The 55,718-nt window shown below is 63.3% G+C and carries 57 protein-coding genes, 1 tRNA gene and 3 pseudogenes (1 of these 61 only partly in view); 29 read left to right on the top strand and 32 right to left on the bottom strand.

The window, feature by feature from the left end; all coding sequences use genetic code 11:
- Positions 1-149: 149 nt before the first annotated feature.
- A complete protein-coding gene (gluQRS, locus tag P6U24_RS06695) occupies positions 150-1,046 on the bottom strand; it encodes a tRNA glutamyl-Q(34) synthetase GluQRS (protein ID WP_407158375.1) in 897 nt (298 codons plus the stop codon).
- Between the two features lie 94 nt (positions 1,047-1,140).
- Between gluQRS and P6U24_RS06690 the strand changes: the two genes are divergently transcribed.
- The 3 genes from P6U24_RS06690 to P6U24_RS06680 all read left to right on the top strand — a co-directional run bounded on the left by P6U24_RS06690 (position 1,141) and on the right by P6U24_RS06680 (position 3,998).
- Positions 1,141-1,896 carry a DNA-3-methyladenine glycosylase family protein gene (locus tag P6U24_RS06690; protein WP_407158374.1) on the top strand — a complete coding sequence of 252 codons (756 nt, stop codon included), beginning with the start codon at positions 1,141-1,143 and terminating at the stop codon, positions 1,894-1,896.
- Positions 1,893-2,984, top strand: coding sequence for a DUF2855 family protein (locus P6U24_RS06685; RefSeq protein ID WP_407158373.1), 1,092 nt, complete (start codon positions 1,893-1,895; stop codon positions 2,982-2,984). Before P6U24_RS06690 ends, P6U24_RS06685 begins: the two co-directional genes overlap by 4 nt.
- 456 nt (positions 2,985-3,440) lie before the next feature.
- The gene (locus P6U24_RS06680; RefSeq protein ID WP_407158372.1) at positions 3,441-3,998 is read left to right on the top strand and encodes an HNH endonuclease; all 558 of its coding nucleotides are present in this window, start codon (positions 3,441-3,443) and stop codon (positions 3,996-3,998) included.
- Positions 3,999-4,244: 246 nt separating this feature from the next.
- Here P6U24_RS06680 and P6U24_RS06675 read toward each other — a convergent pair whose 3' ends face one another.
- A complete protein-coding gene (locus P6U24_RS06675) occupies positions 4,245-4,544 on the bottom strand; it encodes a PadR family transcriptional regulator (protein ID WP_407158371.1) in 300 nt (99 codons plus the stop codon).
- Between the two features lie 121 nt (positions 4,545-4,665).
- On the opposite strand from P6U24_RS06675, the gene P6U24_RS06670 reads away from it, so the two are divergent.
- Positions 4,666-4,875 (top strand): hypothetical protein, encoded by a 210-nt coding sequence (locus P6U24_RS06670; RefSeq protein ID WP_407158370.1) that lies wholly within the window; start codon positions 4,666-4,668, stop codon positions 4,873-4,875.
- A gap of 134 nt (positions 4,876-5,009) precedes the next feature.
- On the opposite strand, the gene P6U24_RS06665 is transcribed toward P6U24_RS06670, so the two are convergent.
- The gene (locus P6U24_RS06665) at positions 5,010-5,606 is read right to left on the bottom strand and encodes a TetR/AcrR family transcriptional regulator (protein ID WP_407158369.1); all 597 of its coding nucleotides are present in this window, start codon (positions 5,604-5,606) and stop codon (positions 5,010-5,012) included.
- Positions 5,607-5,802: 196 nt separating this feature from the next.
- Between P6U24_RS06665 and P6U24_RS06660 the strand changes: the two genes are divergently transcribed.
- Together P6U24_RS06660 and P6U24_RS06655 are read left to right on the top strand one after the other, a co-directional pair.
- Entirely contained in the window at positions 5,803-7,350 is a 1,548-nt protein-coding gene (locus P6U24_RS06660; RefSeq protein ID WP_407158368.1) for an FAD-dependent monooxygenase, read from the top strand.
- A 188-nt stretch (positions 7,351-7,538) separates the two neighbouring features.
- On the top strand, positions 7,539-8,795 hold the full coding sequence (locus tag P6U24_RS06655; protein ID WP_407160801.1) for an Hsp70 family protein: 1,257 nt from the start codon (positions 7,539-7,541) through the stop codon (positions 8,793-8,795).
- An 84-nt stretch (positions 8,796-8,879) separates the two neighbouring features.
- On the opposite strand, the gene P6U24_RS06650 is transcribed toward P6U24_RS06655, so the two are convergent.
- The 3 genes from P6U24_RS06650 to P6U24_RS06640 all read right to left on the bottom strand — a co-directional run bounded on the left by P6U24_RS06650 (position 8,880) and on the right by P6U24_RS06640 (position 11,166).
- Positions 8,880-9,323, bottom strand: coding sequence for a hypothetical protein (locus tag P6U24_RS06650; protein ID WP_407158367.1), 444 nt, complete (start codon positions 9,321-9,323; stop codon positions 8,880-8,882).
- A 152-nt stretch (positions 9,324-9,475) separates the two neighbouring features.
- Positions 9,476-9,976, bottom strand: coding sequence for a cytochrome P460 family protein (locus P6U24_RS06645; RefSeq protein ID WP_407158366.1), 501 nt, complete (start codon positions 9,974-9,976; stop codon positions 9,476-9,478).
- 140 nt (positions 9,977-10,116) lie between these two features.
- Positions 10,117-11,166, bottom strand: a complete 1,050-nt coding sequence (locus P6U24_RS06640) for an alpha/beta fold hydrolase (protein ID WP_407158365.1) — start codon at positions 11,164-11,166, stop codon at positions 10,117-10,119.
- Positions 11,167-11,327: 161 nt separating this feature from the next.
- Here P6U24_RS06640 and P6U24_RS06635 point away from each other — a divergent pair, with 161 nt between their 5' ends.
- On the top strand, positions 11,328-12,878 hold the full coding sequence (locus P6U24_RS06635; RefSeq protein WP_407158364.1) for a winged helix-turn-helix domain-containing tetratricopeptide repeat protein: 1,551 nt from the start codon (positions 11,328-11,330) through the stop codon (positions 12,876-12,878).
- Positions 12,879-13,009: 131 nt separating this feature from the next.
- A complete protein-coding gene (locus P6U24_RS06630) occupies positions 13,010-13,180 on the top strand; it encodes a Flp family type IVb pilin (protein WP_407158363.1) in 171 nt (56 codons plus the stop codon).
- Positions 13,181-13,213: 33 nt separating this feature from the next.
- Here the strand turns inward: P6U24_RS06630 and P6U24_RS06625 are convergent, their stop codons facing one another.
- The 3 genes from P6U24_RS06625 to P6U24_RS06615 form a co-directional block, all read right to left on the bottom strand.
- The gene (locus P6U24_RS06625; RefSeq protein ID WP_407158362.1) at positions 13,214-14,977 is read right to left on the bottom strand and encodes an ABC transporter ATP-binding protein/permease; all 1,764 of its coding nucleotides are present in this window, start codon (positions 14,975-14,977) and stop codon (positions 13,214-13,216) included.
- Between the two features lie 96 nt (positions 14,978-15,073).
- Positions 15,074-16,933 carry an ABC transporter ATP-binding protein gene (locus P6U24_RS06620; RefSeq protein WP_407158361.1) on the bottom strand — a complete coding sequence of 620 codons (1,860 nt, stop codon included), beginning with the start codon at positions 16,931-16,933 and terminating at the stop codon, positions 15,074-15,076.
- 294 nt (positions 16,934-17,227) lie between these two features.
- Complete coding sequence (locus P6U24_RS06615; RefSeq protein ID WP_407158360.1) at positions 17,228-17,656, bottom strand: hypothetical protein; 429 nt, start codon at positions 17,654-17,656, stop codon at positions 17,228-17,230.
- A gap of 416 nt (positions 17,657-18,072) precedes the next feature.
- On the opposite strand from P6U24_RS06615, the gene P6U24_RS06610 reads away from it, so the two are divergent.
- From P6U24_RS06610 to P6U24_RS06570, 9 genes are all read left to right on the top strand, one after another.
- Positions 18,073-19,530 (top strand): FAD-dependent oxidoreductase, encoded by a 1,458-nt coding sequence (locus tag P6U24_RS06610; protein WP_407158359.1) that lies wholly within the window; start codon positions 18,073-18,075, stop codon positions 19,528-19,530.
- Positions 19,514-19,960 carry a DUF4383 domain-containing protein gene (locus tag P6U24_RS06605; RefSeq protein WP_407158358.1) on the top strand — a complete coding sequence of 149 codons (447 nt, stop codon included), beginning with the start codon at positions 19,514-19,516 and terminating at the stop codon, positions 19,958-19,960. Before P6U24_RS06610 ends, P6U24_RS06605 begins: the two co-directional genes overlap by 17 nt.
- Positions 19,957-21,060 (top strand): hypothetical protein, encoded by a 1,104-nt coding sequence (locus tag P6U24_RS06600; RefSeq protein WP_407158357.1) that lies wholly within the window; start codon positions 19,957-19,959, stop codon positions 21,058-21,060. The genes P6U24_RS06605 and P6U24_RS06600 overlap by 4 nt, the downstream gene beginning before the upstream one ends.
- A complete protein-coding gene (locus P6U24_RS06595) occupies positions 21,050-21,349 on the top strand; it encodes a hypothetical protein (protein ID WP_407158356.1) in 300 nt (99 codons plus the stop codon). The genes P6U24_RS06600 and P6U24_RS06595 overlap by 11 nt, the downstream gene beginning before the upstream one ends.
- Before the next feature lie 200 nt (positions 21,350-21,549).
- Positions 21,550-22,521, top strand: a complete 972-nt coding sequence (locus tag P6U24_RS06590) for a S1C family serine protease (protein WP_407158355.1) — start codon at positions 21,550-21,552, stop codon at positions 22,519-22,521.
- 45 nt (positions 22,522-22,566) lie between these two features.
- Positions 22,567-23,637, top strand: coding sequence for a phospholipase (locus tag P6U24_RS06585; protein WP_407158354.1), 1,071 nt, complete (start codon positions 22,567-22,569; stop codon positions 23,635-23,637).
- A gap of 206 nt (positions 23,638-23,843) precedes the next feature.
- Complete coding sequence (locus P6U24_RS06580) at positions 23,844-25,199, top strand: hypothetical protein (protein ID WP_407158353.1); 1,356 nt, start codon at positions 23,844-23,846, stop codon at positions 25,197-25,199.
- Positions 25,200-25,203: 4 nt separating this feature from the next.
- The gene (locus P6U24_RS06575) at positions 25,204-25,998 is read left to right on the top strand and encodes a hypothetical protein (protein WP_407158352.1); all 795 of its coding nucleotides are present in this window, start codon (positions 25,204-25,206) and stop codon (positions 25,996-25,998) included.
- Between the two features lie 87 nt (positions 25,999-26,085).
- Entirely contained in the window at positions 26,086-26,292 is a 207-nt protein-coding gene (locus P6U24_RS06570) for a hypothetical protein (RefSeq protein WP_407158351.1), read from the top strand.
- 102 nt (positions 26,293-26,394) lie between these two features.
- Here P6U24_RS06570 and P6U24_RS06565 read toward each other — a convergent pair whose 3' ends face one another.
- The 4 genes from P6U24_RS06565 to P6U24_RS06550 form a co-directional block, all read right to left on the bottom strand.
- Complete coding sequence (locus P6U24_RS06565; RefSeq protein ID WP_407158350.1) at positions 26,395-27,066, bottom strand: DsbA family protein; 672 nt, start codon at positions 27,064-27,066, stop codon at positions 26,395-26,397.
- 27 nt (positions 27,067-27,093) lie between these two features.
- Positions 27,094-27,879 carry a sulfite exporter TauE/SafE family protein gene (locus P6U24_RS06560; RefSeq protein ID WP_407158349.1) on the bottom strand — a complete coding sequence of 262 codons (786 nt, stop codon included), beginning with the start codon at positions 27,877-27,879 and terminating at the stop codon, positions 27,094-27,096.
- 119 nt (positions 27,880-27,998) lie between these two features.
- Positions 27,999-28,433: a PaaI family thioesterase gene (locus tag P6U24_RS06555; protein ID WP_407158348.1), complete on the bottom strand. Its 435-nt coding sequence runs from the start codon at positions 28,431-28,433 to the stop codon at positions 27,999-28,001.
- 7 nt (positions 28,434-28,440) lie between these two features.
- Entirely contained in the window at positions 28,441-28,872 is a 432-nt protein-coding gene (locus P6U24_RS06550; protein WP_407158347.1) for an acyl-CoA thioesterase, read from the bottom strand.
- Positions 28,873-29,001: 129 nt separating this feature from the next.
- Between P6U24_RS06550 and P6U24_RS06545 the strand changes: the two genes are divergently transcribed.
- Entirely contained in the window at positions 29,002-29,559 is a 558-nt protein-coding gene (locus P6U24_RS06545; protein ID WP_407158346.1) for a TetR/AcrR family transcriptional regulator, read from the top strand.
- A 114-nt stretch (positions 29,560-29,673) separates the two neighbouring features.
- Here P6U24_RS06545 and P6U24_RS06540 read toward each other — a convergent pair whose 3' ends face one another.
- Positions 29,674-30,150 (bottom strand): hypothetical protein, encoded by a 477-nt coding sequence (locus P6U24_RS06540; RefSeq protein ID WP_407158345.1) that lies wholly within the window; start codon positions 30,148-30,150, stop codon positions 29,674-29,676.
- 192 nt (positions 30,151-30,342) lie between these two features.
- Between P6U24_RS06540 and P6U24_RS06535 the strand changes: the two genes are divergently transcribed.
- Complete coding sequence (locus P6U24_RS06535; RefSeq protein WP_407158344.1) at positions 30,343-30,609, top strand: PsiF family protein; 267 nt, start codon at positions 30,343-30,345, stop codon at positions 30,607-30,609.
- A 229-nt stretch (positions 30,610-30,838) separates the two neighbouring features.
- Positions 30,839-31,924 carry an AbrB family transcriptional regulator gene (locus P6U24_RS06530; protein ID WP_407158343.1) on the top strand — a complete coding sequence of 362 codons (1,086 nt, stop codon included), beginning with the start codon at positions 30,839-30,841 and terminating at the stop codon, positions 31,922-31,924.
- A gap of 20 nt (positions 31,925-31,944) precedes the next feature.
- On the opposite strand, the gene P6U24_RS06525 is transcribed toward P6U24_RS06530, so the two are convergent.
- Positions 31,945-32,481 (bottom strand): disulfide bond formation protein B, encoded by a 537-nt coding sequence (locus P6U24_RS06525; protein ID WP_407158342.1) that lies wholly within the window; start codon positions 32,479-32,481, stop codon positions 31,945-31,947.
- Positions 32,482-32,671: 190 nt separating this feature from the next.
- Here P6U24_RS06525 and P6U24_RS06520 point away from each other — a divergent pair.
- Positions 32,672-32,756 (top strand) — tRNA-Leu (locus tag P6U24_RS06520).
- A 222-nt stretch (positions 32,757-32,978) separates the two neighbouring features.
- On the top strand, positions 32,979-34,349 hold the full coding sequence (locus tag P6U24_RS06515; RefSeq protein WP_407158341.1) for a tyrosine-type recombinase/integrase: 1,371 nt from the start codon (positions 32,979-32,981) through the stop codon (positions 34,347-34,349).
- Between the two features lie 311 nt (positions 34,350-34,660).
- On the opposite strand, the gene P6U24_RS06510 is transcribed toward P6U24_RS06515, so the two are convergent.
- From P6U24_RS06510 to P6U24_RS06470, 9 genes are all read right to left on the bottom strand, one after another.
- Positions 34,661-35,200: a DUF4863 family protein gene (locus P6U24_RS06510; RefSeq protein ID WP_407158340.1), complete on the bottom strand. Its 540-nt coding sequence runs from the start codon at positions 35,198-35,200 to the stop codon at positions 34,661-34,663.
- Positions 35,201-35,312: 112 nt separating this feature from the next.
- The gene (locus tag P6U24_RS06505) at positions 35,313-35,954 is read right to left on the bottom strand and encodes an HD domain-containing protein (RefSeq protein WP_407158339.1); all 642 of its coding nucleotides are present in this window, start codon (positions 35,952-35,954) and stop codon (positions 35,313-35,315) included.
- Positions 35,955-36,137: 183 nt separating this feature from the next.
- Positions 36,138-37,112 (bottom strand): GlxA family transcriptional regulator, encoded by a 975-nt coding sequence (locus tag P6U24_RS06500; RefSeq protein WP_407158338.1) that lies wholly within the window; start codon positions 37,110-37,112, stop codon positions 36,138-36,140.
- Positions 37,113-37,336: 224 nt separating this feature from the next.
- The gene (locus tag P6U24_RS06495; protein WP_407160800.1) at positions 37,337-37,759 is read right to left on the bottom strand and encodes a cupin domain-containing protein; all 423 of its coding nucleotides are present in this window, start codon (positions 37,757-37,759) and stop codon (positions 37,337-37,339) included.
- A 189-nt stretch (positions 37,760-37,948) separates the two neighbouring features.
- Entirely contained in the window at positions 37,949-39,178 is a 1,230-nt protein-coding gene (locus P6U24_RS06490) for an MFS transporter (RefSeq protein WP_407158337.1), read from the bottom strand.
- Positions 39,171-39,842: an HD domain-containing protein gene (locus P6U24_RS06485; RefSeq protein ID WP_407158336.1), complete on the bottom strand. Its 672-nt coding sequence runs from the start codon at positions 39,840-39,842 to the stop codon at positions 39,171-39,173. Before P6U24_RS06485 ends, P6U24_RS06490 begins: the two co-directional genes overlap by 8 nt.
- Positions 39,843-39,917: 75 nt before the next feature.
- Positions 39,918-40,907 carry an NADP-dependent oxidoreductase gene (locus P6U24_RS06480; RefSeq protein ID WP_407158335.1) on the bottom strand — a complete coding sequence of 330 codons (990 nt, stop codon included), beginning with the start codon at positions 40,905-40,907 and terminating at the stop codon, positions 39,918-39,920.
- Positions 40,908-42,027: 1,120 nt separating this feature from the next.
- Complete coding sequence (locus P6U24_RS06475; RefSeq protein WP_407158334.1) at positions 42,028-42,396, bottom strand: transposase; 369 nt, start codon at positions 42,394-42,396, stop codon at positions 42,028-42,030.
- Between the two features lie 302 nt (positions 42,397-42,698).
- Positions 42,699-45,077 (bottom strand): penicillin acylase family protein, encoded by a 2,379-nt coding sequence (locus P6U24_RS06470; protein ID WP_407158333.1) that lies wholly within the window; start codon positions 45,075-45,077, stop codon positions 42,699-42,701.
- A gap of 562 nt (positions 45,078-45,639) precedes the next feature.
- On the opposite strand from P6U24_RS06470, the gene P6U24_RS06465 reads away from it, so the two are divergent.
- The 3 genes from P6U24_RS06465 to P6U24_RS06455 are packed head-to-tail and all read left to right on the top strand — an operon-like array spanning position 45,640 to position 46,652.
- On the top strand, positions 45,640-46,155 hold the full coding sequence (locus tag P6U24_RS06465) for a hypothetical protein (RefSeq protein ID WP_407158332.1): 516 nt from the start codon (positions 45,640-45,642) through the stop codon (positions 46,153-46,155).
- A 52-nt stretch (positions 46,156-46,207) separates the two neighbouring features.
- Complete coding sequence (locus P6U24_RS06460) at positions 46,208-46,501, top strand: hypothetical protein (RefSeq protein WP_407160819.1); 294 nt, start codon at positions 46,208-46,210, stop codon at positions 46,499-46,501.
- On the top strand, positions 46,446-46,652 hold the full coding sequence (locus tag P6U24_RS06455; RefSeq protein WP_407158331.1) for an integrase core domain-containing protein: 207 nt from the start codon (positions 46,446-46,448) through the stop codon (positions 46,650-46,652). The genes P6U24_RS06460 and P6U24_RS06455 overlap by 56 nt, the downstream gene beginning before the upstream one ends.
- A gap of 226 nt (positions 46,653-46,878) precedes the next feature.
- Here P6U24_RS06455 and P6U24_RS06450 read toward each other — a convergent pair whose 3' ends face one another.
- Positions 46,879-47,988 (bottom strand): branched-chain amino acid ABC transporter substrate-binding protein, encoded by a 1,110-nt coding sequence (locus P6U24_RS06450; protein WP_407158330.1) that lies wholly within the window; start codon positions 47,986-47,988, stop codon positions 46,879-46,881.
- A gap of 353 nt (positions 47,989-48,341) precedes the next feature.
- Between P6U24_RS06450 and P6U24_RS06445 the strand changes: the two genes are divergently transcribed.
- Entirely contained in the window at positions 48,342-48,689 is a 348-nt protein-coding gene (locus P6U24_RS06445; protein WP_407158329.1) for a DUF488 domain-containing protein, read from the top strand.
- Here P6U24_RS06445 and P6U24_RS06440 read toward each other — a convergent pair.
- The 6 genes and pseudogenes from P6U24_RS06440 to P6U24_RS06415 all read right to left on the bottom strand — a co-directional run.
- Positions 48,686-48,952 (bottom strand): annotated as a pseudogene (locus P6U24_RS06440) (SURF1 family cytochrome oxidase biogenesis protein); the annotation flags it as partial. The gene P6U24_RS06445 and the pseudogene P6U24_RS06440 sit on opposite strands and share 4 nt — an antisense overlap.
- A 738-nt stretch (positions 48,953-49,690) precedes the next feature.
- Positions 49,691-49,849, bottom strand: a pseudogene (locus P6U24_RS06435) (IS3 family transposase); the annotation flags it as partial.
- A 94-nt stretch (positions 49,850-49,943) separates the two neighbouring features.
- Positions 49,944-50,258, bottom strand: a complete 315-nt coding sequence (locus P6U24_RS06430; protein ID WP_407158328.1) for a transposase — start codon at positions 50,256-50,258, stop codon at positions 49,944-49,946.
- Between the two features lie 181 nt (positions 50,259-50,439).
- The gene (locus tag P6U24_RS06425) at positions 50,440-50,844 is read right to left on the bottom strand and encodes a transposase (RefSeq protein ID WP_407158327.1); all 405 of its coding nucleotides are present in this window, start codon (positions 50,842-50,844) and stop codon (positions 50,440-50,442) included.
- 284 nt (positions 50,845-51,128) lie between these two features.
- Entirely contained in the window at positions 51,129-52,121 is a 993-nt protein-coding gene (locus tag P6U24_RS06420) for a hypothetical protein (RefSeq protein ID WP_407158326.1), read from the bottom strand.
- Between the two features lie 726 nt (positions 52,122-52,847).
- Positions 52,848-53,185, bottom strand: a pseudogene (locus P6U24_RS06415) (TraM recognition domain-containing protein); the annotation flags it as partial.
- Positions 53,186-53,400: 215 nt separating this feature from the next.
- On the opposite strand from P6U24_RS06415, the gene P6U24_RS06410 reads away from it, so the two are divergent.
- The 3 genes from P6U24_RS06410 to P6U24_RS06400 are packed head-to-tail and all read left to right on the top strand — an operon-like array spanning position 53,401 to position 54,664.
- Positions 53,401-54,153, top strand: coding sequence for a tyrosine-type recombinase/integrase (locus P6U24_RS06410; protein ID WP_407158325.1), 753 nt, complete (start codon positions 53,401-53,403; stop codon positions 54,151-54,153).
- The gene (locus P6U24_RS06405) at positions 54,150-54,431 is read left to right on the top strand and encodes a tyrosine-type recombinase/integrase (protein WP_407158324.1); all 282 of its coding nucleotides are present in this window, start codon (positions 54,150-54,152) and stop codon (positions 54,429-54,431) included. The genes P6U24_RS06410 and P6U24_RS06405 overlap by 4 nt, the downstream gene beginning before the upstream one ends.
- Positions 54,432-54,469: 38 nt before the next feature.
- The gene (locus P6U24_RS06400; protein WP_407158323.1) at positions 54,470-54,664 is read left to right on the top strand and encodes a hypothetical protein; all 195 of its coding nucleotides are present in this window, start codon (positions 54,470-54,472) and stop codon (positions 54,662-54,664) included.
- Positions 54,665-55,206: 542 nt separating this feature from the next.
- On the opposite strand, the gene P6U24_RS06395 is transcribed toward P6U24_RS06400, so the two are convergent.
- Positions 55,207-55,718, bottom strand: the 3' portion of a protein-coding gene (locus P6U24_RS06395; RefSeq protein WP_407158322.1) for a c-type cytochrome. The gene runs 439 nt beyond the window's last position; only the last 512 of its 951 coding nucleotides appear in the window; its start codon lies off the right edge, out of view; its stop codon occupies positions 55,207-55,209.

Genomic DNA, 55,718 nt, shown 5'->3' with positions numbered 1-55,718 from the left:
GAAGGGGCACTCGTATTGTCATATGTCGTCGTGCCGCTTTCGATTGAAGCTCCCGATTATCCCGCGCTGGGGAACAGCATGGCACGGTCGGCCCCCGGGTGTCACGATGGCGTTTGGGGTTGTCCCCCTTTGAAACCATGAAAGAAATGTCAGGGAAGACGTCCTGACGGCGACATGATGCCGATCCTGTGACAGATTTCCGCGGCCGCCACGCCTTGGGCGCGCAAAGCGCGCAATCCGGTCGCGTGATTGGACTTGGACAGCTTGTGGCCGCCTTCGTCGCGAATCAGTTGGTGATGGCGATAGGCGGGCTCGGGCAAGCCGAGCAGGGCCTGCAGCAGCCGGTGCACGCTGGTGGCGTGGAACAGGTCCTGGCCGCGGACCACCTCGGTGACACCCTGCAGGGCGTCATCAACTACGACCGAGAGGTGATAGCTGGTCGGCGTCTCCTTGCGGGCCAGGATGAGGTCGCCCCAGGCCTCGGGACGCGCCACAACCGCGCCGCTCTCCCCGTCCGGCCCCTGCCCCAATTCGGTCCAGCTGAGGTCCCCGACGCGCGCGACCGCCGCGGTCATATCGAGCCGCAGCGCATACGGCTTGCCGCTTGCCAGCAATCGCTCGCGCTCGGCCTGCGGGAGCGTCCTGGCGTGCCCGGGATAGAGCGGCGCGCCGTCGGGATCGCGCGGCCAGGGCCGGCTGGTGGCCGCCTCCTGCTGCATCACCAGGCGAGCGATCTCGGCCCGGCTCTCGAAGCTCGGATAGACCAGCCCCATCGCGGCGAGCCGCTCCAGCGCCGCGCTATACGCGCCGAGATGCTCCGACTGCCGCCGCACCGGCCACTCCCAGCTCATCCCAAGCCAGGCGAGATCCTCGTAGATCGCCTCTTCGAATTCCATCCGGCAGCGCGCCGCATCGATATCCTCGATCCGCAACAGGAAGCTGCCACCGCTCGCGCGCGCCAGCTCAAAGTTGAGCAACGCCGAATAGGCGTGGCCGAGATGCAGATAGCCGTTCGGGCTCGGCGCGAAGCGGAAAACGGGTGGCATTCGATCTCGTGATTGCCGGACTAGCGTTCGGCTGTTTCGATATGAGATGGATGCGCGGGTCAAGCCCGCGCATGACGATCAAGAAAGCCCTGCCATGACCCAGCACCTCGACAGCCAGGCCGATCTCGACGACGCCATTCGCGCGCTGGTGAAGCTGGACCTGCGGCTGAAGCCGGTGCTGGAGATCGCGGGGATGCCGAGCCTGCGCCGCCGCGAGCCCGGTTTCGTCGGTCTTGCGCACATCGTCACCGGCCAGCAATTGTCGACAGCGAGCGCCGGGGCGATCTGGAGCCGCCTTACGGCCGCGTTCGATCCGTTCGAGCCGGAGGCCATCCGCCGCGCCCGCGCCGATCGCCTCGGCCGACTCGGACTGTCGGCCGCCAAGATCAAGACGCTCAAGCACATCGCACGCGAGCTCGCCGCCGAGCGGTTGAATCTCGACGTGCTCGCCAACGAGGAGGCCGATGCCGCGCACAACACCCTGACCGCCTTGCCCGGCATCGGGCCGTGGACGGCCGATGTGTATCTCCTGTTCTGCCTCGGCCATGGCGACGCCTGGCCGGCCGGAGACCTCGCCGTGCAGGAAGCGGTCAAGATCGGGCTCGGCCTGCCGGCGCGCCCGACGGCGAAGCAGATGATGCCTCTTGCTGAGCCTTGGCGTCCTTTGCGGGGGGCGGCTGCGCATCTGTGGTGGAGCTACTACCGCGCGATCAAGAAGCGCGAGGGCGTGCTCGGCGCGGAGACGACGCCGGCAGAAGCGAACGACGTTTCAAACATTGTTGTCGTTGCAAAACGATCATCATCACGGGACAAGATAGCAGCGAAAAGCTCGCCGAGATCGAAACCATGAGATCCATCGACTTCGTCGTCGCACGCAACGATCTCCAACATTGCAAGACGATTGAGACCGCCTTTCCCGCCGCCGATGCATTGCCCACGGACGCGCTGCTCATCAAGGTCGACCGCTTCGCCTTCACTGCCAACAACATCACCTACGCCCTGATCGGCGATCAGCTCAAATACTGGCAGCTGTTTCCGGCAGCGGACGGCTTCGGCATCATCCCGGTCTGGGGCTTTGGCGATGTGATCGCGTCGCGACATCCGCTCGTGCGCGAAGGTGAGCGGCTGTTCGGCTATTTTCCGATGGCAACGCATCTTGTCATCGAGGCTTCCGATGTCTCCAAGCGCGGCTTGCGCGACGCGGCGCCGCACCGGCAAGGCGTCGCGCCGGTCTACAATGCCTATGCGCGCGTCGGCGACGAGCCGGCCTTTGCGGGCCGCCAAGGCGACCAGCAGGCTCTGTTGCGGCCGCTGTTCATGCTCTCGTTCCTGGTCGACGATTACCTTGCCGAGAACGACTTCTTTGGCGCCCGCACGATCATCCTTTCCTCTGCGTCCAGCAAGACCGCGTTCGGGCTGGCGCATCTCCTGCACACAAAGCGCGACGGCGTCCGCGTGGTCGGCCTCACCTCGCCTGCGAACGCGGCCTTCGTCTGCGCGCTCGGCTGCTATCAGGATGTCGTCGTCTATGATGATATCGAAACGCTCGACACGGCCTCGCCTTCCGTCTTTGTCGACATGGCGGGCAACGCAGACTTGCGCGCCAGGCTGCATCGCCATCTCGGCGATCGTCTGAAGCATTCCGCACGCATCGGCATGACGCACCAGGATAGCGAGAGCGATGCGCCCGACCTGCCCGGCGCCAAGCCGAGCTGGTTCTTTGCCCCGGACCGGATCCGCAAGCGCGCCAGAGAGTGGGGACCGGGCGGCATCGAGAGCCGGCTTGGTGCGGCCTGGCAGGGCTTCGCGCCGATGCTCGACCATTCGCTCACCATCGTCGAGGGACATGGGCCAGATGCCGTGCAGCGCGTCTATCTCGACACGCTGCGCGGACGCATTCCGCCCAATCAGGGGCACATGCTCGCGATGACGGACTGACGCGCGTTCCGGCGGCACGTCTGGAACGAGATACCGGTCAGATGGCCGTTGGCGCCGGTGATGCCGACGCCTAGCGTGCCCGACGCGCCGCCGGCTCGATCACGATAGGTTGTTTGAGCAGCATACTCACCGCGCGCCAAGGAACCGCGCCAGCGTGTCAGTCGTCCCGCCAGCAGGGAACGGCACGATCAGGGTGACGGGACGCGCAGGCTCATCGTCCGCTCGCGCCGAAGAGGCTCCGCAGAGGCGCGCCGGCGCGTGCGTCAGTGTTGCGAGCCACTTGCATATGGGTCCATTCCTCCCTCTCCTCCTGCCGCCTCGCCACGGTTCTGACGCGCTTTTTGCACAGCCTGCGAATGCGGGATAAGCCGTTCTCGGCTCTTCACAATCCCGTCACGCTGCATGTAGTATGTCAACATTGCTGCTTCGCAGCCGTATGGAGGCCAGGAGCGTTACTTGAACGCACATGTCTCGCAAGGCGGTTGGCCGGTGTTGGTGCTGAATGCGGACTTCCGGCCGCTGAGCTACTATCCGCTGTCCCTTTGGTCGTGGCAGGACGCGATCAAGGCGGTGTTTCTCGACCGCGTGAACATCGTCGAATATTATGACCGGGCGATCCGAAGTCCCTCCTTCGAGATCCAGCTGCCCAGCGTCGTGTCGCTGAAATCCTTCGTCAAGCCGAGCACGCATCCGGCCTTCACCCGCTTCAACGTTTTCCTGCGCGACCGCTTCGCCTGCCAATATTGCCACTCCGGCGACGACCTGACCTTCGATCACGTCATTCCGCGCAGCAAGGGCGGCCAGACTACCTGGGAGAACGTCGTCGCCGCCTGCTCGCCCTGCAATCTGAAGAAGGGCAACCTGACGCCGCAGCAGGCCAAGATGTTCCCGAAGCAGGCGCCATATGCGCCGACAGTGCATCAGCTGCACCGCAACGGCCGGCTGTTCCCGCCGAACTACCTGCATGAGAGCTGGCTCGACTATCTCTATTGGGACACTGAGCTGGACCCGTAGTGATCACTCGTTGTGATTTGCTTCGGCTGTCAAACAACCCACCCCTGTCATCGCCCGGCTTGATCGGGCGATCCAGTATGATCAGGTGCCCGTGACTAGACTAACCGGGAAACCGCGACAGCACCCATACGTTCGCATTCTCGCGACATGATCAGTCCGAGCGTTATACGAGACCCTCTTCAATCGAGAGGGCGTGGGAGATTGTCACTGATCACCTACGGCTGATCAGCTCCCAACGTGAGCTGGTCATTTCATGGCCTCGCCGGTGAATTCCTTGAGGCGCAGTTTTGCCAGAGCGAGCCCCTTTCGCCCGAGCGGCGTCGCTCGATAGAACTTGCGCGCCGTCCGCCCATCGTGCTGCTTGCGGGATTTCAGATAGCCGCGCTTTTCCATCGCGTTCAGCAACGGATAGAGCGTTCCGGGACTGAGCCGATAGCCATGCCGCCCGAGCTCGTCGATGATCCACTGGCCGTAGATCTCCTGTTCCGCCGCATGATGCAGAATATGCAGCCTGACGAAGCCGGTGAGCAGGTCCTTGAACTTCATGCCATTCTTGCCGGATTTCGCTTATCGGATTTCGTAATTGGAACGACGCCGGCCGCGGACCGTTGACAGAGGTCTCTCGACCCGCCCCAAGCGGGAGGTATTTGCAAGCAGGAGACCGGCCATGGCAAGTGCGGCAGATCGCGATCCACGGCATCATACGCAAAAGATGCAGAAAGCGCTGCAGGATATCCGAAACCATCTGCGCGAGGACATCAACAAGGTCGACGAGCCCCAGTTGAAGGCGATGTTCGAGACCTCTGCCGAAGTGCTGAGCGGCCTGGAGAAGGCGTTCAAGGATTACGAGCAGAAGAACGAGAGCGCCTGGCGCTGACGCTGCAGCGCGCCACTGCCGATCTTCTCTTGCGCGATCGCCGCCGCCGCACGGCCTGCCCTTTCGTGCTCGATCGAGGCGCTGTGCAATGAACGCTGCTCGCCGCCGGGTCCATCATCGCCGACGTGCCGCGATCAGAACTGTTTGGCCAGAAGAGCGAAACTCTGCCGGATGTAGTGGGCCAACGGCTGTGCCGCCTCGTTCTGCTTCCATTTGTCGAGCGCGAGGCGCAGCGTTCCCATCGCGACCATCGCGACCAGCCGCAGCCCGTCGCGTCGTCCCGGCGCCGGCCAGAGCTCGCACATCGCATCAAGCAGGATCTGCTCCGTCTCGATGAAGACGGCTTCTTTCCGCGCACGCAGCGCTGGGGTCGACTGCATCAGACGGTCGAAGACGATCGATTCCTTCGTCTCATGGCGCGACGCGAGCTTGATCAGGCAGTTCCTGGCGGCATCGACAGGCGCCTGATCCGCCGACTCCTCGAGCATCGCGGGCCTCAGCGCCTGGCGAAAGCCGCTGTCATGCGCGGCCAGCAGAATGTCCTCCTTGGACTTGAAATAATAGAAAAAGGTCCGGCGCGAGATGCCGGCAGCTTCCGCGATCGCCTCCAGCGTCGTCGCCTCGTAGCCGTGCTTCACGAACAGCCTCAAGCCCTTTTCGATGATCCGCTGCGAGGTCTCGCGCCGCTTGCGTTCGCGCAGGCCTTCCGGCCTTACCGAGCTCTTCTCCATCGCTGCTCCGCCGACTGCTTGCAAATCTACACTGAGTGTAATATTAACATGCACTGAGTGTAATTTTAAGTCCGACCGGCGGTGTGCTCAAGAGAAAACCGGACCGGTTGCACGCGCTTCGGGCAGGTGAACAGGCCTGGAGCCGGATGGCAGGCCCTGTTCGGAAGCGCGCAGCGGATGAAATGAGGATCGATCCTTGCTGTATGATGTCGTCATTGCGGGTGCCGGCCCCGTCGGCCTGTTCCTCGCGTGCGAGCTGCGCCTTGCAGACCTCTCGGTACTGGTGCTGGAGCAGGCCGAGAATCCGCACTCGCCCCTGAAGCGGCTGCCCTTCGGCTTGCGTGGCCTTTCGGTGCCCACGGTCGAGACCTTTGACCGCCGCGGACTGCTGAACGACATCGCGACGCCGCCACGTGCGAAACACGGTACGAGCAGCGGGGCTTCGCCTGTCCCTCACTGGATGCAACAACAGCGTCGCCCGGGCGGCCATTTCGCCGGCATCCAGTTTCACCTCGACAACATCGATCGCTCGAAATGGCCTTATCGCCTGCCGGGTCCGGCGGAAAGCAGCATCGCGGTCGAGATGGAGCATCTCGAATCGGTCCTGGCCGCGCGCGCCAGCGCGATGAAGGTCGAGATCAGGCGCGGGCTCGGCGTGGAGGACCTTGAGCAGTCGGACGCGGATGTGACCATTCGCGCCGGCGGTGCGACATTTCGCGGACGCTGGCTGGTCGGATGCGACGGGGGCCGCAGCACGGTTCGCAAGGCGGGCGGCTTCGAATTCGTCGGCACCGATCCCGAGTTCACCGGCTATTCCGTTGAAATCGAGATGGCCGATCCGGATCAACTCCGGCCAGGCCGCCACTACACGCCGACCGGTATGTATACTTACGCACGACCGGGGACGGTCGCGATGGTCGACTTCGACGGCGGCGCGTTCCATCGGACCGAGCCGATCACGCTTGCGCATGTGCAGGCGGTGCTGCGGCGGATTTCCGGCACCGACGTCACATTGACGGCTCTCAAGCTCGCCACCACCTGGACCGATCGCGCCTATCAGGCGACCACTTATCGCAATGGACAGGTGCTGCTCGCCGGCGATGCCGCGCACATCCATTCTCCACTGGGCGGCCAAGGGCTCAATCTCGGGCTTGGCGACGCGATGAACCTTGGATGGAAGCTTGCCGCGACCGTCCGGGGCGACGCGCCGGCCGGTCTGCTCGACAGCTATTCGCGCGAGCGGCATCCTGTCGGCGCGGAGGTGCTCGACTGGTCGCGCGCGCAGGTCGCCTTGATGCGGCCAAGCCGGAGCTCGCGCGCGTTAGAGTCCATCATCCGCGATCTCATCGAGACAAGCGACGGCGCGACCTATTTCGCCGAGCGCGTGTGGGCGGTCACTCTGCGTCATGATCTCGGCGACGGCCATCGGCTGGTCGGCCGCAGCGCGCCCGATTTCGCGCTCGCCAACGGAACGAGGCTCGGCGAGCTCCTCAGGACGGGAAAAGGGCTGCTGCTGGATTTTGGCGCGCGGTCGCAGCTTGAAGCGCTCGCAGGCCGCTGGCGCGGCCGCATCGCGTATGTCGCAAGCGATGTGAAAGATCGGCTGGGCCTCAGCGCCGTGCTCGTACGTCCCGATGGCGTCGTCGCCTGGGCTTCTGACGCCGCCGCTGATCCTGAACAAATGGCTCAAGCCGCGTCGCGCTGGTTCGGCGAGCCCGACGGGGTGAATGTGAAGCTATCGTGATTAACCAAGATGCTTCAGCGTCATTGCGAGCGGAGCGAAGCAATCCAGGACGCGCACACCGCTCTGGATTGCTTCGTCGCTAACGCTCCTCGCAATGACGCCGAGCGGCGATTTTCTCCAGTTCCCAGATGACACGGCGCTCCCGAACCGCTAAGCGAGCCGGCTCGAATTTGACTTGAGAGATGAGCATGGTTGCGGCCTTCTGCGGAATCGATTTCGGAACCTCGAACACCACCGTCGGCCTCAGCGATCATGTGAAAGCCCAGCTGCTGCCCCTGGAGCAGGATCATCTGACGCTGCCGAGCGCGATGTTCTTCGACTTCGAGGATCATGGCGTCCACTACGGCCGCAGCGCGATCGACCTCTACCTGAAGGGCCATGACGGCCGCTTCATGCGTGCGCTGAAGAGCATTCTCGGCACCGCGCTGATCCACGAGAAGACCTATATCCGCCAGAAGGCGGTGCCGTTCTCGACCATTCTCGGGTTCTACTTTGCCAATCTGAAGCGCCGGATCGAAGCGCATCTCGGCCGCGAGATCTCGGAGGTCGTGCTCGGCCGCCCGGTCCGCTTCGTCGACAAGGACGATGCCGCCGATGCCGAGGCGCAACGCTCATTGGAGGATATCGCGCGCGAGCAGGGTTTTGCGCGCATCGCCTTCCAATACGAGCCGATCGCGGCTGCGCTCGACTACGAGCAGCAGGTCAATCGCGAGGAGCTGGTGCTGATTGTCGATATCGGCGGCGGCACCTCGGACTTCTCCATCGTCCGCGTCTCGCCGGAGCGGCGGGCTAAGGCCGAGCGCGGCGACGACATCCTGGCCAATGGCGGCATCCACATCGGCGGCACCGATTTCGACCGGCTGCTCAGCCTCAAATGCGTGATGCCGCATCTCGGCTTCGGCAGCTACACGGCCGACCGCAAGCGCCATTTGCCGACGCTCTATTATCATGAGCTCGCGACCTGGCACCGCATCAACCAGCTCTACAAGAAGAACGTCCTGCCCGAGCTGCGCCAGATCCGCTATGAAGCCGAGCAGCGCCACCTGGTCGATCGCTTCATCAGGATCGTGGAGGACCGGCAGGGCCACGCCATCGCGATCGGCGTCGAGCAGGCCAAGATTGCGCTCACCGCCGCAACCAAAGCGAGCTCAGAGCTCGCCCATCAGGGCGATTGGGCCAAGTTCAGCTTCACGCGCAAGCAGCTCGACGCGGCGATAGCCGATTCCGTCGACCGCGTCGTCGCAACGGTGCGGCGGCTGCTCGACGATGCGCGCATCAAGGCCGGCGGTATCAACACCATCTTCCTGACCGGCGGCTCGAGCATGGTGCCGGCACTGCGCAGGGGGATCCTGTCGCTGTTTCCGGACGCGCGCACCGCCGAATCCGACCTGCTCGGCAGCGTGGGCATCGGGCTGGCGCTCGACGCGCGACGCAAGTTCGGATGAAAAGCGCCTCGGTCAGGCGCTCTAACGATCGCCGAGCTCGCGGTTTTGAGACGCCCAATCATCACGCACAGCACGCTGCCCGCCTCAGGCCCAAGCCATGCCGCTAATGGCGGGACATCCATCATCGTCCGTCTGGCCGTCCTTGACCTGACGGTGCCGGCTGCTGGCGCGGCGGTGCCGCGTGTCGAGACGGCGCAAACCGCCGCGAAAAGCAAGCATCAGCTGCATGGCTCGCGCCGCGATCTGCCTGGCGACGAACAGGATCGTGGAGACGCGGCTTAGGATGCTGAACAGCAGCAGGACCGAAACGATATCGAGATAGGCCAGGATATCGCCGACAAGCATCAATTCGGGCGGAAGCGGAATATTATGCTCATAGGCCAGGATGATGATGACCAGCGGAATGAGGGCGATCACGCGCCGCAAGGTCAGCCGGTCCAGAAAGGCCGCGAACTGCACGACGCAGATATCCCAAAGCCAATCGCCAAGCTTCGCCGGCTTGTCGATGGTCCAAGCCTGCCAAAGCATCCTCAGTCGCTGCCACATCGGATCCACCTCTGCTGCTCGTACCCGCAGCATATCGTCGATTTCAACGCATGTGCCACTCGCAACGAATAAAGTTGATTTGAACTTGTTGCGCTGAGGGCGTCGAAAGGAAGCGCACAGGCTCCGAGTGCCATTCAACGGCCATAGCGCGTGAAGACGAAGTCGTGAGCGCTGGCATGCGCCTCGTGACAGGCGAAGCACGTCTCGTGCTGCGCTTCGTCGGCCGGCTTGCCGTCGATGAAGCGGCCAAAACCCCAGCCGCCGGTCGAGGCGTATCGCTTCGCATCCTTGACCATGACTTGCACCGTGGTCGGCGTATCCGACGTGTAGGCGCCGTCGAGCCCGGCGATCGGGACATGCTTCCACGCCAGCTTCACGAGGATGGTGCCGTCGGGAAACGGCTCCGTGCCCGCCCGGTAGGCATCGATCGCAACCTGGTTGCCGACAATGCCGCGCAACTCCTTCAGTCCATCCTCGCGGCCGACACCGATCAGGGTCCAGTCGCGATAGCCTTGCGGGATCTTGACGCCGAAGATCGGCGAAGCGCCATCGTCCGCAAATCCCGCCAGCGGCAGCAACAGCAGGGCTCCTGCGGCCACCGCCGCAGCGATGGCCATCTTTGTAAGCTCGTTCATCTACTTTGACCTCATATCTCGATCTCTTGCCGTCTTTGCGAGGAGCGACAGCGACAAAGCAATCCAGGGCTGAGCCAAGAGTCTGGATTGCTTCGCTTCGCTCGCAATGGCAGCGGTGAGAGACGCGACAAGCATCACGCCTACGCTTCGCTGACGTCGATCACCGCCTGGGTGAAGGCCTGCGGCGCTTCCTGCGGCAGATTGTGGCCGATGCCGCCAGTGATGGTGCGGTGCTCGTACTTGCCGGAAAACTTCTTGGCGTAGGCCGAAGGCTCCGGATGCGGCGCGCCGTTGGCGTCGCCTTCCATGGTGATGGTCGGCACCGCGATGGCGGGAAAGGTCGCGAGCTTCTTTTCGTACGAGTCGTATTTCGCTTCACCTTCCGCGAGCGCCATGCGCCAGCGATAATTGTGGATCACGATGTCGACGTGGTCGGGATTGTCGAAGGCGCGTGCGCTACGATCGAAGGTCGCATCGTCGAACGCCCATTTCGGCGAGGCGAGCTGCCAGATCAGCTTCGAAAAATCGTGGCGATACTTCGCATAGCCTTCGCGGCCGCGCTCGGTGGCGAAATAGAACTGGTACCACCATTGCAGCTCGGCCTTCGGCGGCAGCGGCATCTTGCCCGCCTCCTGGCTGCCGATCAGATAGCCGGACACCGAGACCATCGCCTTGCAGCGCTCCGGCCACAGTGCCGCGATGATGTTGGCGGTGCGCGCACCCCAGTCGTAACCGGCGAGCGTGGCCTTCTCGATTTTCAGCGCGTCCATCAGCGCGACGATGTCGGCCGAGACCGCCACCGGCTGGCCGCTGCGCATGGTGTCCTGCGACAGGAAACGCGTGGTGCCGTAGCCGCGCAAATAAGGAACGATGACGCGATAGCCCACTGATGCCAGCGCCGGCGCGACATCGACATAGCTGTAGATGTCATAGGGCCAGCCGTGCAGCAGGATCACGACAGGGCCGTTGGCGGGTCCGGCTTCCACATAGCCGACATTGAGCACCCCGGCCTCGATCTGCTTGAGCGCGCCGAACGAGGTGTGCTCGCCCGGCTTGACGGCGGCCACGGTCGCTTTCGCCTTGAAGGCTTCCGCCTGGGCCCGGCCGGAGAGCCCCAGTTGCGCCAGGGCGATGCCGCCCGCGGCCGACCTAAGAAAGCGGCGGCGATCCTGGTTGATGGTGTTGGACATCTCGGTCTCCTGAAGTCGTGATAGCCATCTCTTGCCGCACCTCCGGCCGGACTGCTTGGAGATGGCGTTGAGGTTTGCTTCAGATGGATCTGATTTTGGCCTGTCCCAAGCCGTGATAAAGTTGGCCGCGCCTTCCAAAAAAAAAGCGGCAGCATCGGCTTTTGCTCTATCTTTTCAATGACTTCGTTCTCGATCCGAACCGTCGCGAGCTGCGCCGCGGCGATGCCGTCGTTGCGGTCGAGCCGCAGGTGTTCGATCTCCTGGAATTCCTGATCCGCAACCGCGACCACGTGGTCAGCCGCGATGACGTGCTGGAGGCGGTCTGGCGCGGGCGCATCGTCTCGGACGCGACACTGTCGAGCCGGATCAGTGCCGCGCGTAACGCCATCGGCGACACCGGCGAGGAGCAGCGGCTGATCCGCACCATCGCTCGCAAGGGCCTGCGCTTCGTCGGCGAGGTGCGGGAGGAAAGCGGCACGACCGGCGGTGCCGCGGCACGCCCGCTCGTCCCGCCCGTGACCGAGCCGGCGATCGCCGTGCTGCCCTTCACCAATATGAGCAGCGATCCCGAACAGGACTATTTCGCCGATGGCGTGGTCGAGGACATCATCACTGCGCTGTCGCGCTGCAGCGGCATCGTCGTGATCGCGCGCAACTCCTCCTTCACCTACAAGGGCCGCGCGGTCGACGTGCGCGAGGTCGGGCGCGAGCTCGGCGTCGCTTATGTGCTGGAAGGCAGCGTGCGCCGCGCCGGCTCGCGGCTGCGCATCACCGGCCAGCTGATCGATGCCGCCACGGGCGCGCATCTGTGGGCCGAGCGGTTCGATGGCGAGGCGAGCGAGGTGTTCGCCCTGCAGGACGACATCACCGCGCGCGTGGTGGCGGCAATCGAGCCGACATTGGAGCTTGCCGAGTCCGAGCGGCGGCGTCCGGTGCCCCAGAGCGAGCTCGACGCCTACGATCTCTTGCTGCGCGCCTCTAGTCTGCGCGACGCCTTCACCGCCGACAGCCTCCGGGGCGCGATCGGTTGCCTCGAACAGGCGCTCGCGATCGACCCAACCTATGCTCCGGCGATGGCCGCATTGGCCTATTGCCATGCGCTCCGGCATTTCCAGGGCTGGCTTGCAACTGACGAGGATTATCGCCGCAAAGCGGTCGCGCTCGCTTGGCGCGCGAGCGAGCTTGCGCCGAACGCCGCGCAGGTGTTGTGGATGGCGGCGTTTGCGATCTGGAACATGGCCGACGAGATTGCGCCGGCGCGCGAGCTGTTTCGCCGCTCGCTCGCGATCAATCCCAATTCGGCGATGGCGCTCGTGCTCGCCGGCTGGATCGAGGCGATGGCGGGCAACCAGGCCGCCGGCCGCGAGCTGATCCTGCGGGCGCAACGCTTGAATCCGCGCGATCCTCGCGGCTGGTTCGCCTCCGGTGCGATGGCGATCTGCGCGGTGGCCGACGAAGATTTCGAGGACGCCATCGTCTGGGCTGACAGAGCACTGGCACAGAACCGCCGCTTCGCGGTGGCGCTGCGCGTGCTGATCGTGGCGCTGGTCAAGACCGGCGCTCTGTCTCGCGCCGCTCGGGTTGCACAGGAGCTGCTCACGGTCGAGCCCGAGCTGACGGTGTCCAGCTTCCAATCACGGATTCCGTTCCCCGTCGCATCGATGGCGGCGACCTATGCCGAAGCCTTGCGCGCGGCAGGTGTGCCGGAATGAGCCACGCCGCACACGCGTGAAACCCGCTGCACTATGCAATCGGATTTATACTACCTTAGGTTTTTCCCGGTAGTTTCCCGGCTGTAAATAAAAGGGGAGCGCCTGCCGGTCCGGGACCGAGGCGAAACGTAATGAAGTCATTGCTTGTCCGGTTTCTGAAGGACGAGAGCGGCGCGACCGCGATCGAATATGGCCTAATCGCTTGCGGCATCGCGCTCGCGCTGATTGCAATCCTCAACAAGCTTGGCCTGACGCTGGAAGGCATCTTCACGAAGCTGACCAACGAGCTCGGACCGGGCTGAGCGCTCACCCGCACGATCGCGCCTGGCTGCTCTTCATCCTACGCGCCGGGCGTCAGATGCTGCGAATGACGGCACGATGGGTGCATCGGCCGCGATCACAGCGCCATCGACACGGCGCGCGATCGTCACCTTGCGGTCGTGAAACGCTTCGAGCTCCGGCCGGTGGCCGACGCTGATCAGCGTCGCTTCGGGCAGTTGCCGCGCAATCGTAGCCATCAGCTCCGCCTGGCCGTCGACATGCAGTGCCGAGGTTGCCTCGTCGAGGGCGATGACGTCGGGCCGGTGCAACAGCAGCCGGGCAATGCCGAGCCGCTGCTTCTCGCCTTCGGACAGAATGCGGTCCCATGCCGCGACGTCGTCGAGCCGCGGCAGGAATGGACCGAGCCCCGCTAGCGCGAGTGCTTGCGCGGCATCTTTGGAGCTGATCTCGCCGGGCGCGCGCGGGTAGCACACCGCCTCGTGCAAAGTGCCGGCCGGCACATAGGGACGCTGCGGGATCACCATGACGCGCTGCCCGGCCGCGATCACGACCTTGCCCTCCCCCCACGGCCAGCAGCCTGCGATGGCGCGCAGCAGCGAGCTCTTGCCGGTGCCGGAGTCGCCGGTGATCAATACCTTCTCGCCATGGCGGATCACGGTCGAGGCGCGGCGCAGGATCGGCCGGCCGTCGTCCAGCGCAACCCGCAGATCGCGGAGCTGCAGCGCAGCCTCGCCGTCCCGCGCATGCGCGATGCCGGCACGCGCCTCCTCCATCTCCGCAACATCGATCGCCAGCATCAACGCGCCGACGCGCCGCGCAGACGCTGTCCAATCCGCAAGGCGAGTGTAGTTCTCCATGAACCAGCTCAGCGCACCCTGCACGATGCCGAAGGCGGATGCGACCTGCATGATCGCGCCGAGACTCATGCTGCCATCGAAATAGCGCGGTGTGCAGAGCAGGATCGGCACCACGCCGCAAAGCTGCGCACTGCCCTGCGAGACGATCACCGCCCGCATGTTCTGCACCATCAGGTCACGCCAGCGCGCGACGACGCGGGCGAAGCTGCCGCCAAGCCGCGTTTCCTCCGCAGACGCGCCGCCGAGCAGCGCGATGCTCTCGGCGTTCTCGCGCACGCGCGTGAGCGCGTAGCGGTATTCGGCCTCGGCCTGGTTCTTCTGCTCGGTGAGCGGAATGAAGCGAAAGGCAATCGCGAGCATCGACCCGTTCGCGATCAGCGCATAGATCACCGCCGCGATGACGAGAAAGCCCGGAATGATGAGCGCATGGCCGCCGAGATCGAGCTTCAAGGTGCCGCCAACGCTCCACAGCACGACGATGAAGGTGCCGGCCGACAGCAGCGAGGTGACAAGGCCGGTCACGAAATCGACCGGCATGTCGGTCGCGATCCGCAGATCGTCATTGATGCGCTGCTCAGGATTGGCGTGATCGCCGCCGACCAGCTCGAGCCGGTAGAACCTGCTCCTGGCGAGCCAGCGACGAACGAGATCGTCATTGATGACCGCACGCCAGCTCCGCTGCATGGTCATGCGCGCCCACATCGCGAATACGCAGAGCAGAAGATGCAGGCCGACCAGTAACGGGAACAGCAGGGTTTGCCGCAGCGCGACAGGACCATTCCTGGCTTCCAGCGCGTCGAAGAAATGCCTGTTCCAGAGATTGAGGCTGTAGGTGATGCCGAGACTGACGAAGACCACGGCGATCAGGCTCACCGTAACGAGCCAAGCCTGCCCCGCCTTCGGTCCTGTCCAATACAGCCTTGCGCCACGCAGAAAACGATAAAGCCGCGAGGATGACACGCCCGCCGCCGCAGGCTGCGCGGCAGACACTCTTCGCCGGATCAAGCTCATCGCCCCGCCCCCCTTAAACACGCAACCAGAGAGAACGCGCTAGTCTCAACCGGGTTCCATTATAGGCGGTTCTGGCTCGGGTGGAATAGCGGAGGGGTCGACGTCGTTGTCGATCAGTCCGCGGTGCTGTCGCCTGACCAGCGAGGCATAATAGCCGTTCTGGCGCATCAGCTCCGCGTGGCGGCCGCTTTCGATAATGCGGCCCTCCTTCAGCACGATGATACGGTCGGCATTCACCACCGTGGATAGCCGGTGCGCGATCACGAAGGTGGTGCGCGCGGTGATCAGCTGCTCGATCGCAATCTGCACCGCTTCCTCCGATTCCGCGTCCAGCGCCGAGGTCGCCTCGTCCAGAACCAGGATCGGCGGATTTCTTAGCAGCGCCCGCGCGATGGTGATGCGCTGCCGCTCGCCGACCGAGAGCAGCGCGCCGCGCTCGCCGGCCAGCGCCTGGTATCCGTCCGGCATCCGCATGATGAAATCATGAGCGTGGGCGGCCTTGGCGGCGGCCTCGATCTCTTCGTCCGTCGCCTCGGGGCGGCCATAGGCAATATTCGCCTTGATGCTGTCGTTGAACAGCAGCGGATCCTGCAGCACGACGCCGATATGCCGCCGCAGTGAGCTCTGCTTGATGCCGCGCAGATCGTGCCCATCGATCGTGATGCGTCCCTCGACGGGATCGTAGAAGCGCATCAACAGTGCCATCATCGTGGTCTTGCCGGAGCCGCTGGGACCGACGATTGCGATCGTCTCGCCCGGCGCGACCTGCAAGGTGATGCCATCCAGCAGCGGGCGTTGCGGCTGCTCGTAGCGGAAATGCACGTTCTCGAAACTGACCGCGCCATTCACCTCCGCAAGCTCGACCGCGTCGGGGGAATCGCCGAGATGCTCCTGCACATTGAGAATGCCGAAGATCTCGTCCAGCGACACCGAGGCCTTGCGCAGGCTGGAATAGACGCCGCTCAGTCCCTGCACAGGTCCGAACAGGCCGCCGATGTAGCCCAGGAACGCCACCACGGTGCCCACGGTGATCTCGTCCTGAATGACGAAATAGGCGCCGAGGCCGAGCCCCGCGAGGCGCGCGAGGCCCACCACCAGATTGCTGGCGGAGGCGTAGCCGGCATCGACCGCCACGCCCTGGATGACGACTTTATTGGCGGCCGCGACATCGCGCAGGAAGCGCGCCTTCTCGGCGTCCTCCATCGCGAAGCTGCGCACGATGAGGATGCCGGACAACACTTCATTGAAGCGGGAATAGATCCGCGCCCAGCGGTCGAGCAGCGTCCGCTCGCGCTGCATCTGCTCGGGGCCCGCGCGCGCAGCAATCAGCGCCGGCAGCGGCGCGAAGGCGAGCACGAGTAGCGCCAGGCGCCATTCCAGCCGCAGCATGATCGCGATCGCGATGATCAGGAAGATCACCGCGGGCATGATGCTGAACAGGATCGCGGTAACCGCGCTGGTGAAGCCCTGGATGCTGCGGTCGAGCCGCGTCATGATGGCGCCGATGCCTTCGCTGCGCTGCATGCGCAGCGGCATCCGGTGCAGCTTGCCGATGGTCGCCTCCAGCAGCGCATATTGCAACCCGATCCGGGTGCGCCAGGTCAGCCAGTTGGCAAAACCATCCATGATCTCGCGCGCCACCGCAAAACCGAGCAGCAGCAGGATGCCCAGGAGGATCGCGGTGGCATGCTCGGGGCCGGTCAGCTGGTCGAAGACACTCTTGAGCACCAGGGGCTCGAACGCGTTGAGGCCGGCCACCGCCAGCACCAGCACCACGATCAGCAGGATCGCATGCCGCTGGGGCAGCGCGAATCGCACCGCTGCATGCAGCCGCTGCAGCCGCGCGATGGTCCGCGATGCCGGCGCCGAGTTGGAATTGGAGCCATAGGCGTCCGCATTCGCCATCGTCACCACTTTCTCGATAGCCGGATGGACTTGATGCAACTCCTTTCGGCGCTGCTGGTTGCGTCGAAATCTCGATACCACGCGCGGGGACGACGTCCCTGCGCCTGAATTGCGCCGGCATGCATTTTCGTCATTGCGAGCGAAGCGAAGCAATCCAGGGCTGCGGTCAAGATTCTGGATTGCTTCGTCGCTGGCGCTCCTCACAGTGACGGCACTCACGCCGCGCTACCGTCCAGACCTTGCAAGATGTGCTTCTGCAGTACGTCCGATGCGCTTGACGCACTGGCGCCCGCTTTATCCCCGATACTGCGCCGGCGGCTGCGGGTTGTTCGCAGGATTGCTGTCGTATTTGGCCAGCCGCTTGATCAGCCCACGTTCGACAAGCGGCTGCAGGTCCGCCTCGAGCGCGTCGGCCAGATGTCTGGCATAGACCTCTTCACCCTCGACATAGAGCGTGAAGGATTTGAGATATTTCGCGCGCTTGTCGGGATTTTCGATAGTCGCTTTGGTCCACGCATAGAGCGGATAGTTCGCAACGCCCTGCGCCTCGGCCTCAGCGACATAGTCGGCGAAAGCATGGAACTGACATTTCAGGACGGCATGATGCCTGGCGAGCGTGTCTTCGAGCGGCTTGATCGACGCATGATCGCCCTCGCCGCGCGCCGCCTCCGCTGCCGCGTCGTCCAGGTCGATCCGGATCTGGTACTTCCATGGCTCATCCATGTCTGATCTCCTATGGTCGCGGGCTGCCGCTATATGATCAACCGGAGGCATTCTATGTGTTCGATGCCGAAGTAGACTACCATCAACGACGGTCACGCACGATAGCGCTGAAGCGCCCAGACGCCGTGGACTGGCGGTGCGTTCCCTCTCGCACCATCACGCGACCGCATGTGCCTCAGGGCGTTTGACCTCACGGTTCGAGACGCGCCTTTGGCAATCTTCACCATGAGGGGTCAATAGTAGCGGAGAAGGTCCTCGGGGACTCTGAAACCGGTTGTCTCCAAGAATGGCCGCGAAAGGAATATCTGCCACGTCTTTCCTCGTGTACGACACGCCCGCCACAAGTGGGGCCAGGTTGGCAGCGGGAACGCTGCAAGATATGAATATATCTCGGCACACTGGGGGGTGATCACGGCATGCCGTCGAGACGAACATTTCTGCGCAGCGTCGCGGCGACTGCCATGCTGCCCTTCATGCCTTCCTTCATGCTCTGGCCGCGCGCGCAGGCGGCGCCGCGCACCATCCTGAACGATGCCAGCCGGCTGAGCCCGACGCCGGTGATGAGCCACGTGACCATCACCAAGCCCACCACCGACGATCTGATCGCGCGGATCAGGGCTGAGCTGAAGGAGGCCACGGCTGAAAAGCGTCCGGTCGCGGCCTCGGTGGCGCGACACTCGATGGGCGGCCAGAGCCTGCCGCGCGACGGCACCGCGATCACGCTGGATGGCGGCGAGATCGAGCTCGATACCGCGGGGAAGACCTATCGAACCGCGGCCGGCAACCGCTGGTCGACTATCATCGCCACGCTCGACCCCAAAGGCTTCTCGCCGGCCGTGATGCAGTCCAATGCCGATTTCGGCGTCGGCAGCACCTTCTGCGTCAATGCCCATGGCTGGCCGGTGCCTTATGGTCCGTTCGGCTCGACGGTGAAGGCGATCCGCATGGTGCTCGCCGACGGCACGCTGCTGCGCTGCTCGCGCGAGGAGAATGCGGAGCTGTTTCGGCTGGCGATGGGCGGCTACGGCCTGTTCGGCATCATCGTCGATCTCGAAGTCGAGATGGTGCCGAACCTGCTGCTGACCCCGACCTTCGAGCGCGTGGCACCGGAGCGCTTCGCCGAGCGCTTCACCCGGGCCATCGATGGCGATGCCAAGGTCAAGATGGCCTATGGCCGGATGTCGGTCTCGCGGAAGAATTTCCTCGACGACGCGCTGCTGGTCACGTTCCGCCCAGCTATCGAGCAGCCCGCACCGCTGCCGGTGGTGACGACGTCGACCAAGCTCAGCGGCGTCGCCAACACGATCTATCGGGCGCAGACCGGATGGGAAATCGCCAAGGGGCTGCGCTGGTTCATGGAGTCGCGTCTCGGACCAGCCATCGCGGAGGGGCCCTACACCCGCAACTCGCTGATGGCCGAGCCGGTTGCGAACCTCGCGCAGAAGGATCTGCGTCGCACCGACATCCTGCACGAATATTTCGTCAGCCCCGACCGGTTCGGCGACTTCCTGACCGCCTGCCGCGACATCATTCCGAAGGCGCGGGCCGAATTCCTCAACGTCACGCTGCGCAATGTGGCGGAGGACAGAACGCCGGCGCTCACGATCGCGGCCGAGAGGCGCATCGCCGCGGTGATGTCGTTCTCGCAGGAGACCTCGCCGGAGGGCGAGATCGACATGATGCGGATGACCGAGGCCCTGATCGACCGCGTGATCGCGATCGGCGGCACCTTCTATCTGCCCTATCGCCTCCATGCGCGCCGCGACCAGGTCGAGAAGGCCTATCCGGCCACTGCCGATTTCGTCGCAGCCAAGCGTCGCTACGATCCCGGCCTTCTGTTTCGCAATGTGATGTGGGATGCTTACTTCGCCTAAAACGAATGGAGCGTCCGTGGACCGCTATCGTATCGCAGCACTGGTGCTGGCCGCCGCCCTTCTGTTTGCGGCGGCGACCGACTACATCCCCGCTTTCATCGATTCGGAAGGCCGGGTGTTCGGCCTGTTTCATCTCGACATCTACAAGGACGCGCTGCATATCGCCTCGGGCCTGTGGGCGCTGGCCTCGGCCACATCGCGCCGCAGCGCGGTGTTCTTCCTGCGCGTGTTCGGCACGCTGTATTTTCTCGACGGCGTCATGGGCGTGTTCACCGGATCGGGCTATCTCGATCTCTCGATCTTGATCGATGGCATCCGCGACACCTCCGCGATGGTCAACGTCCTCTCCAGCCTGCCGCATCTCGGCCTCGGCGCACTCGGCATTGCCGTCGGTTGGTCCCCCTGGCGCACAAGCCCCGTAACCGCATGACACGGCTGCGCAAGTTCACCTATGCCGTGGGCATTCTCGTCGCGGTGGCCGCCGCCAGCGTCGCGCTGACGGTCGGCAGGGTCGAGAATTCCTGCGTGGCCGATCTGCCGGCGGCGGCGGTGCATTCGGATTTCGCGATTCGCGACGACGGCTATGCGCGCGCGCAGGGCGACAGCTTCCTGACCTTTCCCGAATGGTACATCGTCCACGCCTATAACGATCTCGCCGGCGTTACTCAGCAGAGCTCGGAATCCGACTTTCACTACCTGTCGAGCATCCGCGGCTTCTGGAGCAGCCTCTGCCGCGCCACGCGGCAGGCGTCGGCCGCAGGCCCCGCGTCGCCGGACCAGAAGCTGACCAACTACATCATCGGCTTCAGCTTCACCGCCGAGATGGCGCTGCAGGGCGCGTACGAGGGCAGCATCGGGGCGCTTTCGGAGCAGACGACCGGCGGCGTGAAGACCGCGGAGGACGAGTTCAACCTCGCTCTGCTCAACGAGTACGGCGCCTTCCTGTACCAGACGCCGTGGTATCGGTTTCCGTTCGGCGCCAGGCTGAAGCAGTTCTGGCAGGACACGCCGTTCGTGCCGTCGATCCGCGCGGTCGAGCGACGCGTCGGACTGAGCCTGCAATATGGCGCACGCGCGGCCTACGCGGCACTGATCGGCTATGCCGCCGGATACGATCCGGCCGTGCTGACGATCAAGAGCGTCGTCACCGGCCTGCCGGCCAGCCAGCTTGCGGCGATCCCCGGCGTCAAGGTGATCCGCGAGGTCACGGATGCGCATGGCATCCAAGGCGTGCTGGTAGAGACGGAACGTTACGCCAAGTTCGATGCTTTTGTGAAGGAGCTCGGCCGGCATCCCGGCGCTTCCTTGCGCGAGATCGCCGGCAACCACCGCATTCTGGTCACGATCGTGGTGCCCCACACCGATGCAAAGCTGGCAGCTTTCGACGGCATCCCTATATTCAGCTTGCCGGTGCAGTCCCAGCCCGGTTCGCGGCGCATCGGCGTCGATGTTCCGGTCCCGGCGCTGGTCGAGGATCGCAACCTTTTCGAGGCTGCCGGATATACGTTCGAACATGCCTATGACTACTGAACGACATGCAGCTCGGCGAACGATCCCGCTGGCGGGGTTGCTTGCGGTCGCAGCAGCGTGGTTCGCCGGCATGGCCGGCGCGGCGCTGATCGTGCGGCCCGACAGCGTCGTGGTGTTCGGCCTGCCCGAACAAATGATCCCGGCGATCGTTACCTCGGACGGCAACCTCCTCGATGCCGGCCGTTTTCATGTCGCAGCAAGAACGGGACCCTCGACGGTCCGCAGCCTCTATGCCGCGGGCGCGTGGTTGGTCTGGCCGATGATCGGACGCGGCTGCGGACGCGGATGAGGCTCGTGTCCTCGTCATGGTTGATGCGGGGTGCGAGTTCGCGCGAACGGCAGAACTGGCGTGGCGGCGCGCGAGGATGTTAATCTGGCCCGGTCCGGGTCGCTCGCAAGGCGGCTTCGGGTTCGGATACCAGCGGCGGCCGCCGAACGGATTGTTGAGCGAGGCGCAAGAACTGCGCCGAGAAAAGCGGGAGAGCTACGATGCCCTCTTTGACCGAGTGGAAAGTGCCGTTCGCGTTCCAGCCACGTCCCAATGATTACAGTTTCGATCTCGATCGCGCGCTGTCCGCCGTCGTCGGCTTGCATGCGATCATTCCGCCCGATGCATTCAGCGCCGAGACGCTGGGCACCGAGCGCGCCGGCAATGGCGTGGTGATCGATGATGGGCTGGTTCTGACCATCGGATATCTGATCACCGAGGCCGAGAGCGTCTGGCTGCATCTCAATGACGGCCGGGTCGTCGAAGGCCATGTGCTCGGGTTCGATTTCGCCTCCGGCTTCGGCCTCGTGCAGGCGCTCGGCGCGCTCGACATCGAGCCGCTGCCGCTCGGCTCGTCGGCGGCGACCAAGGTCGGCGATCACGTCGTGGTCGGCGGCGCCGGCGGACGCTCGCGCTCCGTCGCCAGCGAGATCATCGCCAAGCAGGAATTCGCCGGCTACTGGGAGTATCTGCTGGATGAGGCCATCTTCACCCACCCGGCGCATCCGAACTGGGGCGGCACGGCGATGATCTCGTCCAAGGGCGAGCTGATCGGCATCGGATCGTTGCAGCTCGAACGCGAACGCGAGAGCAAGAGCGAGCACGTCAACATGATCGTGCCGATCGATCTGTTGAAGCCCGTCCTCGACGATCTGCGTAAATTCGGCCGTGTCAACAAGCCGGCGCGCCCCTGGCTCGGCATGTATTCGACCGAGATCGACGACCGCGTCGTCGTGATCGGCGTCTCAAACAATGGCCCGGCGGCGCGCGCCGAACTGAAGGCAGGCGACGTGATCCTGGGTGTGAACGGCGACAAGGTCACCGGGCAGACCGATTTCTATCGCAAGCTCTGGGCGCTCGGCGCGGCGGGCGTGGATGTGCCGCTCACCGTCCACCATGAAGGCGTCACTTTCGATGTGACGCTGGCCTCCACCGACCGCGCCAAGCTCCTGAAGAGCCCAAGACTGCATTAGAGACTCCTTAGCGACACACCATCCATACGAACGAGGTTCGCGGGCATGAGCGAGGCCGTGGTGGACGACATCGTGGCCGTGCTGCCGCCGCTGTTGCAGGCGCTCCAGGCGCTGTCCTACATCGCCCGCCGTCTCGATCCGCCGCAATTCGCGAAGGTGGTGGATGAAGTCGGCGCGCCTGACAAGACGTTGCAGGCCGCGCGCACCCATCTCACCGAATGGCCCGAGAGCTTCGCCGAGATCCGTGCCGCGCTGGACACAGCCAGCGAAGCCGCTCTCGCTGGCTTCGCAGGCCTGCGCGCCGTTCGGAGCGGCGAGGGCGATCTCATCAGCGCCTTCCGCGCGCTGCGCTACCTGCCGCGCGCGATGGAGGCGCTCTATCCGCTCGCCGCGACGCTACCGCCGGTGAGCGACTACTTTCTCGATCCATCGCTGCAGGATGACGCATCGCTGAAGGCGCGTCTCGCGGCACCTGCCGGCGGCCATACCGGTGTGTTCCACGATCACAACGAGCTCGGCAACCGCGGCGGCTTCTCGCTCTACGTGCCCGAATACTACACGTCCGAGCGCGCCTGGCCGCTGGTCGTGGCGTTGCACGGCGGCAGCAGCAATGGCCGCAGCTTCCTGTGGAGATGGCTGCGCGACGCCAGGAGCTTCGGCGCCATCCTGGTGACGCCGACCGCGACGGGATCGACCTGGGCACTGATGGGCGAGGATAGCGATACGCCAAACATCATGCGCATCCTCGATCTCGTCCGCGCCCGCTACAACATCGATGCGAAGCGCATGCTGCTGACCGGGCTCAGCGATGGCGGCACCTTCTGCTATGTGAGCGGGCTCGAGCGCAGCTCGCCCTTCACGCATCTGGCGCCGATCGCCGCCACCTTCCATCCGCTGATGGCCGAGCTCGCCGACGCCGACCGGCTGCGCGACCTGCCGATCCAGATCACTCATGGCGCCCGCGACTGGATGTTTCCGGTCGAGGTGGCGCGGCACACCAGAGTCCTGCTCGGCAAGGCCGGCGCTAGCATCACCTATCGCGAAATCGGCGATCTCAGCCACACCTATCCGCGCGAGATCAATCCGGAGCTCCTGCGCTGGCTGAACGGTGCGTAGTTACGACGGCCCCGAAGCGTGAGGCGTGGCGAGATGTGAACCTTGCGCGGCCGTCCGTCACGGCAGGCCGAGCGCGATTTGAATACGGCGGAAACAGGCAGCAATGCGGGCCCGACATAATGTCGTCGGATTTTCTCCGCATTGCAGGTGATGTCGACAACAGCGGGGGCGCTGCTCGAGGCGGTGATGCCGCCAAAGGATCGCTCATGTCCCCCTCTTCCCCGCCTGTCTCCCAGCTTTCCCTGGCCCGATCTCCGACATCCGTCCTGCTCGCCAGCGGCGTCAATCGGCTCGAGGTCACGCTCAAGCTCACCACCGCGATCCTCGCGCTGGCCGCCGGCGTCTACACCTATCTCGGTGTTCGCGAGCTGCTGAACGGCAGCCCGACTACGGTGCTGTTCGCCGCCGTGATCTATTCGGTGGCGGTCTCGGTCGGTATCTACTCGTTCTGGGTGTTCATGATGCAGTTCATGCCGCATGTCACGCAGGCGACCGGCCGCGGCCTGATGGCGGGCTGCATGCTGCTGGGCTCGCTGATGATCGTGGCGATGTCGTCCTGGCTCAATGCCTCGGCACTCGCCGGTGCGGCCGCGATCCAGCAGCATCTTGCGATCACCGTGCAGAACTACACGCGCGATCTCGACGCCGCCAACACCAACGCCATCGCGGCGCAGGGGCTGCTGCCCGACATCCAGCTCGCCTCCTCCCGCTTCGCCAAGCTGGCCGAGGCCGAGCGCGCCGGCTCGCTGACCGGCACCTCCGGCTCCGGCACCGTGGTGCAGCTCCTGACCCAGATGTCCAGCCAGCTCGATAGCCTCGGACAGCAGGTGCAGGATTCGGCCAAGCGCGTCTCGAGCCTCTACGACCAGGGGACCAAGAGCCTCGCCCGTATGCGCGAGCTGATCTCCGACCGCGGACCCATCGCCGCGCGCAGCGATGCCTTCGCCACGGAATCGCTGACCCTGATGGGGGTGATCGCCAACCTGCAGCAGACCTCGGTCGCACCGGCAGTGAAGCGCGCGGCTACCTCGCTCGCCTCGGGCTTCATCGCCCCGGCCGCCGGCGGCCGCACCGGTGATCTCGCCGAGCGGCAGACGGCCGTGGTCGGCAAGGTCGAAAGCTCGATCGGGACACAGGCCGCTTCGCTCGCCGACGCCGCCGACAAGATCCTGGCGATGCCGAAAGTCGAGCCAGCACGCTACCAGACGCTGTCGCCGGCAGAGGCCGTGCTGCGTTACGCCGGCGATTTCATCCCGAGCTGGGCTGGCGCCATTTCGATCGATTTGATGCCGGCAGTGCTGGTGCTGATCCTCTGCGTGGTGCATGCCGCGATCCGCCGCGAGGGATTGCCGGCCGTCACGGCGTCCAATCTCACGGCCGGCGACCTCGTCGCCGCCATGCGGGTCGCCCGCGAGGTCGAGGAAGCGCGCCGCGCGGCGGATGCAGCGCCAGCTCCGGTCCGTGGCGTGGCGCCGCCGCCGGATGTCGCCGAGGAGACGCCGCCTCCGACCGCGGCAGAGGAGAACGTGAAGTCGCTGTCCTCGGCGCGCCTGGGCAAGTAGCGCCATGTCCACGGCCGAACGATTCCATGCCTGGCTCGCTGATCGCGCCGACGAGGCGGTGCTGCGCTGGACGTTCCGCGGCATCCTCATAGCCGCGGTCGTCGTGCTGGCGCTCGACCTTGCACGGCTCAACGGCTGGCTCGATCACGCGAGCGCATCTCCACAGATGTCAGAGTCCCAGCTCGACGCGCCCGCATCCGAAGCGCCGCCGCTCCCCGAGCGCCTGGTGACATTGCCGCAGCCCGACGGCGTGCTCGCGAACCCGATCAGCTTCGAGCTGCGCGGTGGCGGCCGCCTGATGGCGACCGGCACCATCACCGCCGGCAGCGCGCAGGCTTTCGCAGCGGAGATCGAGAAGCATGGCGAGTACATCAAGACGGTGGTGCTGAACTCGCCCGGCGGCTCGGTTGGCGATGCGCTCGCGATCGGCCGCCTGATCCGCGCAAGGAAATTCGCTACCGAGGTCGAGGCCGGGAAGTATTGCGCCTCATCCTGTCCGCTGGTGTTTGCCGGCGGCGCGGAGCGGCGTGCGGGCGCGCGCGCGATCATCGGCGTGCATCAGGTCGCGGCGCTGAAATCGGCGAGCGCGGCCCCGCCGCGGGACGAGATGAGTCTGGGGCAGAACATCTCGGCGCGGTGCCAGCGCTATCTGCTCGAGATGGGCGTGAACCTGCAGGTCTGGGTGCATGCGATGGAAACACCGCATGACCGGCTGTTCATCTTCAAGCCGGACGAACTGAAGTCTCTCAATCTTGTCACGGTGCCGCCGGATTCATCGCCCGAAAAACCGCGCACTTAGTTGATGGTCTCACGGGGCGAGGCCAGCGCCGACCGCGGAACCATTGTTCCGCGCTGGCGTTGATGGCCGTCACTGGAGGATTTCGTCATGCAGACATTCGTGGGAATGATCCTGGGCGCTCTGCTGCTTGGTTTTGGCGTCTACATCTATGACTCCATGCAGACGTCCGAGGTCGCCAACGGGCAGACCGCAGCAAGCCATCGCACGATCGTGAACTGGGACGTTGCCGATGCGAAATGGCAGCTGCTGAAGGAGCGCGCCCATGACGATTGGGTGCGGATCTCGGCGAAGTAATCGCACAGACCACGAACGCGTTAAGCAAAGGACAGGAAGGGCGGGCGCCATCGCAGCAGCGATGGCGCCTTTCTCTTTGCGACGTCTATGCGCCGGCTGAGTTCACTGCGCGGCTTTCGCCTTGCGCGCATCCGCGATCACCTGCTCGAACTGCGCCATGGTCAGCACGCCCGGCACGCGGAACTTGCCGACGATGAAGGATGGCGTGCCGCGAAAGCCGAGGCCCCGCGCCTGCGCATCGTTACGCGCCAGCAGGCGGTCGATCGCCGCCGTGTTGGCGTCGCGATCGCGCCGGACGCGATCGACGTCGATTCCCGCAGCGGCCAGCAGCTCGTCAATGCGCGACTCCGTCAGCTTCGAATTTGTGCCGATCAGCGCATCATGCGCCTGGACGTACTTGTCCTGATATTTGCAGGCCAGCGCCGTGCGCGATGCGACGACAGAGACCGGTCCGAGGATGGGCCATTCCTTCAACACCCAGCGCACCTTGCCATCGTCATAGACGACCTGCTGCAGCTCCGGCTGCAGGCGGCGGCAATACGGGCAATTGTAGTCGAACCATTCGACGATCGCGATATCGCCTTGCGGGTTGCCGGTCACCCCGGCATCGGGATCGCGCAGCACGGAGGCCTCGTCGGGCTCGTCGGGCGGCGTCCCGCCTGCGCTTGCCCGGCGCGGCATCAACCAGCTCGCCCCCGCCACGGCCACTCCGAGCCCGGCCAGCAGCTCGCGCCGGCTTGGCGATGAAACGATCCGATCAGAAAACGTCTGCATGTGCCTCATCCCGGCCCGCAAGGCCACTCATGTCCAGATATGCAATAGGCTGCGCACCAGCATATAGAGCGCGACCACGATGATGACGCTCGCGAACACGACGTTCAGCGCGCCGCGTCTTGCCGATAGCCGGCGCGCCAAGCCGGTGCCGACAAGCCCGCCGGCGATGCCGCCCGCAATGAACAAGCCGGCGAGATCCCAGGCGATGAGCCCGGACCAGGCGTAGCTCGCCGCCGTTGTCAGGCCGAACGCCGTCACCGCGACCAGCGACGAGCTCACCGCGTTCATGATCGGCATACCAGTCGCCAGCATCAAAGCGGGGACGATCAGGAAGCCGCCGCCGATGCCGAAGAAGCCCGACAGCGTCCCGGCAGCCAGGCCCAGCCCGACGATGGCCGGCAGGTTGGCCATGCTCATCTTGACGTCGGGAACGCCGACCCGCGCCCGCGTCTTCATCATCAGCATCGCGATCACCAGCATCACCAGCGCAAACAGCGCCAGCAGCTTCTGGCCGTCGAGCATCTTGCCGAGCAACGAGCCGCAGAAGGCGCCGACGATGCCGGCCGCTGCGAAGACGGCCGCGACCGGCCAGATCACGGTGCGACCGCGAGCGTGGTTGAACAGGTTGAGCGCCGCATTGGTTGCCACCGCAATCGCGCTCGAGCCGATCGCGATATGCGGCTCCGGCACGCCGACCACATAGACCATCAGCGGAACGGCGAGCACCGACCCGCCGCCGCCGACAAGGCCGAGCGAGAAGCCGACGCTCGCGCCCGATGCGAGACCCAAGATGCCCTGTACCGCGGAGATCATCAGCTGCCGTCGCTCTGAAGGCCGAATCCTGTGCGGCTCAAGTGGCTTTTTGCAGCGGCCCTTGTCAATCGGCGACGGCGCGGGGCGGCAATGCGCATCTCACGCGTAACAATCGGACTTCAACGGATCAGCGCCATCAACGTCCCGGTCATGCTGGCGACCAGGGCGTCCTGGCCGTCCTGCACCGCGAAGGCGCGCGCCTCGCACACCGTCAGCGTGCGGCCCGATTTCAGGACCTGTGCTCGAAACAGGAACCGCTCGCCTTTCGCAGGCGCAAGCAGATTGGTCTTGAATTCGACGGTCAGAATCGCGGCGTCGGCCGGCATCAGCGTGAATGCGGCCATGCCGCAGGCATTGTCCAGACCTGCCGTGATGATGCCGGCATGGATGAAGCCGTTCTGTTGCGTCAGCGCCGGCGCATGCGCCATGGCAAGCTCGACCGTGCCAGGCTCGATGGTCACGATCGAGAGACCGAGCGTGGACATCGCGGGCTGCGCCGCGAACAGTGCGGCTGCGGCGGCACGAAAATCAGGATTTTTCGGCGTAAGCTCCACCGCGCTTTCAGGCCATCGCAGGTTCAATGGCGAGGTGAGGCATCATCAGCTCGCGCACAGCCTTTTCGAACGCGACGGCCTTGCGCACCCGCCGGTCGATGTGGACCGCCGTGATCTCGCAAGTTGCGCCGAGCCCGCCGGTTTCGCCATGGCGCATATCATGCCGGAGCCGGAGCGCCTTGTCGCGGACTTCCAGCAGCAAGCTCTCGACCACGACGATATCGCCGGCCAGAAACTCGCTCTTATAGGTGATGTTCTGCTGAACGGCGGCCATGCCGCGTTCGGAGCGCCGCAGATAGCCCGGCGTCAGCCCGACCCTGCTCAATAGATTCCAGGTGGCTTCGTCGAACTTGCCGACATACCACATGACGTTCATGTGGCCGACGTGATCGCAGTGCCACGGATATACCGTGCCGCGATAGGTCGCTTCCGCGATCATCACCACTCCTCCCGTCTGCTCATTGTCCCGGCAATTCGGGGTCCCGGCAATTCGGGGCTTGATACGGTAGCGTATCAGCCCGGGCGCGGGTTAGCAATACGGCACCGTATCAAGACCTGGTGAGGCGCAATGGTCGAGGAGAAAGGCGAGATATGGATCGAGGCCGGGTTCGCCGAACTCGCGCGGAGCGGGGTGGCGGGGGTGCGGGTCGAGGTGCTGGCCAAGAATCTCGGCGTCACCAAGGGCGGCTTCTATCGCCGCTTCAGGGACCGCGCGGCGCTGCTTCAGGCCATGCTCGGGCGCTGGAGCGCGGGCCGCATCGCCGCAATCGTGCAGCAGGCGGACTTGGCCGGGGCAAGCCCACGGCAGCGGCTGGCGGCGCTGATCAAGCTCTATTCGGAGCGCATGAACACCGAGGGCATGGCGATCGAGCTTGCGATCCGGCAGTGGGCGCGGATCGACGAGGTCGCCGCAGAGGCGGTGGCGAGCGTCGATGCGGAGCGGCTGAAGACGGTGGGCCAGCTCTATCGCGCAACCGGGCTCGCGCCCGACCAAGCCGACGCGCAGGCGTTTCTGTTCTACAGCTTCATCTTTGGCCAGAGCCTGCTGATCCTCGAGCGGGGTCAGCGCAAACGGGCGCAATTGATCGCGAAGTCCGCCGAACAACTGATCGGCGGTCCGGACTGAGGTCGTCACCGCGATCGGCATCGGAAACGCGGTGACCGGCGCGTTCGGCCCATGGCGACGCAGTCCTGCAGCCAGACCGCGAAATCCGGCTGCAGGCAACCAGGCGGCAGCTCCTTAAGCGGCGCCCTTCAGCTTCTTGCTGCATTCGCTGTAATAGCCGCCGCCTTTCTGGATCCACTTCATGCCGCCATTGGCGTTGGTCGCCTTGTTGGCATTGTACTGATCGACGCAGGTGTGCATCCGCGCCTTGCCCGCGGTCTCCTTGGAGTATTTCGGGTCGACGGCGCTCGGGAAGACGGCGTTGCCGACCGGAGCGGCCGGCGCGGCTTCCTTTGTTTCCTTGGCCGCGGGCTTGGCTTCCGCAGCGGGGGCAGCCGGCGTCGCGGCAGGCGCGGCAGCGGTCGCGTCGGCGCCGCACTGGGCCTTGCGGAAATCATTCCACTTCTGACCGTTGAGGGTGCCGGCGTCCTTGGCCTGCTTGTACTTCGCGCTACACTCCTGCATCGTCAGCGCCTGCGCCGGCGCCATTGCGGCGAAGGCGGCACAACCAGAGATAACAGCAAGGCACAACAACTTCGTCCGAAAGATCATCATTGGTCTCCCCTAAACATGCAAAAGAGGCTCTTAGTCTAGCTCCGCCGCTCGCGCGTGACAAAGGCGCCTCGCGCTCAGACGTTGAAAATATAGTCGGTCGGGCATCTCCTCGATTCCGACTTCATTCATGTATGGTTCAGCATCGAAGGTCGAATTTTTCTACTTTCTCCACCCATGAGGGGTTTTGACATGTCTCTCTCCGCCCGCCTCGCCGCGACCGCCCTCGCATCGTTGCTGCTCGCCGGCTCGGCGTACGCACAAGCCGCGGCAACTCCGCCCGCCGCCGACAAGGCCGCTCCTGCCGCGACCGAGAAGAAGGCTCGCAGCGCGGCCTCGCTCGAATGCTCGAAGGAAGCCGACGAGAAGGGATTGAAGGGCAAGGAGCGCAAGAAATTCCGCTCGGCCTGCAAGAGGGAGAAGGCCGCCGCTGGCGCCACCGATACCAAGGCGAAGTGACACCAAGGCGACGTGATGGGGGAGGTCCGCACCTTGCGGCGGACCGCCCAATCCCGCTGCTTAGGCCGGGAAGTCGATAAGTCCTTCACGTGCGCGCGCGATTGACCCGCTTCCCCCTGGCCCTCCCCTCGCACCGCATTCCGGTCCGGGGGGAGGGTTGTTTTGACTCTGCATTGCTGCACCGCATTGGTGCATTTGTTTACCCCGGCGTGATTTGTCATAACGCGCCGTGCGCCAGATCATCTCGTCCCTCCCGTTCGACCTGCCCAGCCGCGCCAAGGCCCTCGGCACGCTGGAGACGCTTGCCATCGGCGCTGCCGGCGGCCTGCTCTTCCTGTTCGCCAACCTCCCCGGTGGCCTGATCTCGGGCGCCATGATCGCGGTCGGCATCGCGGCAATCGCCGGACGGCCGCTGGCGGTGCCGCCGATCATCACCCAGACCCTGCTTCTGCTCCTCGGCATTTCAATCGGCTCGGTCGTCTCGCGCGAATTGCTCACCCATGTCAGCGCCTATCCCCTGACCATCGGCCTGCTCGCGCTCGCGACCTTCTGCTCGACCTTCGGCTCCAGCTACTACTTGCAGCGCGTCCATGGCTGGGACCGCACCTCGGCCTTCCTGGCCGGCAGCCCCGGCGCCCTGTCGCAGATCACCATCCTTGCGGTCGAACGCGGTGCCGACCTGCCGGCGATCGCGGTGGTGCAGACCCTCCGGGTCATCATCCTGACCGCGGCGCTGCCGATGATCCTGGCGATTGCCGGCGTCGCGTCCGCAAGCTCACCGGCGATGATCCAGGCGCCCGCCTCCGCGCTCGGCCTCGCCGCGATGCTGGTCTGCTCGCTGCTCGCCGCCATGCTGCTGCAGGTGATCAAGTTTCCGGCCAGCTGGATGTTCGGCGCCATGCTCGCCGCCGGCCTGCTGCACGGCGTGGGCCTCGTCGACGGCGGCCTGCCGTCCTGGATGCGCGGCGTGGCGCTGATCGGCATCGGCGCCCTGATCGGCAGCCGCTTCGCGCGGATGCGGATCAAGACCCTGCTCGGCCATCTGCACGCGGCGCTGGGCTCATTCGTGATCGCGGTGGTGATCTCGGCGGCCTTCGTGCTGGTGATCGTGTTGACCACCCATGTGCGCTTTTCCGACACCATCGTCGCCTTCGCGCCGGGCGCGATGGACGCCATGATGGCACTGGCGCTGACCCTGCACATCGACCCGATCTTCGTCGGCGCGCATCATCTGTCGCGTTTCGTGTTCGTCACCATCGCGACCCCTGGCATCGTCCATCTGTTCGGACGGCCACAGGACGATGTCGACGATTAGCCGAAGCCGACCTTGCGCGATCAGGCCTTCGCGCGGCCGATGCCGAGTGCGGCAACTGCCGCCATCATGAGCGAGATCAGTACGTTGTAACCGGCGAGCGACAGCCCGAGAAAGCGGAATTGCACCTCGTCGCAGCGCACGACCTTGACCTTGTCCAGCTGCTCCAAAAGGCTTCCGGCGCTGCCGAAATTGCCAACGGGGCCGGTGCATTCGGTCGGTCCCTGCCAGAAGCCCCATTCGACGCCGGAATGGTAGACACCGAGCCCGGCATTGCCGAGCGCCGCCAGCGCGATCAGCAAAAGGCCCGCGACGAGCAGCGGCCGCGAAGCGCCGCGGCTCGCGAGCAACGCGACCAGCAGCCCAAGCGGCACGATCGCGTAATAGGCGTAACGCTGTTTCAGGCAGAGCTCGCAGGGCGCAAGGCCCCAGACCAGTTGCATGTACCAGGCGCCGGCGAGGGTTGCGGCCGCAATCACGGCCGTCAGCAGCGCCGCCGTCAGCACCGGGTTTGATGCGCCGCGCGCGGCTTGCGCCATCGCAGAGCTATCGGTGGTCACATTCGCCTCCTGGGCAAGGACAAGCGTCCAATTCGGTCTTTGGCAGCCAGCTTCCGCCGCTGCCTGCCTCTACCGCCGCCGCTCGAACCTGTCGAGACGAGGAACAATCACATCGGCGCGGGTTGACCCTGCCCCGCCGCCCGCTATAGTCCGCTCGCTTCGCCATGCCCGGCCACGGGACGACGCGAATGCCCCTGTGGCGGAACTGGTAGACGCGCTCGACTCAAAATCGAGTTCCGCAAGGAGTGCTGGTTCGATTCCGGCCAGGGGCACCAACTAGTCTGTTCAAGCCCGTTCGAAAGCGTCTGTAACAGTCCGCGCAGTGCTCGGAAACCCTTGAATAATAGGCACTTCCGCGTACATTTTCGCCCGTCACCGTTTGTTCTCTTCCGATCCCAGCCGGCCGATTTGCTGGTATTTTTGCTGGTATCGTGCTGGTATCCGGAGAACAAACGTTCACGGCGACTTTCGCTATTCCGAATGAAGGAATTGAGCAGATGGCCGGCAAGAACGATGGCGCGTGCGCCAATCCCAAGCAGATCAGGACCGACGTCGACTGCCGCGCCGCCCGACCGAAATTCCACAAGGGCGCGTGGAGTCCCGCCAAGATTTCCGACGTGACCGGCGGCTGGCTCTATCTCCTCGTAACGCCGGACGTGAGCAGGCCCGGTAACGTTGCCTCCAAGCTTTGGCGGATGGACTACCGTTTCCAGGGCCGCCAAAAAACCTACTCCATCGGCCCCTACGGCAACGGCAGGGATGGCACGTTCTCGCTCGCAGACGCGCGGCGCGAGCGCGACAAGGCCAAAGACCTGCTCAAGGAAGGCAAAGACCCGAGCATCGAGAAGCAGCTCGACAAGCACAGGCAGGCCGCCGCCCGGCCTTTCGCGCAATGGGCCGATGAGTGGCTCGCCAAGAAGAAGGTGGAGAAAGTCAAGCGCGGCAGGATCGTCGCAGTGCGCGACCCCAAGACCGTCGAGGTGCTCGAGCTGCGCGTCGGCTACGTCAAGGCTCGCTTCGGCAAGCTATGCAGGCAGGATATCAAGCGTCCGAACGTGCTCGCTTTCCTGCGTTCATACGAAGCCGAGGGAAAGCTGGAAACCCGGGACCGCGTGCGCAGCATCGGTGAGCAAGTCTGCGACTACGCCGATGTCGAAGGCGACGGCTACAATCCATTCCGCAACCTGAATGGGCAGATGATTGCCAACATTTCGACGCCGCGTCCCGGCGTGACTGAACCACGCGATGTGGTCCGCGTCTTCAAGCTCATCAGCGCACCATGGACGAGAGCAAGGTTTAATGACGTTGTTGGACTTGCCTTGCGCTTCGATGCCCTGACCATTCCCCGCCCCGGGATGGTCAATGAGATGGAGTGGAGCGAGGTCGATTGGGATACAGAACGCTGGACTGTTCCAGCCGCCAAGATGAAGACCGGTTGGGACCATGTCGTGCCTTTGTCGCGGCAGGCACTTGCAATCCTGCGCAGCGTTCAGAAGCTGACCGGCCATCGCCGGTTCGTGTTTTCCTGCTCGAAGGACGCCCCGCTATCGAACAACACGCTTAACAAGCGCTTACGGCTGCTTGGCATTGACACCAAGACTGATCATTGTGCGCACGGATTCCGGACCACCTTCTCGACCCTGTCTCATCACGAAGAGATCAAGGACGCCAAGGCATGGGATGGCGATGTCGTCGAGCTGCAGCTGGCGCATCTCGATAATTCGACTGTCGAAGGACTCTACAAAAAGCACGGACCACTCGCGCTGATCGGCTCGCGCACGAAGCTGATGCAGCATTGGGCTGACCGGATCGACCACTGGCTCGATCCCAAGAAGGTGTTGCCGATCAAGCACGGCACGCGGGCCTGAGTCCTCGCCGTAGCTCGAGGCCGAAATGGATCGGCAAAAGGTGCCGATAAGAGCATCGTTCGGTGGGAGCGTTGGTGCCCAGGGAGGGAGTCATACGCAACCACCGACAGGAGGAACCGCTGTTTGTGCTCAGCATGGTGGCCTGATGCGTGGGACCGTGGGGCCGGGTTGGCTCCATCCCGACCCGCATGGGGTCGCAGCGTGCCCGCCTGCCTGACGGCCTAAAGCGTGATCCGGAAAAGCGTGGAGCGATAGCCGGACACACACGGGGCACGCCGCGTAGCGCCGCCTCGAAATGTGTTGTTGGATGATCAGGCGGGAGCCTTGAAATCGTATGAGATGCGTCCAGCCGGCAGGTAGAACAGCGCGATAACCGCGCCGCCCGTCACCTCGGGATAGTGCCTGCTGCCCGGATCGGGTGCCGTCCAGCCCGGTCCCTGCCGGCCCTGCAATCCCTTCAACTCCGCGCCCTTGTCCAGGGGCACGACGAGGTTGAGCTCGCCATGGGGATGGCCATGGTACTGTCCACGCAGCACGTCGTGATCGTCCTCGTCCTTGAAGCGGCGCGGATCGGCGCTGTTCATGTACACGGCGGTGATGCTGAACTGGAACGTTTCGGGAGTCGGCTCCAGGATGCGGCTGCGCCGGTAGTTCGGACCGTCCACCTCCTGGTTTACCGCCCATCCCTCCTCGACCCCGATCTTGATCAGGCGAGCCAGATCCTGGTAGAGCGCGCTGTTTTCGCCATAGGTCTCGTTAAGCCAACGCTCCATCTCAGCTCCGGCGGTCATGTCCTTGACTTCCCGTAGAAACGAAATGCTACGCTGGATCAGTTCTTCCCGGCTTCCCATGGTGATCTCTCCTCTTCGATTGCTTCTCACACCTGCCGATCACGGCTCTTCGGGGCCGAATATCGTCGCATGGTCGATGCCCATCTCGGCCTCTTTCTATGGCAACGAGGGTTCAGTTCGGCCAGGCCGAGCCAAGGATGATCGAGCAGAAGTTCTGACGGACATAGTTCCTGTCCTTCAACGCCAAGACATCGGCCTTCACATTTCCGAACGTCGTCAGCGGCTTCTTGATAATGCCGTTGGCGAAGTGATCGATGATATTCTCCTTGAAGTTTGTCTCGCGCGGATGATGGACGCAGACATGATCGCGCTGTTCATGCGTGAAGTCGTGATAGGCGATGCCGAGCACGTCCATTTCCACGCCGGCGGTCACTAGCGCAATGGTCGGGCGCATATGCTCGGGGATTCCGGGCGTGGTATGGAGCGCGATCGCAGTCCAGACGTCCTCGATGTCACGCTCGGGCACACCGTAGCTTTTCATGAAGTCGCGTGCGGCGTTGGCCCCGTCCACCTCGAAGCGCAGGTTGGGGCTCGCGTATTTCTCGGTCAGGCCCATGTCGTGGAACATCGCGCCAAGGTAAAGCAGCTCAGGATCGAACTTCAGCCCGCGACGCTCGCCAGTCAGCGCGCCCCACAAGAAGACGCGGCGGCTGTGGTTGTAGAGCAGGTCGTCTTCGGTATCGCGCACGAGCTGCGTGGCGGCGCGCGCGATAGCACTGTCGGGAACGCGGATGCCGGCGATGATCTCGGACATGGAGCAATCTCCTCGGTTGAGTAATGGGCTGCTTGCATGTCGGTATTAGGCAACAGAGCCCGGCGCCGGACAACGAGCGGGATGCTATGGATCAGGACAGCGGTACGTCGTTTCCTGACAGCAGGCCTGTCGGAGCCTTCCTGGCAGCAGGAGACGACTGCTCTATCGTCGATAGCTCGCGAACTATTCCGGTTCTGCTCGCCGGAAGCTGGCGCGGTACTGGACAGGGGTCACACCGAGACGGGTGCTGAAGACAATCCTCATCCGGTCCGCCGATCCGAAGCCGCAATCGAAGGCAATAGCCTTCAGCGGTCGGTCGCTTGCTTCCAGCATCATGCGCGCGGTATCAACGCGGGCGCGCTCGATGAATTCGTGTGGTGTGGTGCCGGTCACCTGCCCGAAATGCCGGGCCAGATTCCGGGGGCTCATGCCGGCCACAGCGGCAAGCGACTCCAGCGTGTGGCGATCCCCAATGTTCGCCATGACGTGGTTTTGGATGCGTGCGATGGGCGATTCCGGATCGGCAGGTGCTGTGAGATACGGACTGAACTGCGATTGTCCGCCCTGGCGCTGGGCAACCACGACCAGCCGCTTGGCAACTTTGAGCGCCGTTTCGGCACCGTGCCGCTGCCCGACGAGTGCCAAGCCGAGATCTATCCCCGCAGTCACACCGGCGGCGGTGATCAGCCGTCCATCGCGCACATAGATCAAATCAGGTTCAACTTTTGCCTTCGGAAACCTGGCCGCCAGCGCCTGTGCATCCTGCCAATGGGTTGTGACACGCCGATCGTCCAGGAGGCCGGCATAGCCAAGGACAAATGCCCCTGTGCAGATCGATCCATAAAGGCTCGAGCGCCACGGCAGCTCCTTGACCCACTGAAGCAGGCACGGCTCAGGCTCCGCTTCCGGTGGCGTCGGAGTGCCGGCCACCAGAGCGATGTCGAAGCCGCCCGGCGCCTCATCGAAGGTCAGGTCGGCGACCATGCGTATGCCGTTCGACGCGCGCAGCGGATTGCGGTGAGCAGCAACCAATACGGTTTCGTAGCGATCCGCGCTGCCGAGAAACGTGTTCGCCTCGCTGAACACATCCATCGGCCCCGCCACGTCCAGGGCCTGGACCCCCTCACAGACGACGATCGCGACAGCTTGTACCGGCACCTGCTACTGCCTCTCCACCCTGGAGCCTTAATTATGCAGGTAGTCCGGACCCTGTAAAAGGCCTGGCGCGATCCGGGAGGCAACAGAACGAACATCTGCGCATCCGGGATCAACCAGGGGCCATGGACTTCTATTGGTCCATTTTGCTCTCCCAGCGGCCAACCAAGCGGCCCACGCAGGTCCAAAAAAAGATCGTTACGGCAACAGGCGAATTTGTCGCGCCATTATTGTGATCCCGGCGCCTTCTCTGGCGTGGTCAAGGGGTCGTCCTTGGAATCCACAACGAAGACCGCCAGCAAGCTGGCGGGCTCGTTGTCACTCGCGTTCTCACTGACCCTGTGATGTGAACCGGGCATTTCGTAAAAACTTTCGCCTGCGTGATAGATCTTCGCGGGTTCGTCGCCGACTTGGCTACGGATGGCCCCAGACAGCACATAGGCGTAGATAAAAGCTGACGCTGCGTGGTGGTGAGCGAGCGATTTGGCTCCGGGAGGATAAGTCACCGTCACAGCAACCAGCCTCTTTCCTTCGACATTCGGCAATGCGTGCGCGAAGGCGACTTTCACCTGCTCCCGGTCCTGCGCGATCGCTGGCGAAGCTCCCAGGGCGATCGCTGCTGCTATCAGCGGGACGGCGGCCGTTCGCATTGCTCTTCTCGCTGCTTTTGCCGACATACCTCGAGGGTTTGATACAACACCAATCCGATAGGCAAATCCACTGATCGACATCATCGCACCTCCTCTTCTAACGAGTTCTCGCAACTGCTTGAAACCGGGACGCAGAGCCGAGCTAATGGTCATGGTGAAGCTTCCGATGTGAAACCCTCGCCCCCGCCATCAACTTCGGCCTGACGTGCTGCTGCCGCTGAGCAGCACAGAGAGCAGCGCGGCCAGAGCGAATCCTGCAGCCACCCACCCCAGCCGCTCCATCGCGCCATTGGAAATGACCACAGCGCCCGCTGCGGCACCTATCGCGCTGCCGAGGTAGATCGCCGAGGAATTCATCGAAAGACTGATCGGCGCCAGTGCCGGAGCCAACGCCACCAGCCGCGCCTGCTGCGCCGTTATCAGCCCCCAACTGGCGAACCCCCAAATCAGGATGGCCGGCAACACGACGAGCATTGCCCGCGCCGGCTCGAGGGCCGCGCTGAGCGAGAAGGCAAGATAGGCCAGCAAGGCAAGCCCCCCATCAGCGATCACGACACTGCGCGCGCCCCAACGGTCCGCCGCGCTGCCGCTGAGCTGGGTGCCGACCGCACTGGCCAAGCCAAAGCCCAGCAGCACTGGCGCCAGCGCTTGCGGGCCAAGGCCGCCGACCCCGGCTATGAATACACTGAGATAAGTGTAGACCGTAAAAGTGCCGGCCACGGTCAGCACGCTGGTCACCAGCACCCCGACGATATCGCGGCGCTTGGCCAGCGCCAGACGCTCACTCAGGCCGGCCGTGATGCCAGGCCGTTGGCGCGGCAGCCGGAGGAGAATCCCTAACAGCGAGAACACCGCCAGCCCCGCCACACCGAAGAAGGTGGCGCGCCAGCCGAAGCCCTGCCCCACCAGTACGCCCAGCGGCACGCCGGCGATGATAGCCAGGGTCAACCCGGTGGTGATCGTGGACAGGGCGCGGCCACGCCGCTCCGGACCTCCCAGTGCTGCGGCATATCCGCTGGCCGCCGGCATGAAGCTTGCTGCCGACAGGGCCAACAGCAGCCGCGCGGCCAACAGCCCGGCATAGTTTGGCGCCAGCGCAGCGAGCAGGTTGCCCAGGGCGAAGCCGCCCATGGCGACGACCAGCAGCCGACGCCGCTCCAGCCCGGCCGTCAACACGGCCATGACCGGCGCGCCGATGGCATAAGCGATGGAGAAGGCGGTGACCAGATGACCGGCGGCTGGCAGACCGATCTCCAGGTCTCGCGCCAGGGTCGGGAGCAGCCCGGCAATCATGAACCCCTCGGTGCCGATGGCAAAAGCGCCGAGGGTTAGCCAGATGAGGGAGGCCAGCGAGTCGGCGCTGGTAGCTTGCACGCGATCGGGATTGAGCTCCTGGAGCGCAGGATAGGTCCTAGTCATGATTGTGAGCCCTATGCTGGGAATCCGGGAAGGGCGAAGCCGCGATCAAGTCGCAAGCGTTCGGGCTCTTGAACCCCGGCATGAAACGTTCGCAGACAGCGGCGTTGACGGTGCCATACGTCGTCGCCGGCTTGTGCGCAAAACCGGCGAAATACTCCTGAATGAAGCCTTCTTTGAAATTGATGCGCGGGTACTTGGCCACGATTTCCTCGCGGACTTCCGCTGGGAATTGATCGAACCCCACCCCGATGACGTCGAGAAGCACACCGGAGTTGAGGAGCGCCACTTCGGGCCCCATGTGCTTCGGGATGCCGGGGGTGGTATGCAGCGCAATTGCTTCCCAGACAGTCTGCACCTGATCTTCAGCGATGTTGTGGGTGTTAAGAAACTGTCTGGCGGCATTTGCGCCATCGACCTCGAAGCGCTCGTCCGGGCTCGAGAACTTCTTGATCAAGCCAAGATCGTGAAATGCGGCGGCGACGTAAAGGAGTTCACGGTCGAAGCGCAGATTCCTCTGACGACCCTGCTCGGCCGCGAACAGGTAGACGCGGATCGAGTGATTGAACAGCAGATCGGTGGAATGTTCGCGCAGGATGTCTGTCGCCTCTTTCGCGAGCAAGGAATCGGGAATGACGAGAGCCTGGGCGAGATTTCGGGTTGTCATTGTTGCGTCCTTTCAAGAGTTAGTGTGGATCCTGGCTGCGCGTTGCGCGCGAGCGCAACGACGAAACGATGCTGATCACCTCGCTCCGACGTCGAGCACGATCTTTCCTTTCGGCTGAGGCCGCACGCGTTCCAGCATCAAATGAGCCTCGCGCGCGTCCGCCAGGGGTAAGACTGCCCCGACCTTTGTTCGCAGCTTTCCATCATCGATGAAGCGAGCGATCTTCGTCAGATATTGGCTCGTGACGTTGACCAGAAAGAAGGCGGCTTCAACACCGTAGCGCTTTGCAAGATCCTGATCCGGGCGGGACACTGCAGAGATCAGCTTGCCGCCGCGACGAAGGACCTCGAATGAGCGTTCTTGAGTTTCGCCGCCGACAAGATCAATGACAGCGTCCGCGTTCCGAACTTCTTCCTCAAAGCGCTGAGTTCGGTAGTCGATCACCGTGTTTGCACCAAGGTTACGCGCGACGGAAATATCGCCCGTCGATACGGTTGCGATAGTTTGCACACCTGCGAGATGGGCCAGTTGAACCGCATAGGATCCGACGTTGCCGGCCGCCCCATGAATAACCACGGTTTGACCTGCTTCGAGCTGGGCGTGATCAAACAACGCCTGCCATGCCGTCACGGCAATGACAGGGACGGACGCGGCTTCAACGTGGCTTAGCGAGGTTGGCTTGCTCGAAACCATCCCTGCGGACGCCACAGCGTACTCGGCATAGGCCCCGATAAACCGCGAGTTCGTAACACCAAAAACCTCATCTCCGGCACGTAGTTCGGTGTCTCCGGGTCCCATCGCGACGATTTCACCCGAAATATCCGAGCCGAGAGTGAGGGGGAGCGGCTGCGGCAAAGCGCTCTTGCCGGACCTGATCCAGCCATCCCATGGGCCAACGCCAGCGGCCGCAACTTTGACCAGGACCTCTCCAGGGCTTGGCTCAGGTCGCGGCACGCGCTCGAACTTCATGACCTCTGGCGACCCAAACTCGTGCACGCGCCAAGCCATCATTGTTGAATGAGTTCGCTCTTCGTTTGCCTGAGGAACGATGCTGCTGGGGGTCATCTCGTGCTCCTTGCGCTCAGTTCGTCATGCTTGCCGTCGACCGTTCGGCGCGATTAATGGGACGGGCTCACCCATATGTCGCAAGGAGACGTGCCCCGGACAACGAGCACGATCCCGCGGATCAGGACAGCCGTACGTCGTTTCCTGACAAGGCCCGTGCGAACCTTCGCGGAGCGTTTCGCCGTCAGATGATTCTCGATTTATTCCGGTTCCACCCAGTCGAAGCTGCCGCGATGTTGGGCAGGGGTAACGCCAGAGGGTACTCGTCTTCATCCGGTCCCGGATCCGAAGGCGTGATCGGAAGCTGCGGGCTTCACTTAGGGCGCGTCAGCTGAACTACGATTTGATGCGATGTCATTGCGTGAGACGCTGGACCGCGGCGCCACGCCGCGCGTTACCGTCTCCACGCAAGACGATGGCGATTGGCCCAGTAGGCCGAGGCCGCGATCGGAAAAATCGTAAGTGTTTCCTGAATAAGGCGTACTCCGATATTCGGAAAACAAAAAGTGCGATGCCCAGGGAAGGAATCATACGCAACCACCGACGAGACGAACCGCTGTTTGTCCTTAGTATGGTGGCGTGAGCGCTTGGCAAGGTGCTGGGCCCCCCTTGTGACCGCTACTATGTTAAGGTAGTCCGGAACACGAATTCTCGTGCGAAATCAAAGCGAAAGGATCGGTAGGTATTCAAACGAAATAAGAACAAGATCGGAACGAAACGCAATTTGCTGTTGACGTGCTATTGACGGGCTAGCCGCTGTCGGAGTCGGCTTCGTTTCTCTATCTCGCCGGCCGCGTGGCCATGATCTTCGGCGCTCGCGCCAGCATGCGTGAGAGTGCTTTGACGCAAGCATCTGAAATTTCCGACAGAACGGCTGGTTAAGAGATAGCGACGGCTAGAGAACAATCAATGACTTAGTGGTCGCACCACTGGACTCCTTCCGGATATGGGCATTCGTCGCACGATCATAATGCTACGTTGCACTACCTGATAGCGAAGCCTGTTAGTCCGCCAAACGTCGTGGTTTCTTAACCTCGGCACCCCGACGCTGCCGCCCGGGCTTTCCCCTTCAAAATGACACGATGATTGGTGACCTGCCTGAGCCTTGCAACCAGGGACTTCAGGCGTTGCTGGGCCTGGCTCGGCGGCGGCGTCGGAGCCAGGTTCCTGGCCCCGCGAACCGAGCAATGACGGAGGAGTCGATCCGGTCTGTCTTCCGCAGGACGCCCCTCGCCTCGGCACAGCGGCGGACGCTGGTCAGCGCGCAACTGATGCCTTGCTCCCACAACTGGAGGAAAGCTCGTCGCTCGTAACCGCCGCTGGCTTCCATCACCACCAGATCGACAGCGTGCTCTCGGCAGAATGCGGCCAATTCTGCAATTCCCGCTGTATCGTTATTGAAACTTGCGAACCGATGACCGGGCTCGATGCATGCATCGAATTTGGCTTTCGAAACGTCCACTCTACAAATCGTCTTCTTCACGGTCACATGCCTTGTCCATGCGATCGGAACTCAAGCGACTATTCGGTCGTGCGTGACATGGCGAAGATCCCAGAGCTCACCCACGGTTGTAGCCGGAGGGGGTAACGGGCGACTTCGCCACGCCTTGGCCGGTGGCCACCGGCCAAGGCGCTAAGTCGCTTCCACCGCACAATTCATGGCCGTGCAGAAAAGGGGCAGACGCTTGCTCCATGTAAGCCGTTAGACCTGTTCCCCTCACCCAGATTGACTCGTAATCCGACCTCTCCCGCAAGCGGGGAGAGGTTAGCTACGACGACTATAGCGGGCCATCACGGCTGCAGCGCCAAATGATAGACCGCAGGCGCCGCCAGGAACGGCAGCGGCTCGCCTTGTGTCCAGGCCTGGTGGCCCGCGAGGAAGAACGGCGACAGCGGGTGGCCGCTCTGGCCGCCCGGCATATGAAAGACGGCCGTCGCCTCAAGGCCCGGCGACACCACCATGCGCTCGGAGGCGCCGAAGCCCGGCCTCTGCACCCGCGGCATTTGTGAATCGCCCGGCAAGGGATCAGCAGGCGCCATCAGCCGCCCGGCGAGCGGCCACGGCAGGAAGCGCGCCAGCGGATGCGCGATTGCGGCGCGGTTGGTGTGGCCCCAGGTCGCGTCCTTCAAAGCGATGCCGCTTTGTGTCGTCTCGGCGATGACGGCGTCGATGCGGTTGAGCAGGAACGCGTGCCAGTCGGCCATGCCGGGCGGCATCCAGACCTGCGCATTGGCCAGAACCTCCATCACCGCCTCGGTGCGCTGTGTCGCCCTACGATAGCTCGCCTTCGGATCGACGCGCGCCAGCTCGGCATCGAGCCCGCCGAACCAGGCATCGTAGAGCGACTGATAGAAGCCGCGCACCAGCGTATAGCCGGCGGCATCTATGTCGGCGCGGCCGTTCCATTGCTCGACGAGCCGCCTCATCTCGGCGCGTTCGGGATGGCCGGCAAGCGCCGCATCATCGAGTGCACCGAGCAGAAGCTGCCGCCAGAACGTGATCCACAGCGCGCGGTCATCGAGCTCGATCGCGAGCATGCCTCTCTCATCGATCGTATCGCGCGCCAGCAGATCGTCCCGGATCTGGCTGGCCCGCGCGCCCATGTCGGTGTTCGTGCTGCCGATCTTGTCCTGTTCCTCGCCGCTGAGCTGTCGGTTGTTCGCAGTCCAGAGCCGCCCCTGTGCGGGGTCCAGTTGGACAGGATAGTCCTGCGGCGCTAACAATCCCGACCATGATTGATCGCCGGTCATCGGCAGGCGTTGGCTTGGTGCGGCGCGTCGCGGCAGCGGCCCCGCCAAGGTCCAGCCGATATGGCCGGCGGCGTCGGCTACGAGCAGGTTCTGCGTCGGGATGCCGCTGCTCTGGCCGACTTTGATCGCGGCCGCGAGATCATTGGCGCTTTCCATATCCATGAGATGCATGCTCACCGCACCTGGCGCGGCGGCGATCCAATGCACCGCGTAGCTGTTGCCGGCAGCGGTGATCACGGGGCCCCAGCGCGTCTCGACCACGGGGAAGTCGACCGGCGGAGCTCCCTTCACCGCGATCCGTTCCACTTCGCGCATGGCCTGCTCGGTGCCGCCGTCGGCAGAACGATAGCGCAGGCTTTGCAACACGTCGGCATCCAGGCGCACCAGATCGAGGAAGTTTCCGTTGGCGTTCGTGAAGCCCCAGGCGACGTGCCCATTGCTGCCGACGACGATCGCCGGCGCGCCCGGCAAGCTCACGCCGATCACGCTATGCTCGCCCCCATAGGCGTCGGCATAGTGCAACGATAGCCGATACCAGGTACTCGGCAGCCGCAAGCCGAGATGCATGTCGTTGGCGATCATCGCAACACCTGTGCCGGTGTGTGCGCCGTCGGCGGCAAAGCTGTTGCTGCCGGCAATCTCATCGGCATGCTGATCGATCGCTGACGATCTCGACGACGAAAGCCAATCCGGCTTTGACGTGGGCAAGGCCGGCATCGCCGGCGTCAGGCTCGTGGCCTGATCGAGCGGCGCATCCCAATGGCTCGCATTGGGCAGCAGGAACGCGAACATGTCGTCCGGCAGGCGCTCGCGCAGGATCGCACGCGACAGCGTCGAGGCCAGCTCGTCATATTGCAGGTCGAAATACATGGCGTAGACGACCAGCATCGTATCCTCCGGACGCCAATCCACTGGCGTACTCCGCAGCACGAGATATTCGAACGGACGTGCGCCCAGCGCATGGAGTCCATCATTGACGCCGCGCGTGTAGAAGGTGAGGAGGCGGCGCTCGTCCTCGAACGCCGCTGCAACAGCGGCTTCGGCGTGATGCCGAAGCCGATGCAGCCGACGGGAGCGATCGAAATCGAGCGCCGCACGGCCGAACAGCTCGGCCAGTTCTCCGGCCGACGACCGGCGCAACAGGTCCATCTGGAAGAAGCGCTCCTGCGCATGCAGGAAGCCGGTGGCATAGGCAAGGTCGGCGCGATCGCTACCGCTGACCACGGGCACGCCGAGCGCATCGCGGTCGATCGTCACCGGCGCCGAAAGTCCCTCCGCGTGCACGACGCCGTCGAGCACCGGGAGGCTTGCTCGCAGCTCCCACCACCCGGCGATGGCGACCGTCACGATCAGCACAACCGGAAGCAAGAGGATGGTCGCCAGTGCGCGGCGGATACGTCTTCGTTTGACTGTTTGCACGATCTCGTCACTCCCAAACACCAATGACTCGCGAGAGCTGACGCATGCCCGTCATCGCCTCTCAGCGTCTACACACAATTGATAGTTTGGTGTTCACGATCAGGACAGGAAAGCAAAGCACCGACCAATGCATGCGCATCGCCGACGAACGCTCATGGCATTCCACTTCTGCGCACCGCCGGCTGCAGTTCGTGAGTCGGCTCGATGTCGATCGTAATATGTTACTTCGTAACGCGGATCGTCGACCTCGCGCGCGCTGTGCTGAGCCCGGACATAGCCGATCGTGTCGGAAGATGCCGCCGGGAGCTGTCATGCACTCGCCTGGCCTGCGATACCGGCGAGAGACAGATCGATCGGCCGCTCACCCCTGCGGTGGCGCGGAACTATCGCCCGCGCGGACACTGGTGACGGCTCACCGTCCCTGAACGAGAGGCGAAGCTGCCGCACCTGCGCGCAAGGTGCCGCATCTAGCGATCGTTCCCTAGCTTCGGAGACCATCCTCATTATCGGGCCGAGATAGGCGACCGAGGCCCCCATTCTGCATAGTCCGAAAGGTCCACCGATGAATCAGGCGGCTGCCCAACCTCGCGTGCAACCTGATCCCGAAGCCGAGAGCGCGACCACCAAGCCGGTGCGGACCAGCGACACCGGCGCCGCCAGCCGCGTCCCGATCCAGACCTGGACAGGCAAGGCTATCGCCGAGCAGATTCACGGCAAGCCATTGGGAGAAGGCTACCGCCATTGGCTGTTTCATGGCGCCAGCCGGCAACCGACGTTGCGTGACATGTATTCGAAGACGTTCTGCGCGTATGGCGACACGCTGCTCAACCTCAATCTCAGTGACGACTATGTGGTCGTGTCCCTGAGCGACAGTTACATCTGCAACGTCGGGCAGGATTTGCGCGGCGCGCGGCGGAGCAAGCTGAAATTCACAACCGACAGATCGTCCAAAAAAACTGAGGTCGCAGGTCACGAGAGCGCTGGCTCCGATCGCGAGACGGTCCGGCCCGAAGCTCACGTCCTGGTCATCTCAGCATCGCGTATGGAATACGCGAGCCAACACGTTCGTCTCTGGTAGTAATCGATCTCTGCCCCTCGAAAGAAAGACCTATTTGAAAGGAATCATAACAATGACGGCATTCAAAACTTCTATCGGGTCAGTCCTGTCCAAGGCATTGTATGCTGGCCTGGTTGCCGCCGCGATCTTCGCGACCCCGATTCACGGGCGCGAGAGCCACATGATCAATCGGCACATCGAGCAAAGTGTTGAGCCAGACCTCTCTCGCAGCGAAGGCAACTGGTGGGTGATCGCGTCCGCTCCAAGCGGGCCTGTCACGACACCCTCGTACCAACCTGGTGGCGTCTGCGATGCTGGAGGCAATCCGGCATCTGCTGAGAACATGGGTCGCCGACTACAACAATGATCGACCGCACTCCTTGCTGAGATACCAGACCCCTTGCGGCCCATGCCGCCAACCTCACCGCACGGGCGATCGGCTGCGCAACCCGACCAGCTCCGCCCATGGCCCGTCGCTCCGCCCGCGACACTCGGCGTACGACCCAGCCGGATTCTAGGTGCTCCTGGATGAAACTTCGGGGGCCTGTCAGCTTCCCCTGACTGTTTTTGCACTGGCGGGCATCGGCCTACGCCGTGGAGGAGCCATAGATAAGGTGACACCATCATCCCCACAAGCGCCGCCTGGAACCGCATGCTGGAGCAAAGGGCACGAGGTATCGAGAGCAAAAACGCCCCGGCATGCCGGGGCGTTTCGCTTTGCGGTTGTGGATCCGCCGAAACAGCTCAGTCGATGACCTCGGCGTAGTTGCCTTTGGCATCCCACTTATAGACGACATAGTCGAGCTGCTTGATATCGCCTTTGCTGTCGTAATCGATCTTGCCGATCACCGTGTCCCAAGAACCGGCCTTGATCGCGTCCATCACCTTCTTCGGGTCGGTGGTGCCGGCCTTCTTCGCAGCCTGCGACCAGACCTGGATCGCGGCATAGGTGTAGAGCGTGTAGCCTTCCGGATCGATGTTCTTTGCCTTGAACTCCGCGACGGCCGCGGCCGCGGCCGGCTTCTTGCGCGGATCCGGACCGAAAGTGAAGAGTGTACCGTCACCCCCCTGACCGGTGATCGAGGCATATTCCTTGTCGGCCAGCGCATCGCCGGCCATCACGATGGTCTTGAGGCCCTGGTCGCGTAACTGACGCTGAATCAGGCCGATTTCCGCGGGATAGCCGCCGACATAGACGAGATCGATGTTCTCGCGCTTGAGCCGCGAGACGATCGAGTTGAAGTCCTTGTCGCCCTTGTTGTAGCCCTCATAGAGCTGCTCGGTGAGGCCGGCCTTGTTGAGCGCCTTCTTGGTCTCGTCGGCAAGACCCTTGCCGTAAGTGGTCTTGTCGTTGAGGATCGCGATTTTCTTGCCCTTGAATTGCTTCGCGATGTAGGCGGCTGCGACCGCGCCCTGCTGATCGTCGCGACCACAGACGCGGGCGACGTTCCACAACTTGCGCTCGGTGTAGGTCGGATTGGTCGAGCCCGGCGTGATCTCTAGCACGTTGCCCTCGGCATAGACCTCTGAGGCCGGGATCGAAGACGAGGAGCAGTAGTGGCCAACGACGAAGGGGATGCCTGCGCTCGCGATCTTCTCGGCCACCGAGCGCGCCTGCTTCGGATCGCAGCCATCGTCCTGTTCGTCGAGCACGAGCTTCTTGCCAAGCACACCGCCGGCCCTGTTGATATCTGCGACCGCCAGCTCGGCACCGTTCTTGAACTGCCGTCCAGTATTGGCCTCGGTGCCGGTCATTGGGCCGGCCACCGCGATGGTGAGGTCGTCCGCCAGCGCTGCGGTCGAGAGCGCGAATGACGCGCCCAGAGCCAAGCCGATGAGTTTAAGTGATGTCATGAGAATTCCCCGATAGTGATCGACACGAAAGAAGCCCGGCGGACCGGGTCACAATCCCGCGCGCATTGTGGTTGATTTTATCATGAAGTCATCAGCAATCGTCCGGCAGATGACTGCTGTAACTCAAAAATCGGCAGCGCGCGGCGCTTCGTTCCGTCGCGCGCTGACACTGCCGCCGTCGCGCGTTCCAGTTCGAGCAGTGCTGCGGTCCCACTCCACCTTCCACCGGAGAGAGAAAGTAGCAGCGGAAGCTCGATATCAGGACAGTTGAGAAGACCCTTTGGATGTCATGAACGCCGACACAGATAATCTTCACAGGCCCGCAAGCATTCCCAAAACGCCGCGGACTCGAGATGATGCGTATCAAGCGTATCTATCAGGATGCGAGTGATGGCGACGGCGAGCGCATCCTGATCGACCGCCCTTTGGCCGCACGGCCTTGCCAGGCGAAAGCGGCCATCGACCTCTGGGCGAAGGAAGCCGCGCCAAGCTGCGCACTCCGGACCTGGTTCGACCATCGACCTGAGGGCTTCAATGGGTTCAGGACATGCACTCTTCGCGAGCTGAGGAGCAATCCTGCCGGGGCCGAGCTTCGACAGCAGATCGGCCGAAAAACGGCGACGCTGCTCTATGCGGCGAGAGATCCGGTCCATAATCATGCGGTGGTTTTGGCCGAGTTCCTACAGAAGGCACGAAGCTAGTGCTTGTGCCGAACCCGGTGCTGCACGCCCGCGACTGCCAGCGGCAGGGCCAGGTTGAACCAAATCAGTGCATAGACCAGATGATTGTTCGGAAAGGAGACGACGGTCAATCCGCCGCTCGGCCAGCTGCCCGGATTGGGTGCATCATCGGCATCAACGAAAAACGGCGCTGCCCGCGACAGGCTCCTGCGAGCCGCGATCGCCGGGATGTCGTGCGAATACCAGCAGTCGGTGGCCGGATCATTGGTGCGCAGGAAGTGGCCCGCTTCCACAACCCGGCCTTCCACCACTCCAAAATCAAACCGTTCTGCGCTACACTCTGTCGGCATCGGGGCATTCCTTGAATCATCGTAAAGTCCTTCTCGCAAAAGACCTTTCGCTGATTCGCGCCCCGATGCGCCTCAACATGTGAGAAATGGGGCTAGGGGCAATCGAATCGAACGGCTGTTTGATGGTGCTCAAGGTCCTCTCCTGGCCGGATCGAATTGTTCGAGTACCCTCTCATACCTCCACTCAAGCTCAGCTTCAGCGCAAAGGCCACAAAGAGTTGTCGAGCTGTTGCGTGGACACCGATTCCGAACATTTTCAGCCAATTCCACCTTCGCGTGTCATTCGGCTTGCAATATTGACCTCCTAAGCGGGGGGCCTTTGCCGCTGCTCCGGCGAAAGATGCGAGGACCTCGGATGTGAGTCGACGATTGTAAGCGTCGCCACGCGATGAGGCTGCCAATATTAGAATTGTTTGAGCGATGCACCCACCTATGGACAGTCCGACGATGTGAACTCGTTGCGCACCAAGTAAATCGAGCGAACGTTGTCGTCGTTGAGGCCGTATCCGCGGCAGTCTCCAAATGAACGGCGAGCTTACGAGGAGAAGCTCGTCCTCAAATAATCGGGCGCAGCATCCGCGCTCGGCCCGTGACCTGAGCCAGCCCCTTGATCTTCCCTCAAATAAGTAGACAGGGTTAAGCTGCTTTTTGTTCCATCTCGATCGGTGCGACCTATCCGATTGCGGAATGGAGACGGGTCCGATTGTAGAAGCCTTCGATGTAAGCGAAGATATCTCGCTTCGCCTCGTCGCGCGTCTGGTAGTGACGGTGATGGACGAGCTCTGTCTTGAGAGTATGGAAGACTCTTTCCATCGGGGCGTTGTCATAGCACGCCAAGCATAATAGCCGGCCGGCGAGACCTGGCGCACCTCGCACATCACCCGTACCGGGTGGTCGCTGCGGCGATCTTCGATGCAACGGAAGCTCATGTCCGTGTTCCTGCGAAGATCCCGATCGACTTTTTTAAGATGCCGCGCTCCATACGCAGCCGTTCGTTCTCCCGGCGTAGCTCGGCGATCTCGGAGGCCTGATCCGCCGACATCAGCGGCGCTTGCGTAATGGAGCGCTGCGCCGCTGCCGTCGGCTTCGACCGATGCTGGTCGACCCAGCGCCGAAGCACCGAATCGCACAGATTGAGTTCCTTGGCTACCGACGTGACCGACCGACCACTGGACATCACGAGATCAACCGCCTGACGCTTATAATCGTCCGAGAATGAACGGTGTTGACGACCTTCCATTCGACACCTCCTGGCTCTCTGAGCCTACTATAGGTGTCCACTCAATTAGAGGAAGTTCATCTCTCTTTCCGGTAGTTGCGGCGCGATGGACCGCTCCAGGTGAACGCTGTCGCTAAGCAACGGCGATTAGTTTCAAGCTGTACCCATCATGCGTTAGGAAGTCTAAGGTCGCGTTCGCGACCTACGCAAAGGCCGGAGCGCTGATACAGTTGATACTGCGTGATGATGGATGGCTGCACAGTCCCCACGATGCCACATCTATCATTTGGTGGAACAAGCCCGCCGTCAGCCACATTACGCTGACGCCGTTGTCGGCAATCACCTGCCGCCCCCTCGATGGCGCTGCCGTCTCAGGCGCTGCCGCAATCCCCGTCCGCACAAATCCAGACGCCGGAGCGGCAACCTTGCCGCACAGCTCATACCGCCAGCAAAAACCCTGGCTCGAATGAGCACCGAACTCGCGCGCCACGCCCAGGATCGTCGCTCCCGGCTCCAGCGCCGCCGCGACGATACGCTCCTTCTCTGCCCGTGACCAATGCCGCCGTCGCCGCTCGGACGTGATCACTTCCACTTCCGCCTTGGGCATAGGACTAGCCCAGGACTAGTCCTATGCCTTCCGCAAGCGTCACTTCCTGCGCATGGCGGCCATTATCGGAAGCTTACCCGATTTCGCGATCAAGAGCAGTAGGATCGGGGTGTAGTTTGGACGTAAGCCCAGCTTGAGATTTGAATGCTTCGCCGAGAGAGCAGCAGACGCATGCTCTACAATGCGGCCGACGCGCTGGTTCGTTAGCTTGCGCGCGAGCCCGGCGTTCCATTTGTTGCGAACATCTGCATCAGCGCAGACGTTCGCGGGTCGATGCAGTGAGGCTACCGGAATGTAATGGTTTCGAAATCGGCCGACGTGCCGGCGGCTTGCCGTGCAAGATCAGCGATGGCAATCGTGCGGGTCTGACGGGCTTGGTCCCAGGGATTGGTATAAGTGAGCGTGCCGGTGGCGGCATTGATGTGGAGCACCGCAAAGGCGTGGCCGTCACCTTTCGACCATTCGCCTTTCGGCCCCGGCTTGCCGCCGAACACCATCGCGACGTCGACGCCAACGCGGTTGGCGTGCTTCATCAGGAAATCGGTTAATCCGGCAGGCGAGGTTTCCGCATCGGCCAGCCGGGCATGATCGCCGAAGCGCCCGGCCAGCAGTTCCATCACCTTATTCGTCGGTAGCGAGGCGTGTTTCGGATCGAGATGAAAATAGCGGTAAAGCGCGCCGACAACTGCGGCGGCGGCAGGCTCGCCTGTGCCGTATTGGTCGAGATCGCCTGCCGCGAGGCGATACAGGGTCGACGGGTCGCCGGGCAGGCTGACATTATGGTTACCATCGTTATCCCGCGTCACCATACCATGCAGAAGTTCAGCGCCGGCGCGCGTCGTCGAGAACGCCTTCAGGACCGAGACGCCGACGCAGTCGCCCTCGTGCGTCTGGTTCAAATGTGTGCCGATATCGCCGGGAATCGCGGTGCCGCCCAAAGCCGGTCGCCAGGATCCAAAATCGATGACGCTGCCTTTGGCGTCCCGCCGCAGTGCCTGCACGCTGCGCTCGGCGCTGAACGTCCCATCGCTGAGCGATTTGATGATGTTCGTCGCATCCCCCTCAAGGCTCGGCCGCGCGCCGCCGTCGCGCTTGAGCGCATCACGGAAGTCCTGAGCCATCTTGGCGATCGTCTGCCGGGCCGCCGCGTCGGATCGAGCCGATTCCAGCGCGCTGATCAGCCGATGATAGGAGCCTTCGATCGCCTGCAATCCGGTTTGCGATACCGCGTCATCCGCCTCACTCGGCGCGGCCAAGGCGCAGAGAAAGATCATCATCTGCACTCGAAAACAACGCCACGCAGCTTTCGTGCCGGCGCCAAGCAAAAGTGCGGCCACGGAAGTTATTTCCCTATCTGAGGTGTTCGATCGAGAGCAATATTGAATACGCAAGTAATGCGGCGCAGGCGCGCCATAGGAGCAAGCGCCGCATGAAAAATTGGGTTACGGATGTAACCCCTTAGGCAAGGGCCGAAGTTCCTGCCGCCGTCTGCACGGACCTTGTCCTTATTCAGCCAACAGGGGCCGATCGGTCTTGAGCCCGAGTTCGCGGCCCCCGCTTCCGCACCACTGCAGCGGGCCGTCGCCGGGCGCCGACGCCCGGGGGTAAAGGGAACAAAGCAGGTTGGTTACTCATGCAGGGGGTCTAGACGATCTTCTTCGCGAGGGGATCGTTGAGCTCAAAGCCGAACGCGACAGCTCAGGGGGGCCCTATGACCGGCAGCATCGCAGATGCTACCATTGGCCAGCGTCGCCCCTGATAGAGGCTGCGTTCAGCAATGTCATGAGTGATCTGCTCGATAATGGCGAAACGCACGCGCAAAGCTCACGTGCGTCCTCTCATCGCCCGCGCCATTGTCGGCGACAAATCGGTGAAGCTCCGGCTCGCGGCGGATGCCGCCGTTCTGGTCACGCACCTTGTTCTTGAGAGCGTTAAGCAATTTGACCGACGGAGGAATGCCCGGTCGATCGGCATGTTACATGATGGCTTCGAGATCCGGCGCGCTGGAATTGCAGGTCTTCATAGTACCGACCCTGCTGGCGCGCTTCGGATGCAGCCCGGAGACCATCACAATTGCCTCGTTCGGAGAGACTTGAATGATGGTGTTAGCGACGGACGCGACGTCTCGTGGCGGCTCACCATCAAATGGCCGAGCCGTGGCGAGAGGCGACGGCCCGGCATAATTCCTCATCGCGCGCATCTCGGTTGCTGTCCCAAGCGCGTCCGATACGCGCTTGGCGGTGCGCTCGTCATTAGTGGAGAACGCGATCCGGATGTGGCAATTATCGAGAATCGCGTGGTTGGGACCATAGGCGCGTTCGACCTGGTTCAGGCCAGGGGCACCAACTAGCCTGTTCAAGCCCGTTCTAATGCGTCCGCAACCGTCCGCGTCACGCTCGGAAACCCTTGAAAAATCGGTCCTTCCGCGTAGATCGGTATTCGTCACCGTTTGTTCTCGCCCGACGCCAGCCGTCCGATTTGTTGGTACTTTTGTTGGTATCGGGAGAACAAACGTTCACGGCGAATTTCGCTATCCCGGACGGGGGAATTTTGCAGATGGGCCGCAAGAGCGATGGCGCGTGCGCCAAGCGCAAGCAAATCAGAACCGACGTCGATTCCCGCGTCGCCCGACCCAAATTCGACAATCGCGCATGGAGCCCCGCTAAGATTTCCGACGTGACCGGCCGCGGTCTCTATCTCTTCGACACGCCGGACCAAAGCAGGCCCGGCAACGCCGCCTCCAAGCTCTGGCGGATGGGCTACCGCTTCCACGGCCGCCAGAAAACCTACTCCATCGGTCCTTACGGCAACAGCAAGGACGGCACGTTCTCGCTCGCCGACGCACGGCGCGAGCGCGACGAGGCCAAAGACCTGCTCAAGGAAGGCAAAGACCCGAGCGCCGAGAAGCAGCTCGACAAGCACAGGCAGGCGGCGGCCCGACCTTTCGAGCAATGGGCCGACGAGTGGCTTGCGAAGAAGAAGGTGGAGAACGTCAAACGCGGCAGGATCGTCGCGGTGCGCGATCCCAAGACGATCGACGTGCTTGAGCTGCGCGTCGGCTACGTCAAGGATCGCTTCGGCAAGCTATGCAGGCAGGACATCAAGCGTCCGGACGTGCTCGCTTTCATGCGTACATACAAAGCCGCGGGAAAGCTGGAAACCCGCGACCGCGTGCGCAGCATCGGCGAGCAAATCTGTGACTATGCCGATGTCGAAGGCGACGGCTACGATCCATTCCGCAACCTGAATGGGCAGATGATTGCCACATTTCGACGCCGCGTCCCGGCGTCACCGAACCACGTGAGGTGACGCGCGTCTTCGAGCTCATCAGCGCACCGTGCACGAGAGCGAGGTTTGGTGACGTTGTTGGCCTTGCCTTGCGCTTCGATGCGTTGACCATTCCCCGCCCCGGCATGGTCAATGAAATGGAGTGGAGCGAGGTCGATTGGGACGCCGAATGCTGGACTATTCCAGCCGCCAAAATGAAGACCGGTTGGGACCATGTCGTGCCTCTCTCAAGGCAGGCGCTCGCAATCCTGCATAGCGTACAAAAGCTGACCGGCGATCGCCGTTACACGTTCTCCTGAAGGACGCGCCGCTATCGAACAACACGCTCAACAAGCGCTTGCGGCTGCTTGGCATTGACACCAAGACCAATCATTGTGCCCACGGATTCCGGACCACCTTTTCGACCCTGTCTCACCACGAAGAGATCAAGGACACCAAGGCATGGGATGGCGATGTCGTCGAGCTGCAGCTCGCGCATCACGACAACTCGACCGTGGAAGGGCTCTACAAGATGCACGGACCGTTGCGCTGATCGGCCCGCGCACGAAGCTGATGCAGCATTGGGCTGGCCGGATCGACCACTGGCTCGATGCCAAGAAGGTGATGCCAATCAAGTCAGGCGCGCAGGCCTGAATCACCTAAATGCAATCTTTCCGGGGGCGCATGCGCCGTCCAAATTCTTACCGCCCGGGAGGCATTAAACGCGGAAGAAGCGATCGTGAATTCGGTTGGGGGGGCGCGTCACTGGAGCGCTACCCGCCTTTTCCCACACCAGGCCGAACCTACGATACCTCATCCAATCGTTAGGATGAGGTGGATCATGATGGGGACGAGCTCTTGGCGCTCTAACGACGTGCGTTGAAGGTCCGCGCCAAAAACAGCTTCGACGTTGTGCGCCGGCCAGAAGCTAGAAGCATCAAAGCCGTTTGGTGTCTCCCAACGTCCGTGCCCTGGAATCCTCACGGTACGGCCGGCGGCGCAAATATTCACGACCTGCCCCCCGGCTCTCGAGCGCCGCGGCGCAAACGATGAGTTGCATGACCGGGAAGCTGCCGCTCGAAAACCTGGCTCGCATTACGAGTTGGGCATATGCGCCAGATACTGGTAGATGGCAGCCAGCTCGTCATCATCCATTTTTCCGACCGAACGCCACGGCATTTGTTCGCTGATTTGATGGCCGTTGGGATCTATACCGGTGCGCATGGCTGCAATGAAGCCGGCGAGCTTCCAGTCCTTCACCAGATTCAGGTCGGGTCCGAGGGGGGCCAACTGCCCGGGTACGCCGCCGGTCAGGTTCTCGCCGTGGCACTCGCGGCAGTCTTGATACGCCAGGATGTACTCGCCAAACTGGGAGGTCGGCCCCTTCAGCGGCCCGGAGACATGTCCCAGGACAATCGGCTTGGCGGGTGGCAACATGCCGGCGCCAAGCATGATGAGGCCGAGCATGTTCATGTGATCGGGCGGATCCGGCGTCGGATTCCCTGCCGGGGGTATACTGCGGATATAGGCGATTACAGCCTTGATATCCTCATCACTCAACCGGCCGGCCCTGATGTAAGACATCATGGTCAGCCACCGGCCGTCCG

It is taken from the genome of Bradyrhizobium sp. STM 3557 (assembly GCF_045571465.1).
Lineage (GTDB): Bacteria > Pseudomonadota > Alphaproteobacteria > Rhizobiales > Xanthobacteraceae > Bradyrhizobium.
This window is presented reverse-complemented; position numbering and strand designations above follow the sequence as displayed.

Excerpts from the sequence above, each read along its gene's own strand:
- P6U24_RS06490 (WP_407158337.1), bottom strand. The coding sequence starts at position 39,178 with ATGACTAGGACCTATCCTGCGCTCCAGGAGCTCAATCCCGATCGCGTG.
- P6U24_RS06495 (WP_407160800.1), bottom strand. The coding sequence starts at position 37,759 with ATGCGAACGGCCGCCGTCCCGCTGATAGCAGCAGCGATCGCCCTGGGA.
- P6U24_RS06550 (WP_407158347.1), bottom strand. The coding sequence starts at position 28,872 with ATGATCGCGGAAGCGACCTATCGCGGCACGGTATATCCGTGGCACTGC.
- gluQRS (WP_407158375.1), bottom strand. The coding sequence starts at position 1,046 with ATGCCACCCGTTTTCCGCTTCGCGCCGAGCCCGAACGGCTATCTGCAT.
- P6U24_RS06580 (WP_407158353.1), top strand. The coding sequence starts at position 23,844 with ATGTCCCCCTCTTCCCCGCCTGTCTCCCAGCTTTCCCTGGCCCGATCT.
- P6U24_RS06665 (WP_407158369.1), bottom strand. The coding sequence starts at position 5,606 with ATGGAGAAGAGCTCGGTAAGGCCGGAAGGCCTGCGCGAACGCAAGCGG.
- P6U24_RS06670 (WP_407158370.1), top strand. The coding sequence starts at position 4,666 with ATGGCAAGTGCGGCAGATCGCGATCCACGGCATCATACGCAAAAGATG.
- P6U24_RS06650 (WP_407158367.1), bottom strand. The coding sequence starts at position 9,323 with ATGCTTTGGCAGGCTTGGACCATCGACAAGCCGGCGAAGCTTGGCGAT.
- P6U24_RS06460 (WP_407160819.1), top strand. The coding sequence starts at position 46,208 with ATGACGGCATTCAAAACTTCTATCGGGTCAGTCCTGTCCAAGGCATTG.
- P6U24_RS06560 (WP_407158349.1), bottom strand. The coding sequence starts at position 27,879 with ATGATCTCCGCGGTACAGGGCATCTTGGGTCTCGCATCGGGCGCGAGC.
- P6U24_RS06515 (WP_407158341.1), top strand. The coding sequence starts at position 32,979 with ATGGCCGGCAAGAACGATGGCGCGTGCGCCAATCCCAAGCAGATCAGG.
- P6U24_RS06615 (WP_407158360.1), bottom strand. The coding sequence starts at position 17,656 with ATGGATGAGCCATGGAAGTACCAGATCCGGATCGACCTGGACGACGCG.
- P6U24_RS06540 (WP_407158345.1), bottom strand. The coding sequence starts at position 30,150 with ATGATCTTTCGGACGAAGTTGTTGTGCCTTGCTGTTATCTCTGGTTGT.
- P6U24_RS06600 (WP_407158357.1), top strand. The coding sequence starts at position 19,957 with ATGACACGGCTGCGCAAGTTCACCTATGCCGTGGGCATTCTCGTCGCG.
- P6U24_RS06685 (WP_407158373.1), top strand. The coding sequence starts at position 1,893 with ATGAGATCCATCGACTTCGTCGTCGCACGCAACGATCTCCAACATTGC.
- P6U24_RS06640 (WP_407158365.1), bottom strand. The coding sequence starts at position 11,166 with ATGTCCAACACCATCAACCAGGATCGCCGCCGCTTTCTTAGGTCGGCC.
- P6U24_RS06645 (WP_407158366.1), bottom strand. The coding sequence starts at position 9,976 with ATGAACGAGCTTACAAAGATGGCCATCGCTGCGGCGGTGGCCGCAGGA.
- P6U24_RS06590 (WP_407158355.1), top strand. The coding sequence starts at position 21,550 with ATGCCCTCTTTGACCGAGTGGAAAGTGCCGTTCGCGTTCCAGCCACGT.
- P6U24_RS06410 (WP_407158325.1), top strand. The coding sequence starts at position 53,401 with ATGGGCCGCAAGAGCGATGGCGCGTGCGCCAAGCGCAAGCAAATCAGA.
- P6U24_RS06585 (WP_407158354.1), top strand. The coding sequence starts at position 22,567 with ATGAGCGAGGCCGTGGTGGACGACATCGTGGCCGTGCTGCCGCCGCTG.
- P6U24_RS06690 (WP_407158374.1), top strand. The coding sequence starts at position 1,141 with ATGACCCAGCACCTCGACAGCCAGGCCGATCTCGACGACGCCATTCGC.
- P6U24_RS06485 (WP_407158336.1), bottom strand. The coding sequence starts at position 39,842 with ATGACAACCCGAAATCTCGCCCAGGCTCTCGTCATTCCCGATTCCTTG.
- P6U24_RS06630 (WP_407158363.1), top strand. The coding sequence starts at position 13,010 with ATGAAGTCATTGCTTGTCCGGTTTCTGAAGGACGAGAGCGGCGCGACC.
- P6U24_RS06445 (WP_407158329.1), top strand. The coding sequence starts at position 48,342 with ATGATGCGTATCAAGCGTATCTATCAGGATGCGAGTGATGGCGACGGC.
- P6U24_RS06420 (WP_407158326.1), bottom strand. The coding sequence starts at position 52,121 with ATGATGATCTTTCTCTGCGCCTTGGCCGCGCCGAGTGAGGCGGATGAC.
- P6U24_RS06565 (WP_407158350.1), bottom strand. The coding sequence starts at position 27,066 with ATGCAGACGTTTTCTGATCGGATCGTTTCATCGCCAAGCCGGCGCGAG.
- P6U24_RS06655 (WP_407160801.1), top strand. The coding sequence starts at position 7,539 with ATGGTTGCGGCCTTCTGCGGAATCGATTTCGGAACCTCGAACACCACC.
- P6U24_RS06425 (WP_407158327.1), bottom strand. The coding sequence starts at position 50,844 with ATGCCCAAGGCGGAAGTGGAAGTGATCACGTCCGAGCGGCGACGGCGG.
- P6U24_RS06535 (WP_407158344.1), top strand. The coding sequence starts at position 30,343 with ATGTCTCTCTCCGCCCGCCTCGCCGCGACCGCCCTCGCATCGTTGCTG.
- P6U24_RS06570 (WP_407158351.1), top strand. The coding sequence starts at position 26,086 with ATGCAGACATTCGTGGGAATGATCCTGGGCGCTCTGCTGCTTGGTTTT.
- P6U24_RS06620 (WP_407158361.1), bottom strand. The coding sequence starts at position 16,933 with ATGGCGAATGCGGACGCCTATGGCTCCAATTCCAACTCGGCGCCGGCA.
- P6U24_RS06675 (WP_407158371.1), bottom strand. The coding sequence starts at position 4,544 with ATGAAGTTCAAGGACCTGCTCACCGGCTTCGTCAGGCTGCATATTCTG.
- P6U24_RS06545 (WP_407158346.1), top strand. The coding sequence starts at position 29,002 with ATGGTCGAGGAGAAAGGCGAGATATGGATCGAGGCCGGGTTCGCCGAA.
- P6U24_RS06480 (WP_407158335.1), bottom strand. The coding sequence starts at position 40,907 with ATGACCCCCAGCAGCATCGTTCCTCAGGCAAACGAAGAGCGAACTCAT.
- P6U24_RS06605 (WP_407158358.1), top strand. The coding sequence starts at position 19,514 with ATGCTTACTTCGCCTAAAACGAATGGAGCGTCCGTGGACCGCTATCGT.
- P6U24_RS06510 (WP_407158340.1), bottom strand. The coding sequence starts at position 35,200 with ATGGGAAGCCGGGAAGAACTGATCCAGCGTAGCATTTCGTTTCTACGG.
- P6U24_RS06610 (WP_407158359.1), top strand. The coding sequence starts at position 18,073 with ATGCCGTCGAGACGAACATTTCTGCGCAGCGTCGCGGCGACTGCCATG.
- P6U24_RS06430 (WP_407158328.1), bottom strand. The coding sequence starts at position 50,258 with ATGGAAGGTCGTCAACACCGTTCATTCTCGGACGATTATAAGCGTCAG.
- P6U24_RS06595 (WP_407158356.1), top strand. The coding sequence starts at position 21,050 with ATGACTACTGAACGACATGCAGCTCGGCGAACGATCCCGCTGGCGGGG.
- P6U24_RS06575 (WP_407158352.1), top strand. The coding sequence starts at position 25,204 with ATGTCCACGGCCGAACGATTCCATGCCTGGCTCGCTGATCGCGCCGAC.
- P6U24_RS06450 (WP_407158330.1), bottom strand. The coding sequence starts at position 47,988 with ATGACATCACTTAAACTCATCGGCTTGGCTCTGGGCGCGTCATTCGCG.
- P6U24_RS06505 (WP_407158339.1), bottom strand. The coding sequence starts at position 35,954 with ATGTCCGAGATCATCGCCGGCATCCGCGTTCCCGACAGTGCTATCGCG.
- P6U24_RS06465 (WP_407158332.1), top strand. The coding sequence starts at position 45,640 with ATGAATCAGGCGGCTGCCCAACCTCGCGTGCAACCTGATCCCGAAGCC.
- P6U24_RS06455 (WP_407158331.1), top strand. The coding sequence starts at position 46,446 with ATGCTGGAGGCAATCCGGCATCTGCTGAGAACATGGGTCGCCGACTAC.